The organism is Blastococcus sp. TML/M2B, assembly GCF_016612865.1.
In the GTDB taxonomy this organism is placed as follows: domain Bacteria; phylum Actinomycetota; class Actinomycetes; order Mycobacteriales; family Geodermatophilaceae; genus Blastococcus.
Genome location: NZ_JAENZZ010000001.1, coordinates 56,606 through 112,896, shown reverse-complemented (window position 1 = coordinate 112,896; position 56,291 = coordinate 56,606). Strand labels below are relative to the sequence as shown.

Below are 56,291 nucleotides of genomic sequence, written 5' to 3'. Positions count from 1 at the left end.
CGGTCCGGCGTCTTGTCGACAAACACCCCCGTGACCAGCGTGAAAAGCCTGGTGGAGGGCGTCGGTCACCCCGGACGACGTCCCGCGCGTGGCGTGTCGGAGATCTCGCCGGCGACCGGGCGCGTGGATGCGTCATGCGTACGACGGGAACGGCGCATCAGCGCGCCAGGTCGACGCCAGGTCGACGACGGGCGAGCGGAGGGCGTGGGATTCGAACCCACGATGGGTGTTACCCCATAGCGGTTTTCAAGACCGCCGCCATCGGCCACTAGGCGAGCCCTCCTGGCCCCCGCACTCTAGGCGGGGGCGCCGGACCGGCTCAGGACGCCCAGGCCTTGACCTTCTCCAGGGTGCCGACGACGTCGTCCCCGGCGACGCTCACGTTGAGCACGGTCACGCCGGCGTCCCGGTAGGCCTCGATCCGCTCCCGCACGAAGCTCTCCGGCCCGATCAGCGAGGTGGCGTCGAGGAATGCCTGCGGCACCGCGGCGGCGGCCTCCTCCTTGCGGCCGGAGAGGTAGAGCTCCTGGATGAGCTCGGCCTCGGCCTCGAAGCCGTAGCGGCGGAAGAGCTGGTTGTAGAAGTTGCGGCTCCTGGCGCCCATGCCGCCGACGTAGAGCGCGATGCCGGGCCGGGCGTTGTCGCGCAGGTGCTCGAGCCCCTCGCCGATGGCCACGGCGCCGCCGGCGACGACCTCCAGCGGGTCCAGCTCGGCCGGCCGGGCGGCCCGGCCCGCCGCGAGCGACTCGCCCCACACCTCGGCCGCCCGCTCCGGCCAGAACAGCGTCGGCATCCAGCCGTCGGCGAGCTCGGCGGTCAGCTCGACGTTCTTGGGGCCGAGGGAGGCCAGGTAGATCGGGATGCGGTCGCGCACCGGGTGGGTGATCAGCTTGAGCGGCTTGCCCAGGCCCGTGCCCTGCCCCTCGGCCAGCGGCAGCGTGTAGTAGCGGCCCTCGTGCTCGACCGGCTCGCGCCGCCAGACCGTGCGGCAGATCTCGATGACCTCGCGGGTGCGGCCGAGCGGCGCGTCGTAGGGGACCCCGTGGAAGCCCTCGATCACCTGCGGCCCGGAGGCGCCCAGCCCGAGGATGGCGCGGCCGCCGCTGAGCAGGTCCACCCCGGCGGCGGTCATGGCCAGCAGGCTCGGGGTGCGGGTGTAGATGGGGAGGATCGAGGAGCCGATCTGCACGCGCTCGGTGATGGCGGCCAGGTAGCCCATCAGCGAGACGGCGTCGACCCCGTAGGCCTCGGCGACCCAGACGATGTCGATGCCCGCCGACTCGAGCGTGGCGACCCGCTCGGCCGCCTCCTTCATCCCGTTGGCGTAACCGACGCCGGTGGCGATGCGCATGGACCCGTCCCCTTACATCTCTTTGACCGACAACGGCGCGCCGCTGGGACCCCGGACCAGCACGCTCTGCGCGCTGAAGCCGAGCGGTCCGGCGGCGTCGTACAGGTGGGCGCCGCTGGTGCCGGCGCCGGTGGAACCGGTGTGGGCGGTCGTCCGGAGCCCCACCCAGCCGCCCGACAAGGGGCGGAAGGCGTTGATCGTGGTGTCGGCGTTGATGGCGTGCACGGCCCGCCCGGGTCGCCGGTCGTCGCCCCGCGCACCGCGCAGCAGGTGCGGCACGGCGTAGGTCCAGTCGGCGACGGCGGCGACCGCGACGGTGCCCGTGTTCTCCTCGCCCTCGACGAGCGGCACGGCCAGGCGGAACCACACGACCTCGGCGTCGACGTCCACGTGCACGTCGATGGCGTGGTGGAAGGCCGGCTCCTCGGATCCCGGCCGGGCGGCGAAGGGCGACACCCCCGCGGGGCCGTCCGCGGGCGGCGGCGGCGGGGGCGGCGCGTCGTCGGGCTCGTCGACGACGAGGTCGGCCACCCGCATCCGCAGCGCGCTGCCCCGGACGCACAGCTCGTCGTCGGCGTACATGGCGACGTCGACGAAGTCGATGCTCTTCCCGGACCGGACCGTCGTCGTCTCGACCCGCAGCGGCGCCATCGGCGCGGCCCGCATCATGTCGACGGTCAGCCGGACGACCTGCCGCTCCACCTCGCTCGGGTGGCGCTCCGCGGCGCGGGCGATCGGGGCCAGCATGGCGCTGCCGTGGAGGGTGCCGTGGTACCAGGGCCCGCGCGTGAGCGGCCCGGGGACGAGCAGGTCGCCGTCCTGCCGGAACAGCGCGCCCTCGCGCTGCGGCGTCCAGCTACCCGTCACGTCGCGGCTCCTCAGCAGGTCACGGACGACCGCCGGGGCCGCTCCCTGCCGTGGAGTGTGCCAAAGCACATCCCGGCGCCGGCCCGGAGGCCACCGACCAGCTCAGGACGACGGGACCAGCGCCTCCCGCCACGCGTCGCGAGCAGCGGCGGCGGGCAGCGGGCGGGACAGCAGGTACCCCTGGGCGAAGTCGCACCGCTGGTCGCGCAGCCAGGCCAGCTGGGCCTCCTCCTCGACGCCCTCCGCGACGACGCTCAGCCTGAAGGTGTGCGCGGCGCGGATCATCAGCTCGACCAGCTCGGCGTGGCCGGAGTCGGCCGACGCGACGAAGCTGCGGTCGATCTTCAGCGTGTCGACGGGCATCCCGGCCAGCTGGCCGATCGAGGTGTAGCCGGTGCCGAAGTCGTCGATCGCGACGGAGACGCCCAGGTCACGCAGGGCGACCAGGTGGCCGAAGGCGGCCGGGTCGTTGACCAGCACGGTCTCGGTGACCTCGACGACGAGCAGCTCCGGCGGCAGCCCCGAGGCCGCCAGCGCGTCGACGACGTCCTGGACGACCCGGGAGTCGGAGAGGTGCCGGCCGGAGACGTTGACCGCGACGGTGAGCAGCTCGGCGGCCGGGTGCTCGGCGCGCCAGGCGGCCACCTGCCGGGTCGCCTCGTGCAGCACCCAGCGGTCCAGGTCGCAGATGAGCTTGCTGGTCTCGGCCACCGGGATGAAGTCGTTGGGCGGCACCATGCCGACACCGGGCCGGTTCCAGCGCAGCAGCGCCTCGTAGCCCTCGAGCCGGCCCGACGCCAGGCCGACCACCGGCTGGTAGTGGACCTCGAGCTCCCCGGCGGCCAGCCCGGCGGTGAGCGCCGTCTCCAACTCGGACTGCGCGGCCAGCTGCGCCCGCAGCGACTCGTCGAACAGCTCGGCCCGCCCGCGGCCACGCGCCTTCGCGCGGTAGGCGGCGGCGTCGGCCTCGGCGAAGAGCACGTCGGCGTCGACGGAGGCGTCCTGGGCGACGGCGATGCCCACGCTGGCGCCGATCCGCAGCTCCTGGCCGCCCTCGACGGCCGGGTGGCTGACGGTGTCGATGAGCCGGCGGGCGAGCTCCAGGAGCTCGCGCTCGCCGGTCACCTGCTCGACGAGGACGACGAACTCGTCGCCCCCCAGCCGGCAGACGACGTCCCCGGGCCGCAGCGCGACGCGCAGCCGGTCGGCGACGATGCGCAGCAGGGCGTCGCCGGTGGCGTGGCCGAAGCGGTCGTTGACCCCCTTGAAGCCGTCGAGGTCGACGAAGAGCAGCCCGGTCATCGTGCCGGCGCGCCGGCCGCGGTGCAGCGCGGCGGCGGTGAGCGTGCGGGCCTGGATGCGGTTGGGCAGATCGGTGAGGGGGTCGTGCGCGGCCTGGTGGGCCAGCGCGGTCTGCAGCGACTCGCGCTCGCGGACCGAGGCCACCAGCTTCTCGACCGAGGCGTGCAGCAGCTCGCCGAGCGGGCCGGGCAGCGCGTCGGCCAGCACCGGGTCGGCGAGGTCGCCGCGGGTGACGGCGGCGGCCTGCGCCTGGATGCGGCTGAGCCCGGCGACCGTGGTCGCGAGCGCCGCCGACACCGTGCGCGCCTCCCGCGGGCCGCGGTCGGAGATCTCGACCAGCTGGCCGTGGCTGATCTTCTCCGCCTGGTGGGCCAGTGCGCCGAGGGCGCGGGAGACGATCCGCCCGACGACGACGGCGCCGGCCAGCGAGGCGACGACGAGCACCAGCCCGACGCTCAGCAGCAGGTCGCGCCGGTCGTTGGCCGCGCGGTGGTCGGCGACCGCGAGCGACTGGGCCTCCGCGGCCGCGTCGGCGAGGAGGTCGCTGAGCCGCGCGTCGCGGGCCGTCGCCTGGTCCACGAGGGAGATCAGCTGGGGCACCGACAGGATCGCGGCCTCGCCGGCGGCGTGCGCGGCGAGCAGTTGGTCGATGACGGCCACCTCCGGGGAGGAGGCCAGCGCCCGCCAGCTCCGCTCCAGCCGGTCCTGCGAGAGCTTGGCCATGTTGTCGCGGGCGGCGGTGTAGAGCGCCCAGTCCGCCCGCCAGGCCTCCCGGTCGTCCATCGCCACCCCGACCAGCTGCGTCCCGATGAACTCGGGCACCAGCCGGCCGGCGATGGTGGCGGCGTCGGCGACGAGCTGGACGTCGCGCACGGCGTCCGTCGTCGCCACCGGCGCCAGCTCGGCGCGGGCCGCGCGGGCGGCCCTCGCCTGCGCGCCGGCCAGGTCGTCGGCGAGCTCGAGGAAGTCGTCGTAGATCGACTCCGGGTCGGCCCCGGGCGCGTCCGCCGCGGCGCGCACCCAGCCGATCCGCCGGATGGCGGCGGCGGTCTCGGCCGCGGCGAGCGAGCTCTCCGGGATGGCGGCGAGCGCCTCGTTGGTGGCGGCCCGGGTGTCCTGCAGCAGCTGCCTGGCCGGCTCGCGCAGGTCGACGACGATGTCGCTGTCCTCGCCCAGCAGCGCCGAGGCGCTGTTGGGGGTGCCGACGATGACCTGGGTGAGCGTCGGGATGATCTCGCGGATGATGGCGCTGCGCGCGCTGTGCAGCCCGCCCAGCGCGGCGATCGCGGACTCCGATCGCGCCGCGCTGGCGGCCTCGGTGACGGCGACGCGCACGATGGCGCCGGTCAGGGCGAGCACGCCCACCAGCGGGACGAGCACCAGCGCGGTCAGGTACACCCACAGGGGCGTCCCGCGACGGCGTCGTGCCGCCCGTTCCTGGATCCGCATGCCCCTGCTGTCGGCGTGCCCGGCGCTCCTCTTGAGCGGACCCCCTCGCGGGGGTCGGGTTCCGGCCGTCCGGAGCCGCCCGCCGCGGGCGGGCGGGGCGCGCCGACAATGGCCGGGTCGCGCGCCGCGCGGCGAGGACGGAGGGCACGTGTCGCAACAGGCCCCGGCGGACGCCGGCCGGGTGGGGACGGCGCGCTGGTGGTGGTTCGCCGCACCGGCCGTCGCGTTGGTGCTGGTCGCGCTGTGCCTGCGGGCGCCGTTCGCCGCCGTCGGACCGCTGCTCGGGGAGCTGGGCGACGAGCTCGGGCTCTCCACCGGCGCCCTCGCCGTCGTCACCGCCCTGCCGCTGGTGTGCTTCGGGCTGGTGTCCTCCTTCGCCCCGTCGCTGGCCGCCCGGCTGGGGGTCCACGGCGCCGTCCTGACCGGGGTCGCGCTGATCGCGGCCGGCGTGCTGCTGCGGATCGCCGGCGCGCCGGGGTTGTTCGCCGGCACCGTCCTGCTCAGCGGCGGCATCGCGGTGGGCAACGTGCTGCTGCCGGCGGTGGCCCGGGCGGAGTACGGGGCCCGCGCCGCCGTCGTCCTCGGGGTGATCACCGCGGCGATGTCCGGCTCGGCGAGCATCGGGGCGGGCCTGGCCCGGCCGATGTCCTCGGCCGCCGGCAGCGCCTCGGCCGGGCTGCTGCTGTGGGGCGCGCTGGTGCTGGTCGCGCTGCTGGCGATGGCCGCGCTGACCCGCGCCCGCCGCGGCGCACCCCGGCCCGAGGCGGCGCCCCGTGGCGCCCGCACCGCGATCCTGCGCGACCCGGTGGCGCTGGCCGTCACGCTGTTCTTCGGCTTCCAGTCGCTGTCGTTCTACTCGATGCTCACCTGGCTGGCCGACGTCCTGGAGTCCGGGTCCGGGGTCTCGCCCGTGGCCGCCGGCGGGCTGCTCGCCGTCGCCACCGGGCTGGCCGTGCCGCTGGCGCTGGTCGTGCCGGGGCTGGCCGGCCGGCGCCCCGGGCAGCAGCCCTGGGTCCTGGTGGGCACGGTGCCCGTGCTGGCCGCCATAGCCGGCCTGCTCCTCGCCCCTGAGGCCGCGCCCCTGCTGTGGGCGGTGCTCTACGGGTTCGGCAGCGGCGTCTCGTTCCCGCTGTCGATGATGCTGATCGTCGCCCGCAGCCGCGACGTCGCCCAGACCGGCCGGCTCTCGGCGACCGCGCAGAGCGTCGGCTACCTGCTCGCCGCGACCGGCCCGCTCGGCGTCGGCCTGCTGCACGACGCCACCGGTGCCTGGGCCCCCGGCCTGGCGCTGATGTTCGGCGCCGTCGTCCTGCAGCTGCTCTCCGGCCTCGCCGCCGCCCGCCCCCGCTTCCTCTCCCCCGCCGTCTGAGCGCTCCCCGCTGGGATCAGGTCACCTGATCGTCGAGCGTCCTCCCTCGTGGTGCGCGGTGAGGGAGGACGCTGCGCGGTGAGGGAGGACGGCGGTCAGGGGGTGGCGGTGATGCCCTCGGGGGCGTCGGTCGCCGGGGTGCCGACGATGCCGTGCAGGTGGCACGCCGCCTGCTGCCCGGGGGCGCCGACCGGCTGCAGCGCGGGGTCGACGTCGTCGCACGGCTCGAAGACGTGCGGGCAGCGCGTGCGGAACCGGCACCCGCTGGGGACGGCGGCCGGCGAGGGGACGTCGCCGCTGAGCACGATCCGCTTCCGCTCCCGCTCGAGCGCCGGGTGCGGCAGCGGCACCGCCGAGAGCAGAGCCTGTGTGTATGGCATCTGCGGATCGGTGCCGACCGCCTCCGCCGGGCCGATCTCCACGATCCGCCCCAGGTACATGACCGCGATCCGGTCGGAGATGTGCCGGACCGCGGAGAGGTCGTGCGAGATGAACAGCAGCGTGAGCCCCAGCTGGCGCTGCAGCCGGCGCAGCAGGTTGAGCACCTGCGCCTGCACGCTGACGTCGAGGGAGGCGATCGCCTCGTCGCACACCAGGAAGTCCGGCTCCCCGGCCAGCGCCCGCGCGATGCCGACCCGCTGCCGCTGGCCGCCGGAGAACTCGTGCGGGTAGCGGCCGGCCACGCCCGGGTCGAGGCCGACCAGCTCGAGCAGCTCGGCCACCCGGGCCGCCTTGTCGCGGCCCTTCCGCAGCCCGTGCACCTCCAGCGGCTCGCCGACCGTCTGGGCGACGGTGCGCCGCGGGTCCAGCGACGCGAACGGGTCCTGGAAGACCATGCCGGCGCGGCGGCGCAGCTCCTTGAGCCGGCGGCCCTCCAGCCCGGTGAGGTCGGCGCCGTCGAAGGTCAGCGTGCCGCCGGTCGTCGGCACCAGCCGCAGCAGCGCGTTGCCCAGCGTCGACTTCCCGCAGCCGGACTCCCCCACCAGGCCCAGCGTCTCGCCGCGGCGGATGTCCAGGTCGACGCCGTCGACGGCGCGCAGCACGCCGGCCGCCTTCTTGCGGTAGCTGCCGCCGATCGGGAAGTGCACCTCCAGCCCGCGGGCGGAGACCAGCACGTCGTCGCTCATCGGGCCCCTCCCCCCGCACGTCCGGGACTTTCGGTACCGAAAGTCCCAGCACCGGACGGACTTTCGGTACCGAAAGTCCCAGCACCGGACGGACTTTCGGTACCGAAAGTCCCGGCACCGGGCGCCTCGGCGCACCAGGTGGCGGCGCGGTGCGGCAGATCCAGGCGGGCACGGCCATCGTCGGCCCGGGTGATCTGGACCAGCGGCGGCTGCTCGGTCTCGCAGCGCGCGTCGCCGCGCACCGGGCAGCGCGGCCAGAACACGCAGCCGGCCGGCAGGTCGGTCGGGGCGGGCGGCGTGCCGGGCACCGTGGCCAGGTCGGGGACGACGCCGTCGACGGCGGGCTGCGCGAGGTCGGGCAGCGCACCGAGCAGCCCGCGGGTGTACGGGTGCCGCGGGTTCTCCAGCACGTCGTCGACCGTGCCGTCCTCGACGCACCGGCCGCCGTACATGACCAGCACGCGGTCGGCGATGCCCGCGACGACGCCCAGGTCGTGGGTGATCCAGACGACGCCGGTGCCGCGCTCGGCCTGCAGCTTCTCGACCAGGTCGATGATCTGCGCCTGCACGGTGACGTCGAGCGCCGTCGTCGCCTCGTCCGCGATCAGCAGCGCCGGGGAGTTGCACAGCGCGATCGCGATGACCACCCGCTGCCGCATGCCGCCGGAGAGCTCGTGCGGGTAGCGGTCCAGCGTGCCCACGGGATCGGGCAGCCCGACCTCCGCCAGCAGCTCACCGGCCCGCCGGCGGGCGGCGGCCTTGTCCACGTCCTGGTGCGCGCGGATCCCCTCGACCAGCTGCCGGCCGATCGTGAGCACCGGGTTGAGCGAGGTCATCGGGTCCTGGAACACCATGCCGGCGCCGGGGCCGCGGACCTGCCGCAGCCGCTCGGGCTTCATGGTGAGCAGGTCCTCGCCCTGCAGCACCGCCCGCCCGGTGACCGTCGCGATGCCGCGGGGCAGCAGGCCGAGCAGCGCGAGCACCGAGACGCTCTTGCCGCTGCCGGACTCGCCCACCACGGCGACGGTCTCGCCCGGGGCGACGGTGTAGGACAACCCGTTGACGACGTCGGCCCGCCCGCGCGGGGTGCGCAGCCGCACCCGCAGGTCCTCGACCTCCAGCACCGGCTCGGTCATCGCCCACCACCGGCCATGAGCGTCCGCTGCCGCGGGTCCAGCACGTCGCGCAGCCCGTCGCCGAGCAGGTTGAAGCAGAGCACGGTCAGGAAGATCGCCATCCCCGGGAAGAACGCCAGCCACCAGGCGTCCTGGATGAAGCCGCGGCCCTCGGCGAGCATCCGGCCCCACGACGGCGCCGGCGGCTGGGTGCCCAGGCCGAGGAAGGACAGCGCCGCCTCGGCCAGCACCGCGAACGCCAGGCTGATCGAGGTCTGCACGATGATCGGCGGCGCGGCGTTGGGCAGCACGTGCCGGGTGAGCAGCCGGAGGTCCGAGGCCCCCACGGAGCGGGACGCCCGCACGTAGACCTCCTCGCGTACGCCGAGCACGCTGGCCCGGGTGACCCGCGCGAACACCGGGATGTAGACGACGCCGATGGCCAGCGCCGTATTGCCGGAGCCGGGCCCCCGCACCGCCAGGACGGCGATGGCGAGCAGCACCGCCGGGAAGGCGAACAGCATGTCCATGAACCGCATGAGGACGTCGTCGACCCAGCGGCCGTAGAACCCGGCGAGCAGCCCCACCACGGTGCCGATCACCAGCGCGATGCCGACGGCGAGGAACCCGACGCGCAGCGACACCCCGGTGCCGAGGACCACCCGGCTGAAGATGTCGCGGCCGAGGTCGTCGGTGCCGAACAGGTGCTCCCAGCTCGGCGGCTGCAGCCGGTCGGGGATCGAGGTCTCGTTGGGGCCCTGCGGGGCGATGGTCTCGTCGAACACGGCCACCAGCACGAGGCCCACCAGCAGGGACGGCGGAGACCGCCGCCGTCGGGTTGCGGGCCAGCAGACCCAGCGTCTCCCGCCAGCGCGGGCGGGCGGGGCGCAGGGACGGCGCGCCGGTCGACGGGCCGGCGGACGGCGCGGCCGGGTCCGGGAGCGCGGTCATCGCCGGATCCGCGGGTCGATCGCCGTGTACAGCAGGTCGACGACGAGGTTGATGACCAGGAAGACGATCGCGAACAGCAGGACGGCCCCCTGGAGCACCGGGTAGTCGCGCGCCTGGACCGACTGCAGGGCCAGCTGCCCGAGCCCGGGCCAGGAGAAGACGATCTCGACGACGACGACGCCGGAGAGCAGGTAGGCCAGCTGCACGCCGGTGACGGTGACCAGCGGCAGCAGGGCGTTCCGGAGCACGTGCCAGGTGAACACCTGCCGGGCCGGGAGGCCCTTCGCCTGCGCCGTCCGCACGTGGTCCGAGCCCAGCGCCTCGAGCATGCTGGAGCGCACGAAGCGGGTGATGACCGAGCCGCGACACGACGCCGGTGACCACCGCCGGCAGGATGAGCCGCTGCAGCCAGCCGGCCGGGTCCTCGGTGAGCGGCACGTAGCCCCCGGTGGGCAGCCAGCCCAGCGTGCCGGCGAACACCAGGATCAGCACGATCGCCATCCAGAACTCCGGCACCGAGATGCCGATCTGGCTGAACACGGTGGCGATGCGGTCGACGACCGACCGCGGCCGCAGCGCCGACACGGTGCCCAGCGGGATCGCGATCGCCAGCGCCACCAGGATCGAGGCGAAGGCCAGGGTGAGCGTGGCGGGCAGCCGCTCGCCGATCAGCGAGGCGACGGTGTCCCCGCTGCGGAAGCTGACCCCCAGGTCACCGGTGAGCGCCCCGCCCAGCCAGGAGACGTACTGCTGGAGCAGCGGCAGGTCCAGCCCGGAGCGCTCCCGCAGCGCGTCGTAGGTCTCCTGGTTGAACCGGGTGCCCAGCGCCAGCCGCACCGGATCGCCCGGGACGAGGTGCACGAGCGCGAACACGATGACGCTGACCCCCGCCAGCACCACCACCGACTGACCGGTGCGGCGGAGGAGGTAGCCGCTCAGGGCAGCTCCACGTTCTCGAAGTTGATCGCCTTGTCCGCGCGGATCTGGTAGCCGGACAGCCCCGGCGCCCAGGCCTGCACGACGTCGGGGTTGTACAGGTACAGGTAGGAGACGTCGTCGACGATGATCGTCGCGGCCTGGTCGTAGATCGCCTTGCGCGCGGCGTCGTCGGTCTCCGTGGCGCCCTGCTGCAGCAGCTGGTCGACCTGCGGGTTGCTGTAGCCCTGGTAGTTGTTCGGGCCGTCGGTCTGGTGCTGCTCCTGGTAGAACGCCGCGGGGTCGAGGTTGCCCAGCCAGCCCAGGTAGAAGGCGTCGTAGTCACCGGCGCCCTGGCGGTCCAGCCAGGTGGCGAAGTCCAGCGTCTCGATCTCGACCTCGATGCCGACCTCCGAGAGCTGGTCGGCGATGACCTGGGCGGCCGTGACCGTCTCGGGGTACTCGTCGGTGACCATCAGGCCCATCGTCAGCGGCGTGCTCACCCCGGCCTGGGCCAGCAGCTGCCGCGCCTGCTCGGGGTCGCGGTCGAACGGCTCGTAGTCGTAGTAGAAGAAGCTGTCCTCGGGGATCGCCGTCTGGTTCTCCTCGGCCGCGCCGAACCAGGCCGCCTCGGCCACCGCCTCGCGGTCGATCGCGAAGGAGATCGCGCGCCGCACGTCCCGGTTGTCGAACGGCGGGCGGGCGTAGTTCATGGACATGTACCAGTAGTCGACGCTGGAGGTCGTCTCGAGCTCCACCGAGTCGTCGTCGTCCAGGGACTCGATCTGCTGCGGCGGCACGTTGTCGGTCCACTGCACCTCGCCGTTCTGCAGCGCGGTCAGCGCGGCGGCCGGCTCGGTGATGTAGCGGAACTCGACGCCGTCGATGCTCGGCGCGCCGCCCCAGTAGTCCTCGTAGGCGGCGAGGACGGTGCTGCTGGCGTCGGATCGCTCTCCAACTCGAACGGGCCGGTGCCGTTGGCCTCGGTGGTGAGGTCCAGGTCCTCGGCGGCGTTCTCCGGGAGGATCGCCATGCCCTTGAACGAGCCGATCCGCTCCAGCAGGTTCGGCGTCGGCTGGGTGAGCCGGATGACGACGGTGTCCGGCCCGTCGGCCTCGACGGACTCGACGTTCTGGAAGCGGAAGGAGTTGCTGAGCTCCTCGTCGATGATCCGGTTGTAGGAGTAGACGACGTCGGCGGAGTCGAACTCGCTGCCGTCGTGGAAGGTGACACCGTCGCGGAGGGTGAACCGCCACTCCAGGTCGTCCTCGCTGGTCGACCACTCCGTGGCCAGGCTCGGCTGCATCGTGAGGTCCTCGGGGTCGGGGACCACGAGGGTGTCGTAGACGTTCTCCAGCACCTGGAAGCTCGCGTACGCCGTCGTGACGTGCGGGTCGAGCTGGTCGGGCTGGGCGCTGACGGCGGCGACCAGCACGTTGTCCCCACCCCCGCCTCCGCCGCCGGTGTCCACGGATTCCCCGCCCCCGCAGGCGGTCAGCGCGAGCGTGCCGGTTGCGGTGAGGGCGAGCAGTCGAGGAGCGCGCACGGAGGCCTCCGGAGGCGTCGAGGGTCGTCGTCCGCCCCCGACACTTCACCCGACCGCGCAGGTCGGCCACCCGAGACCGCGATCGTCACCGGGCCGCAACACTGCGGCCCGGCCACGGGCTCAGTCGACCGTGACGTCGTTGAACGGCAGCCGGGGCTCCACCCACGGGAAGACGACGAACAGCAGCAGCGCGGCCACCGCGGCGACGAGGAGCAGCGCGAGCACGGCCTTGCTCGCGACGGGGCCGGGCAGGTGGCGCCAGATCCAGCTGTACATGCGGTTCTCCTGGTCAGCTCTCGTAGAGGGCGTCGGGGCCGTCCGGGAACTCCGCCTTGCTGATCGCGCCGCCGTCGAGACGGGCGTGGATGATCATCCGCTGCCGGGCCGAGTAGCGCGGGTGGCAGGTGGTCAGCGTCAGGTAGGCACCGGTCGGTGCGGCCGACGCCGCGGCGTTCGGCGTCGGGGAGACGACCTGGACGTCGGTGGGGGCCACGATCTGCCGGCCCGGGATCCCGCTGGGGTCGGCGTCGACGTCGCCCGTCGCCGGGTCGCCCAGCATCCGGTAGACGAACCAGCTGTCGGCGGTCTCGACGACGATCGGGTCGCCGGGCCGCATGGTGTCCAGCTCCAGGAACGGCGAGCCCTTGCCCACCCGGTGCCCGGCCAGCGCGAGGTTGCCCTGCTCGCCGGGGAGCGCGGAGTCGACGTAGTGGCCGGGGCCCTGGGCGAGCTGCTTCTCCTCGGTGCCCTCGAGGATGACCCGCGTGTAGTCCTCGCCGAGCCGCGGGATGCGCAGCACCCCGAAGGCGTCGCCGAGCTCGACCTGGGTCAGGGAGCGCGCGTCGGCCGGCTCGTCCGCCCACTGCTCGCGCAGCTCGGTGGCCAGCTCGTCCTGCTTCTGCGCGGTGAGGAAGTCGGTCACGTAGACCTCGTAGACGACGAACAGCAGCAGCACCATGCCGGCGGTGACCAGCAGCTCGCCGACGCCCAGGGCCGCGGAGCGCCAGAAACCGCGGCCGCGCGGGGCGTCGTCGTCCCAGTCCTCGTGGCCGTCGTCGTCGGACCAGGCCTCGCCCCAGCTCTGCCAGCTGCGGTCCCGCTCGGTGACGACGTCGCCGGTGGCGTCGTCCGCGGCGGGCTGCTCGGCGGCGGACGGCGCGGAGGCGCCGGGCACGGGTGGCCGGCTGCGCGGCGGGGGGCCGCCCAGCTCGGGCACGCGGTCCCAGGGCTGCGTCCGGTCGTCCACGATGCCGCTCCCTGGTTCTGTCCGTGCTGCCGCGCAGGTGCGCGTGGTCGCGACCGGTACCGGCCCGAATGCTAGGTGACGCGGCCGCCGGTGCCCGGCTCCCGCGCCCAACCGAGCGGGCCCTGCTCCACGAGGGAGCAGGGCCCGGCCGGGGTTGCTACCGCCCGGAGGCGGCGGGGGTCACGCGGACTGGCGACGGCGGGCCGAGACGAGCAGCCCACCACCCACGCCGACGGCCACGAGGCCACCGATGAGGGGCAGCGCGACGGAGGCGCCGGTGAAGGGCAGCTTCGCCGACTGCGCGCCCGCGGCACCGACGGTGAAGTCGGAGCGCATGACGTAGGGGTTGCCGTTCAGGTCGACACCGCTGGCCACGAGGCTGTGGTTGCCCAGCTCGAGACCGGCCGGGATCGTGACGTCGACGGTGAAGCGGCCGTCCTTGTCAGCGGTCACGTTGCCCAGGAACGTGGGCTCCGAATAGACGTACAGCGCCACCGTGGAGAAGGGCAGGTAGCCCTCGCCGCGGAGGGTCAGCGTCTGGCCGGCGGCCACGTTGGTGATGGCGGAGCCGTCGGCCTTCTTCAGCGAGGTGTTGCCGGCCGGGGGCGTGGCGGCCTTGACCGGGGCGGCGACGACGGGGCTGGTGACCCAGTCGCCGGCCTCGCCGGCGACCTTGTCCTCGTCGAACGCCAGGACGCCGACGGTGTAGGCGCGGCCGGCCTCGACGCCGAGGCGGCAGCTGCGGGCAGCGGCCTCGACGAGGCAGGCCACCATCTCGCTGGTGCTCTGCGCACCGACCGGGTTGGCGAACGCCTGGTAGCCGAAGACGGCCGAGTCGTCGGCCGGGGCGTTCCAGGTGACCAGGAGCGACGAGACGCCGGCGCTGACCTTGATGTCACGGACGGCGGGCAGCGTGACCACGGGGGCCTGCGGCGTCGTCGTCTCGGGGGCCGACGTGGTGGTCGGAGCCGAGGTCGTGGTCGGAGCCGGCGTGGTGGTCGGAGCCGAGGTGGTGGTCGGGGCCGGGGTCGTGACGGGCGCCTCGGTCTCCTCCTCGTCCTCCGGAGCCGCGGTGGTGGTCGGAGCCGGCGTGGAGGTGGGGGTCTGCGTCTCCTCCTCCTCGGCGTCCGAGGTCGGGGCCGGGGTGCTGGTCGGAGCCGAGCCGGTCGACTCCTCCGGGGTGGAGGTGGGGGTGCCGGTCTCCTCCTCGGCGTCCGAGGTCGGGGCCGGGGTGGTCGTCGGGGCCGAGCCGGTCGACTCCTCCGGGGTGGAGGTGGGGGTGTCGGTCTCGTCCGAGCAGGGGTCGGACGCCTCCGGGAAGGACTCGAGCGCCTCGGCGATCGCGAAGCCACCCGCGTACTGGACGCCCGGGGGCAGCTGGCTCTCGCCGCCCTCGTCGGCCGGGCTGCTCGACTGGGTCGGCTCGGCCTCCGTGGTCGGCGCCGGAGTGGTGGTCTCGCCGCCCTCGTCAGCCGGGCTGCTCGACTGGGTCGGCTCGGCCTCCGTGGTCGGCGCCGGAGTGGTGGTCTCACCGCCCTCGTCAGCCGGGCTGCTCGACTGGGTCGGCTCGGCCTCCGTGGTCGGCGCCGGAGTGGTGGTCTCGCCGCCCTCGTCAGCCGGGCTGCTCGACTGGGTCGGCTCGGCCTCGGTCGTCGGCGCCGGCGTGGTGGTCTCACCGCCCTGGTCGGCATCGCTGGTCGGGGCGGCGGTGCTCGTCGGCTCCGCGGTCGGCTCCGGCGTCGGCGTCTGCGTCTCGCAGGTGGACGCCGAGACGTCGCCCTCGGCCTGCGCCACGCCGCCGACGCCGAGGACGGCGGTCGACAGCACGACGGCGCTACCCGCCAGCAGCGCGCCCCAGCGGCGCGAAGGGCTCGTGATGCTCACATCAACTCCTGTGGTGACCCGGGACCCCGGGGACCGGTGCCCGGACCTCCCGAGCACCGCGTGACCAGCGCGTCGACGCCCACGTGCGGTGCACAGGTGCCGACGACGTGGAGCGGACGCTACGGAGCCGGAACCGCGTTTCGATACTGCGCGGTCCAGCAGATGCTGCCAACAACTCGACGTGCAGTTGGGAGATCCGTGACTCCTGGAACGGGTGGGGCAGGTGAGCGTTCGTGGGGCGTCGACAAGTCCCTCACCTGGGCGTTCGGGAACGCGCAGGAGCCCGGGTCGCCGTCGCGGCGACCCGGGCTCCCGGGGGTGCGTGCTGCCGGTGGCAGCGGTGGGTCAGGCGGTGGCGCGGCGGCGGGCGCCGACGATGAGGCCACCGCCGGCGAGCAGCGCCAGGGCGCCGGCACCGAGGTAGGGCAGCGCGGCGAAGCCGGTGCTGGCGAGGCTGGCCGCCGCCGCACCGGACACGGTGATCGGCATCGTCAGGTAGCGCGCGTTCCCGTCGCCGTCGTACCCCGCGGCCACGAGGGTGTGCGAGCCCGCCGCGAGCCCCGCCGGCAGGGCGCCGGTGAAGGTGAAGGCGCCGGTCGCGTCCGCCTGCACGGTGCCCAGGACGGTCGGGGTCGAGTAGACGAGGACGGTCACGGTCGAGAAGGCCGCGTAGCCGCTGCCGGAGACCGTGATGGTCGAGCCGGGCGTCACCGCGCCGGCGGAGAAGCCGGAGGTGGCGAGCGGACCGTTGGAGGCCGGCACCGCGGCGGGGAAGGGCAGGGCGCCGGTCATCAGGAACGGCGACGCCTTGCCCGCGTTGCCCGCGCTGTCGATCGCGTAGACCACGACGCTGTAGTCCGTGCCGGCGTACAGGTCGGTGATCGTGCAGGTGAGCACGTCGGCCGCGGTCTCGCAGGCCTCGCCACCCATCTCACCGGCACCGAGGCCGACGCCGTACCCGGCGACCGGGAAGGTGCCCGCGACGGTCGGGGCGGTCCAGGTGACCGTGATCGAGCCGTAGGTGCTGGTGACCTTCACGTTGCCGGGGGCGCCGATCGGGGCGTAGGGGATGCCGGTGACGACGCTGCTCGCGGCGCCCTCGAGACCCTCCTCGCTGATGCCCCGGACCTGCACGCCGTAGCTCGTGCCGTTGGTGAGGCCGGTGAGCGGGAAGGACAGCCGCGCCGAGTACTCGTCCTCGCGGACGGGCGTGACCGCGGTCCAGTCGCCGGCACCCAGCTTGTACTCCCAGGTGTCGGGCTGGCTGCTGTTCGGCTCGTCGTTCCAGGTCGGCACGAAGCTCACCTGGAGGGAGCCGTTGCCGCCGGTGACGTCGACGTCCTTCGGCGCGAGGGGCGCCGCGATGCAGGGCTGGACGTCGGCCGAGACGTAGCTGGAGTAGCCCACCTCGAGCGTGGTGTTCTGGGCGACGGCGGCACCCGGCCAGGTGACGACGTTCGCGGTGCCGCCACCGCCGGCACCGCCGACGTCGGCGCCGCCGCCCACGCCACCGTGCGCGAGGAGCGAGACCGAGGGGCCGGTGACCGTGGTGGCCCCGCCACCACCGCCGCCCCCGCCGACGAGGGTGTCGTCCCCGTCGAGGACGTCGTCACCCGCGGCGCCCGCGGGCGCGCCGGCGCCGCCGGCCCCACCACCGTCCGGGTCCCCGTCGACGCCGTACTCGCCCGTCACCCAGGAGAAGGTCTGGGTGGCGGAGACGCCGGTCGTCACCACGAGGCGGCCGGCGCCGGTGGCCGGGTCGACGATCTCGTCGTCCACCAGCCAGCCGCGGCCGCCGTCAGCGCCCTGGAGCTCCCAGTCGACGGAGCAGTAGCCCTCGGGGACGACGAAGCCGGCGTCGCCCTCGTACGAGGAGAAGTAGAGCGTCTCGAGCTCCTCGGCGGCCGAGGCCGTACCGGTGACGCCGAGAACTGCGGTGGACATGCCGATCGTGCTGACGGCCAGCAGGCCCAGTGCACGTCGGGGTGAGGACGTGAGCTGCACGTTTCGCTCCCTCGAGGATCCCGGGGCGCCGGGTCGCTGGCCCGGTCATCCGGACGGCGCACGACACCACGCGGAACGCGCCGTCGCCGGAAGGGCGCGCACGTCCGAACCAGTGGGGCGTTGCGTGACCGGATCGTGACCCGGGAGGCGAAGACGCAGGTCAAACGGGTGGCGACTGCAGTCGGAATGCGACGAGAATGGGTGATGGTTGTTGTGCACAACCGTTGCGGAACCGACCGGCACCGGAGCTCGGGACCCCCCGGAACGGGCACACGCCGCGCGGCCACCGTCCCGGGTGCGGACGGCGGCCACGCGGCGTGGTCGGCCGAGGAGCGGGGTCAGCGGATGTGCACGCCCGAGATGGTGCGGGCGATGACCAGCCGCTGGATCTCCGAGGTGCCCTCGAAGATCGTGTAGATCTTGGCGTCGCGGGCCATCCGCTCGACCGGGTAGTCGCGCGTGTAGCCGTTGCCGCCGAGGATCTGCATCGCCTGCTCGGTGACCCGGACGGCGGTCTCGCCCGCGACCAGCTTGGACATCGAGCCCTCGGCCGCGGTGAACTGCTGGCCGTTCTGCGCCATCCACGCCGCGCGCCACACCAGCAGGCGGGCGGCGTCGATGGAGGTCTTCATGTCGGCGAGCATGAACGCGATCGCCTGGTTCTCGATGATCGCGCGGCCGAACTGCTCGCGCTGCTTGGCGTACTCCAGCGCGTACTCGTAGGCGGCGCGGGCGACGCCGACGGCCTGCGCGCCCACCGCGGGCCGGGTGCGCTCGAAGGTGGCCATCGACGGCTGGGTGCGGCCGCCCTTCACGCCCTCGCGGGCGCGGGCCAGCCGCTGGTCGAGCTTCTCCTTGCCGCCGAGCAGGCAGCTGCCCGGGATGCGGCAGTCCTCGAGGACGACCTCGGCGGTGTGCGAGGCCCGGATGCCGTGCTTGAGGAACTTCTGCCCCTGGGACAGACCCTTGGTCCCCGGCGGCACGATGAAGCTGGCGTGCCCGCGGGCCTTGAGCTCGGGGTCGACGACGGCGGTGACGACGTGGATGTCGGCGATGCCGCCGTTGGTCGCCCACGTCTTGGTGCCGTTGAGCACCCACTCGTCGGTCTTCTCGTCGTACACCGCGCGGGTGCGCATCGCGCCGACGTCGGAACCGGCGTCGGGCTCGGACGAGCAGAACGCCGCGACCTTCGGCTCGGCCTCGGTGCCGAACATCTGCGGCACCCACTCGCCGACCTGCTCGGGCGTGCCGTTCGAGCTCACCCCTGCCGCGGCCAGCGCCGTGCCGACGATGGCCAGCCCGATGCCGGCGTCACCCCAGAACAGCTCCTCCAGGGCAATCGGCAAGCCGAGTCCGGACTCCTCGAACGACTGGGCGGCGAAGAAGTCGATCGAGTAGAGGCCGACCTTGGCCGCCTCCTGGAGGATCTCCCAGGGGGTCTCCTCCCGCTCGTCCCACTCGTGGGCCGCGGGACGGATGACGTCCTCCGCGAACTGGTGCACCCACTTCTGCAGCTCGATCTGGTCCTCGGTGAGCCCGAACGACACGGCCATCAGTGCTTCTCCTCCAGGGTGCGGATCGTTCCGACCACGTGCTCGGTGCCGCTGCCGGCGTTGCGGACGGCGACGTCCCAGCCGCCGTCCACCTGCCCGGTGGCCAGGTGCACCGTCGACGGGAGGAACAGCGGCTTCGTGAACTGGACGTCGTACGCGAACGCCTCGGGCAGCCGGTTGGCCACCGCACCCAGCACGCGGGCCTTCACCCACATGCCGTGCGCGATCGCCCGCTTGAAGCCCAGGGCCTTCGCGGTGAGCCCCGACAGGTGGATCGGGTTGACGTCGCCGGAGACCTTCGCATAGCGGCGGCCGGCGTCGTCGGGCACCCGCCAGGTCGCGGCGGGGCGCTCGAGCGCGCCGACGACCACCTCGACGTCGGCCTCCGGAGCACCGGCGGGCGCCTGCGCCCCGCGGGCGAGGTAGGTCGAGCGCGAGCGCCAGACCTCCTCCCCCGCCACGGCGGCGGTCGCGCACAGGTCGACGGTCGCCCCGCTGCGATGGGCCGCGAACCGCTCGGCCCACACCTCGACGTCCAGCGGCTCGTCCGCGCGGATCCCGCGCAGCAGCTCGATCCGGTTGCGCACGTGCACCAGCCCGACCGTCGCCAGCGGGAAGGCGCGGTCGGTCATCAGCGCCATCTGCAGCGGGAAGGTGAGCATGTGCGGGTAGGTCGCCGGCAGCACGTCGGTGAACGGCAGCCGGCAGACCCGCGCGTAGGCGGCGAGGTGGTCGCGGTCGACGGTCACGCCGCGCCGGGCCAGGTGCGTGTCGGGGAGGTCGCCGCCCCGGCCGCGCCCGGTGAGCGCGGCCCGGGCGTACAGCGCCGCCAGGTTCGGCGGGCCGTCCAGCACCGTGGTGGCCATCTCAGGCTCCCAGCAGCGACTGACCGCAGACGCGCACGGTCTGGCCGTTGACGCCGGCGCTGGTCGGCTGCGCCAGCCAGGCGATCGTCTCGGCGACGTCGACCGGCAGCCCGCCCTGCTGCAGCGAGTTCAGCCGGGCGCCCACCTCGCGGGTGCCGAACGGCATCTTCGCCGTCATCTCGGTGACGATGAAGCCCGGCGCGACCGCGTTGATCGTCGCGCCGCGCTCGGCGAACGCCGGCGCCCACGCGCGCACCATGCCGATGACCCCGGCCTTCGACGCCGCGTAGTTGGTCTGCCCGCGGTTGCCGGCGATGCCCGACTGCGAGGAGACGCAGACGACCCGCGCGCCCGGGTTCAGCACGTCGCCGTCCAGCAGCGCCTGGGTGATGTCCAGCTGCGCCTGCAGGTTCACGGCCATGACCGAGTTCCAGCGGGCGGCGTCCATGTTGACCAGCAGCTTGTCCCGCGTGATGCCGGCGTTGTGCACGATCACGTCCACGCCGCCGTGCCGCTCGCGCAGGTGCTCGACCAGCCGCTGCGGGGCGTCCGCGGCGGTGATGTCGAGCTGCAGCGCCGTCCCGCCGATGCGGTTGGCCACCGCGGCCAGGCTGTCGCCGGCCGCGGGGATGTCGACGGCGACGACGTGCGCGCCGTCGCGGGCCATGACGTCGGCGATCGAGGCGCCAATGCCGCGCGCGGCCCCGGTGACGACCACGACCTTGCCGGCCAGCGGCTTCGCGGCGTCCTGCGCGGCGGGGACGTCGGCGGCCGAGAGCGTGACGCCCTGCCCGTCGACGTAGGCGGAGCGGCCGGACAGGAAGAAGGTCAGCGGCCCGGCGACGGCCGACTCCGCACCCTCGGGCACGTAGAGGGCGTTGGCCGTCGAGCCGTCGCGCAGCTCCTTGCCGATCGAGCGGGTGAGCCCGTCGACGGCCTGGCGGGCGGCGGCCTGCGCCGGGGAGTCCGCGGCCGACGGCGGGTCGGTGAGGATGACGACCCGGCCGTTGGCGCGCAGCCGCTTCACGGCGGGCGCCAGGAAGGCGTGCGCCGCGGCGAGGTCGGCCGGGCCGGTCACGCCGGTCGCGTCGAGCACCACCGCGCCGAACTTCTCGCCCGCGGCGTCGCCGTCGGCAGCGACCGGCGAGACGACGGCCACCCCGGCGTCCTTCAGCACGGCGGTGACGGTGTCGCGCAGCCGGCCCTGCCCGGCCGAGCCGACCACGGCCGGCCCCTCCAGGAGCGGGCCGCCGGGCTCGTAGCGGCGCAGCACGCCGGGCCGGGGCAGGCCGAGCTGCTTGGTGACGGTGGTGCCGAAGCCGGAGTTGGCGAAGTTGGTGTACCAGTCAGCCACTGGAGGGGTTCCTTCCGAGAGGGACTTTCGGTACCGAAAGTCCGGGAGCGGCCTGCGGCCGGGGGACTTCCGGTACCGAAAGTCCCCCGGCGGTGGGTCAGGACTCGAGGATGGCGACGACGCCCTGGCCGCCGGCCGCGCAGATGGAGATCAGGCCGCGCTTGCCCGGGCCCGCCTCGTGCAGCATCTTCGCCAGCGAGGCCACGATCCGGCCGCCGGTCGCGGCGAACGGGTGCCCGGCCGCCAGCGACGAGCCGTTGACGTTGAGCTTCGAGCGGTCGATGGAGCCCAGCGGGGCGTCGAGGCCCAGCTTGTCCTTGCAGAACGCCGGGTCCTCCCAGGCCTTCAGCGTCGAGAGCACCGTGGACGCGAACGCCTCGTGGATCTCGTAGAAGTCGAAGTCCTGCAGGGTCAGGCCGTTGCGGGCGAGCATCACCGGCATGGCGTAGGCCGGCGCCATGAGCAGGCCCTCGCCGCCGTGCACGTAGTCGACGGCGGCGGTCTGCGCGTCGACCAGGTGGGCGAGGACGGGCAGGCCCTTGGCTGCGGCCCACTCGTCGGAGGCCAGCAGCACCGCGGAGGCGCCGTCGGTCAGCGGGGTGGAGTTGCCCGCCGTCATCGTGGCGCCCTCGCCCCTGCCGAAGACCGGCTTGAGCTTCGCCAGCTTCTCGGCGGTGGAGTCGGGGCGCAGGTTGTTGTCCCGGGCCAGGCCGAGGAACGGCGTCACCAGGTCGTCGAAGAAGCCGCGGTCGTAGGCGGCGGCCATGTTGTGGTGCGAGCGGGCGGCGAGCTCGTCCTGCTCCTCGCGGCCGATCCCCCACTCCTCGGCGGTGATCGCCTGGTGGTCGCCCATCGCCAGGCCGGTGCGCGGCTCGGAGTTGCGGGGCATGTCCGGCACGAGCTGGCCGGGGCGGATCTTCGCCAGCGCCTTGAGCCGGTCGCCCATCGTCCTGGCGTTGTTCAGCGAGATGAGCACCCGGCGCAGGTCGTCACCGACGGCGAGCGGGGCGTCGGAGGTGGTGTCGACGCCGCCGGCGATCCCGGACTCGATCTGCCCGAGGGCGATCTTGTTGGCGACGAGCACCGCGGCCTCGAGGCCGGTGCCGCACGCCTGCTGGACGTCGTAGGCCGGCGTCGTCGCCGCCAGCGTCGAGCCGAGGACCGACTCGCGGGTCAGGTTGAAGTCGCGGGAGTGCTTGAGGACGGCGCCGGCCACGACCTCGCCGACCTGCTCGCCCTGCAGCCCGAACCGGGCGACCAGCCCGTCGAGGGTGGCGGTGAGCATGTCCTGGTTGGACGCCTGCGCGTAGGCGCTGTTGGACCGCGCGAACGGGATCCGGTTGCCGCCGACGATCGCGGCCGTGCGGCGAGGCTTGGCGGTGTCAGCCATGGGGACCTCCGAGGTCGGGTGAGTGGCCGGTACCCAGGGTACGCGGTACCGTCGTTCACATGAAGGCAGAGGTGGTGAGACGCTCCTCGCAGCCCGGACGCGAGCCGCGGGCGGCCGCCCGACGCGCCCCGGGCACTGTTCCGCAGGGCCGGGACCGCCGCGACTCGAGATGGGACGAGCACCGCCGTGCGCGGCGCGAACAACTCGTCCAGGCGACCCTGACCGCGGTCGGCAGGCACGGCGCCGGCGTCGGCATGGAGGAGATCGCCGCCGCGGCCGGCACGAGCAAGACCGTCGTCTACCGGTACTTCGCCGACCGCTCGGAGCTCTGCGTCGCGGTCTGCACCGAGGTCGCCGGCCGGCTGCTCGCCCAGCTGCGGGCGGCGATGGCCACCAGCGACCACCCCCGCGCGATGACCGCCGCGGCGATCGGCAGCTACTTCGCCTTCCTCGAGGCCGAGCCCGAGATCTACCGCTTCGTGGTCTCCCAGCACCCGGCCGACGGCGCCGACCCCCTCGCCACCCTCGCCGACCTCGTCGGCGACCAGGCCGCCGCGCTCATGGCGGTCGCCCTGGAGCAGGCCGGACGCGATCCAGCCGCCGCCGGCGCCTGGGGGCACGGGCTGGTGGGGCTGGTCCGCTCCGCCGCCGACTGGTGGCTGCGCGCCGAGCGCCCGATGCTGCGCACGGAACTCGCCGCACACCTGACCGATCTCGCCTGGGCCGGGCTCTCCGGCGTCGTGGCACCCGCACCGAACAGCATGGAGGAGTCGTGACGAAGTCCCTGCCCGCCCCGGTGGACCTGAAGGCGATCCGCGAGGTCCTGGACGGCCGCTGGGCGCACGTCCGCCGCGACGCCCGCGAGAGCCTCACCGACCCCGACTTCCTGCCCGTCTACGGCGAGACGATGCAGCAGGCCCGCGAGCGCGTCACCCGCGCGGCCAAGGTGCTGGCCGACTCCGGCCGGGTGGGCTTCGGCTTCCCGAAGGAGTTCGGCGGCGAGGCCGACTCCGGCGCCTCGGTCACCTCGATCGAGATGCTCGCCTTCGCCGACCTCTCCCTCATGGTCAAGGCCGGCGTGCAGTGGGGCCTGTTCGGCGGCGCGCTCGAGCTGCTCGGCACCCGCCGGCACCACGAGACCTACCTGCGCGACGTCATGAGCTTCGACCTGCCCGGCTGCTTCGCCATGACCGAGACCGGGCACGGCTCCGACGTCCAGCAGCTGCGCACGACCTGCACCTACGACCCCGCGACGCAGACCTTCGACCTGCACACCCCGCACCAGGCCGCGCGGAAGGACTACATCGGCAACGCGGCGAAGGACGGCCGCATGGCGGTCGTCTTCGCCCAGCTGGTGAGCCAGGGGACCAACCACGGCGTGCACGCCTGGCTGGTGCCGATCCGGGACGCCGACGGCAACCCGCTGCCGGGCGTCACCATCGAGGACGACGGCCCCAAGGCCGGCCTGCTCGGCGTCGACAACGGCCGGCTCACCTTCGACCACGTGTCCGTGCCGCGGGACATGCTGCTCGACCGCTACGGCCAGGTCGCCGAGGACGGCACCTACACCTCGAGCATCGAGAACGAGACCCGCCGCTTCTTCACCATGCTCGGCACGCTCGTGCGCGGCCGGGTGAGCGTCGGCGGCTCGGCCGGCTCGGCGACCAAGCTGGCCCTCGACATCGCCGTCCGGTACGGCGAGGTGCGCCGCCAGTTCGCCGCGCCCGGCGAGGAGCGCGAGATCGTCATCAACGACTACCTCGTCCACCAGCGCAAGCTGCTGCCGGCGCTGGCCAAGACCTACGCGCTGCACTTCGCGCAGGGCGAGCTGGTCTCGACGATGCACGACGTGCAGACGGCGGTGCACGTGCACGGCCAGGAGGTGGACGAGCAGGCCCAGCGCGAGCTCGAGTCGCGGGCGGCCGGGCTCAAGGTGGCCCAGACCGCGCACGCGACGCAGACCATCCAGATGTGCCGCGAGGCGTGCGGCGGGGCGGGCTACCTGCAGGAGAACCGGCTGCCGCACCTCAAGGCCGACACCGACGTCTTCACCACCTTCGAGGGCGACAACACCGTCCTGCTGCAGCTGGTCGCCAAGGGCCTGCTCACCGGGTACCGCGACAACTTCGGCTCGCTCGACGGCTGGGGGCGGGTGAGCTTCGTCGCCGACATGGTCCGCGAGACCGTGCTGGAGCGGACGGCGGCCCGCGCGCTGATCGCGCGCCTGGTGGACGCCGTCCCCGGGGTGGACGACGTGCCGATGCTCGACCGCGGCTGGCAGCTGAAGATGTTCGAGTTCCGCGAGAAGCACTCGCTCGAGGGCGCGACCCGGCGGCTGCGCAAGAACTCCACCATGGAGGGCATGGCGCCGTTCGACATGTTCAACGACGTCCAGGACCACGTGCTCAAGTCCGCGCAGACGCACATCGAGCGGATCGTGCTCGAGGCGTTCGTCGCCGGCGTGGACCGCGTCGACGACCCGGCCACCAAGCAGCTGCTCGACACGCTCTGCGACCTCTACGCGCTCTCGACCATCGAGGCCGACAAGGCGTGGTTCCTCGAGCACGGGCAGCTGACGCCGGCCCGCGCCAAGACGCTCACCGCCACGGTGAACCAGCTGCTCAAGGAGCTCCGCCCGCACCTGATCACGCTGGTCGACGGCTTCGCGATCCCGGAGGACTGGAAGGCCGCCGCGATCCTCGAGGAGGAGCCGGGCCGGCAGGAGGCCATGGCCGCCCGCGACGCCGAGCTGCGCGCGCAGACCGGCGAGGAGCCGCCGATGGGCACCGCCACCGCCGTCGACGTCCCCCCGGGCCAGTAGCACCCACCCCCGAGTTGATCATCGTCGATCGGCCGCCCCCACCGGCGTGGCGGGCAGCCGTTCGACGATGATCAACCGGGCTGGGGCGCAGGGCCGCGTGGGTCAGGTGAGGCGGACGGCGAGGACGGCGACGTCGTCCTCGGCGTCCGGGAGGAACAGCCGGCGCAGCACCTCGTCGCACAGCTGCTCCAGCGGCAGCCCGCCGCACTCGCGCAGCACCTCCAGCAGCTCCTCGGTGCCGGCGTCGATGTCGCGGTCACGCCGCTCCACCAGCCCGTCCGTGTAGAGCAGCACGGTCGCTCCGCGCTCGACGGGCACGGTGCGGTCCTCGCGGGTGAAGCCGGGGTCCACACCGAGCAGCAGGTCGGCCTCGGCGACGTCGAGCAGCCGCACCGCGCCGTCGGCCCCCACCAGCACCGGCGGCGGGTGCCCGGCGTTCGACCAGCGCAGCAGCGCGCCCCCGCCGTCCTGCGGCTCGAGGTGGGCGATGACCGCGGTGGCCATCGTGCGCAGCGCCAGCCCGGCCAGCGCGCGGTCCAGCTCGGTCAGCACCCGCGCCGGGGAGCCGCCGCTGGAGTAGCTGATCCCCCGCAGCAGCCCGCGCACCTGCCCCATCGCGGCGGCCGCCCGGGTGTCGTGCCCGACGACGTCGCCGATGGCCAGCACCGTCGTCCCCGTGGCCTGCTCGAAGGCGTCGTACCAGTCACCGCCGATCTCGGCGCCCTCGGCGGCCGGGACGTACCGGACGACGACCTCGCAGTCCTCGATCGCCGGCGGCTCGCGTGAGCATGCTGCGCTGCAGGGCGTCGGCCAGGGCGCGCTGCTGCCCGTAGAGGCGGGCGTGGTGCAGCGCCATCCCGGCCCGGCGGCCGATCTCCACCGCGGTCTCGACGTCGGCGGCGGGGTGCGGCCCGCGGTCCGCGCCGTTGAGCAGGCACAGCACGCCGACGGTCTGCCCCCGGATGGTCAGCGGCACCGCCGCCACCGACGACGGCGCCAGCTCCACCAGCATCGCCTTGGCCTGCGGGTCGGAGACGACCGAGGCGATCCGCTCGGGAGTGAGGTCGCGGACGACCAGCGGCTGACCGGTGCGGAACACCCGGCGCGGGGCGCCCTCCGGCGTCACCGTGCGCACCATGCGGCTGACGTATTCGGCGACGAACTCCTCGCGAGCGGGGTCGCGGTGCGCGCTGGCGGTCTCGCGCAGCCGGCCGTGCTCGTCGGTGCTGACGATCCAGCACCAGTCCCCGAGCCGGGGGACGACGAGGGAGGCCAGCCGCTGGCAGCTGCTCGCCGATGTCCATCGTGCCGGACAGCACCCGCCCCGCCTCGGCCAGCAGCTCGAGCCGCTGGTTGGCCTCGGTCACCGCGGCCACGGCGCGGTCCCGGTCGGCATCGGCCTGCAGCCGCGAGACGCTCAGCGTGATCTGCGCGGTGAGGCCCTCCAGCAGCCGCAGCTCCTCGGCGTCGAACGCGTGGTCGGTGGTCCAGTAGGCGACGAAACTGCCCAGCAGCCGGCCCTCGACCACCAGCGGCAGCGAGGCGAGGGCGCGCAGCCCCAGCACCTCGGTCCACGGCGCCATCGCGGGGAAGCGGGCGATGCCCTCCTCGACGCTGCTCAGCACGACCCGCTCCCCCGTGCGCGCCGTGTACTGGGTGGGCAGCGCGTCGTCGAGGTCGACCAGCACGCCGCCGGAGGGCACCTCGCCCACCTCGGCGCGGACGACGTCGAGGATCCGGCGGCCCAGGTGGACCCGCACGCGCTCGTCGTCCCCGGGTTCGCGGACGGCCACGCCGCCGGACACCGCCCCGAGCACCTCGGCGCCGCGCAGCGTGATGTCGGCGAGCTCGCCGATCCCGGTCGCGTTGGCCACCTCGGCGGCCACCGCGGCGATCGCGGCCGCCCGCTGCACGGCGGCCAGCCGGGAGCGCGCCTGGTTGCGCGCGTCGGTCACGTCGAGGACGGTGCCGAGGATCCGCTGGGCCGCGCCGTCGGGCCCGGTCAGCACGCGCCCCCGGCAGACGATCCAGCGGACCTTCCCGTCGCGGCGCAGGATCCGCAGCTCGACGGTGTACTGCGCCCGCGCCTCGACGGCCTCGGTCATGGTCCGCTGCGAGGAGTCCCGGTCGTCCGGGTGGACGAACTCGGCGAACAGCCGGTCCATCGGCACGCGGGTGGCCTGGTCGACGCCGAAGATCGCCGCGCTGCGCTCGTCCCAGTCGATAAAGCCGGCGCGGAGATCGACCTCCCAGATGCCGACGGAGCTCGCCTCCAGCGCCACGCCCAGCCGGCGGGCGGACCAGGCGGCGTCCGCGTTGGCCGCGGCGAGCTCGAGCTCGGCGACGACGGAGCTGGCCAGCTGGCGCAGCAGCTCGGCCTCGTCCCCGCTCCAGGGCCGCGGCTCGGCGTCGTACAGCGCCAGCACGCCGACGACGTGCCCCGAGGCCGTCACCAGCGGCGACCCGAGGTAGGCGCCCACCTGCCCCGACGTGACCGCCGGCAGGTCCGCGACGTCCGGGTCGGCCCGCGCGTCGGGCACGGCGAGCGGCAACCCGCTCGTCACGACCATCGCCGAGAAGGCGCCGGTCAGGAGCGCCGGGCCGCCCACCACGCCGGGCGGCAGCCCGTGCCCGCCGACGACGAGGTCCTGGTCGGTGAAGAGCGTGATCTTGGCGTGCCCGGCACCGACCAGGCGCGCGGCCAGGCCGGAGAGCCGATCGTAGGCGGCGGGGCCGGAGACCTCGGCGAGCATCCGGCGGGCCACGGCGATGCGCGCCGGGTCCAGGAGGGGCCCGAGCACAGGCGGCTGCGAGCCGGACACGCACGCCTCCCAACCGCGGCCTCGGCGCCCCGGGCAGGGCCGCCGGGATCATGCTTGCACGGGTGGCGCCGCGACACGGTCGACCGCTCCTGCGAAACCCGCCGACCGCGGCCGCTCCCCCGCCCGGGTGACGGGGCCCACTCGGGGTCAAGCACCGACCCGGGACGACCGATCACCGGCTCATGCTCGGCACACGCACGGCCGGCCTGCCGGACTGCCGTCCGCTGCTCGCCGACCCCGACGACCTGACGCTGGCCTTCCAGCCGATCGTCGCCCTCGAGACCGGCACGGTGGCCGGGTACGAGGCGCTGGCCCGCTTCCCCGGCGCGGCCGGACCCGACGTCTGGTTCGCCGCCGCCGCCGAGGCCGGGGTCGCCGCCGAGCTCGAGGCGCTGGCCATCCACAAGGCCCTGGCCGTCGTGCCCCTGCTGCCCGACGACACCTTCCTCACCGTCAACGTGAGCCCGCACCTGCTCGGTGCCCGGTCGGTCCAGGAGGCGCTCGCCACCCGCCCCGACCTGCACCGCGTCGTCGTCGAGCTGACCGAGCACACCCCCGTCGACGACCTCGGCGCCCTGCGCCGGCAGACCGACGTGCTGCGCGCCCGCGGCGCCCTCATCGCGCTGGACGACGCCGGCAGCGGCTACTCCGGCCTGCAGCAGATGGCCGCGCTGCGCCCCCAGATGGTCAAGCTCGACCGCGCCCTCGTGGCCGACGCCGACGCCGACCCGGTGCGCATGGCCCTGGCCGAGATGGTCGGCGAGTTCGCCGGCCGGATCGACGCCTGGCTGCTCGCCGAGGGCGTCGAGACGGCGGCCGAGCTGGCCGCCTTCGCCCAGCTCGGCGTCCCGCTCGCGCAGGGCTGGCTGCTGGGCCGCCCCGGCCCGACGTTCGCCCCGCTGGCGCCCGAGGTGGTGCAGCTGGTGCGCGCCCAGGTGGCGCGGGCCCGGCTCACCGAGAGCGTGGCCAGCCTGCTGCGCCCCGTCCGCCACTGCGCGCTGGGCGCCCAGGTGCTCGGCATCCCCCCGGCGGTGCTGGTGGGGTCGCACGGCGAGCCGGCCGGGCTGCTGCTCAGCGACCCCCGGACGGCCGAGGTCTACACGGCCCCGGTGTCCTTGCGCGTGCACCCCTCGACCGACATCGAGGAGACCCTCGCGCGCGCCCTGACCCGCCCGATCGCCCGCCGGTGGGAGCCGGTCGTGTGCACCGATCCGACCGGCCACGTCCTCGGGATCCTCCGGGTCGAGGACCTGATCACCGCGGGGCGCAGCGCCCGCTGACCCCACCCAGACCCCGGCGCCAGCTCAGGAGCCGGTCGCCCCACCGACGAGGAGTCCACCCATGAAGCGTTTCGCCTGCGGCGACGTCATCCCCGACTGCAACGCCACGTTCACCGCCGCCGACGAGGACGGCATCTTCGCCCAGGCGGTGCCGCACGCGGCCGCCGAGCACGGCATCAACGAGGTGACCCCCGAGCTCCAGGCGACGGTCCGCAGCCTCATCGCCACCGTCTGACCGACCTCCCCTCCCACCCGGGAGGGCCCCGGGGCCGGCGCCCGTCATCGCGGCGCCGGTCCCCTAGACGGCGCTGGCCTCGTCCAGGGCCGCGCGCTGCGCGTCGTCCAGCACCAGGTCGCGCATCGGGAGCAGGTCGGCCAGCTGCTCGACCGTGCGCCCCGAGGCGATCGGCGCCACCACCGTGGGCTGGTCGGCGAGCCAGCGCAGCGCCACCGCCGGCACCGGCACGCCCTGCTCGCGCGCGATCGCGCCCAGCACGGCGAGCACGCGGTCGCCGCGCTCCCCCACGTACGCCGACGCGCCCTTGGCCCGCGGCGAGTCGATCTGCTCCCCCGCCCGGTACTTGCCGGTGAGGAAGCCCTTGGCCAGCGCGAAGTAGGGCAGGGTGCCGATCCCCTGCGCCTGCACGGTGTCGCGCAGGCCGTCCTCGAAGCCGGCCCGCTATCCACCAGGTTGTAGTGCGTCTGCAGCGCCGCGTACCCGCCGACGCCGAGGCGCTGCGCGGTCTCCCGCGCCTCGGTCAGCCGCTCCGCCGAGTAGTTCGAGGCCGCGACGTGGCGCACCTTGCCGGCCTGCACCAGCTCGTCGAACGCCGTCAGCGCCTCCTCCAGCGGCGTCGTCGCGTCGTCGTAGTGGGCGTAGTAGAGGTCGATCCGGTCGGTGCGGAGGTTGCGCAGCGACCGCTCGGCAGCGGCGCGGATCTCCCCCGCGGCCAGCGGGTGCTCCTTCGTCCCGGGCGAGGCCTTGGTGGCCACCACGACCCGGTCGCGGACGCCGCGGGTGGCCATCCACTCACCCAGGATCTGCTCCGAGACGCCGTTGCCGTACATCTCGGCGGTGTCGACGAACGCCGGCTGCGGAGCCGAGGCGTCGAGGAAGCGGTCGAGGACGGCGAAGGACGTCGGCGCGTCCGCCGTCCACCCGAAGACGTTGCCGCCCAGGCAGAGGTCGCTGACGGTCAGGTCGGTCCCGGGGAGCTGCGGCATGCCCCCACGCTAGGTGTGGTCCACGACACGCGCAGGTCACCCCCGGGGTGGTGCGGGTGTGACCTGCGAGCCATCCAGGGCCCGGAAACGGGGGTGCAGTGGCGGATTGTCGGGGGTTCGTGGCAGCGTGCCCCCGGTCCGGCTCTCGTTCGACCCGGCCTCCCGACGAAAGGTTGCTCCATGAACAAGGCTGAACTGGTCTCCGCCATCGCCAAGCGCGCCGACGTCCCGGCCTCGACGGTGGACGCCGTCATCGCCGGCCTCCAGGACGAGCTCGTCGACGCCATCACCCGCGGCGACAAGGTCGCCGTCTCCGGCCTGCTGACCGTCGAGCGCACGCAGCGCTCCGCTCGCACGGGCCGCAACCCGCAGACGGGCGAGGCGATCGAGATCGCGGCCGCGAACACCGTCAAGGTGACCGCCGGCTCGAACCTCAAGAAGGCCGCGAGCGCCGTTCCGGTCTCCTGACCTGACCCCTGCGCTGCCCACCGTCGGGCGTCGCGCCGCACCCGTGTGGTCCAGGCCACAGGCCCATGGGCCAGGATGCGGGTGCAGGCGCCGCCCGACGGTGGACGGCGCCCAGGGCAGCGGAGGTCCCCCGTGGGCAGTGATCTGACCGTCAGCACCGATCCGGGCGAGGTCGGTTTCGACGCCGGCCGGCTCGAACGGCTCGACCGGCGGCTGGCCCGCTGGGTCGACGACGGGCAGCTGCCCGGCTTCCTGGTCACCGTCGCCCGGCACGGCAAGCTCGTGCACGTCGGCCGGGCCGGCCACCGCAACGTGGAGGCCGGCCTCCCCGTCGAGGACGACACCCGCTGGCGGATCTTCTCGATGACCAAGCCGATCACCTCGGTCGCGGCGATGATGCTGTACGAGGAGGGCGCCTTCGAGCTCACCGACCCGATCACCAGGTGGCTCCCCGAGTTCGCCGAGACCCGCGTCTACGTCGGCGGCTCCGCGCAGAAGCCCGTGACGGTCCCCCAGATCGAGCCGATCCGGGTGTGGCACCTGCTCACCCACACCTCCGGGCTCACCTACGGCTTCCACCACGCGCACCCGGTCGACGCCATCTACCGCGCCCTGGGCCACGAGTGGGGCAGCCCGCGCGGCGCCGACTCCGCCGACGTCTGCCGCCAGTGGGCCTCGGCCCCGCTGGTCTTCCAGCCCGGCAGCGAGTGGAACTACGGCGTCTCCACCGACGTCCTCGGCCGGCTGGTCGAGGTGATCTCCGGCCAGACGCTGGACGACTTCTTCGCTTCGCGCATCTTCGCCCCGCTGGGCATGCGCGACACCTCCTTCGGCCTGCGCCCCGAGGACGACCCCGAGTCGCTGGCCCGCCTGTACCTGGCCACGCCGGGCAAGCCGGGCGGCCCGTCGTCCGGCATGACGTTCAGCGAGGCGATGGACCGCGGCGCGCACCGGAAGCCCGATTTCCTCTCCGGTGGCGGCGGCCTGGTCTTCCACCGCCGGTGACTACCTGCGCTTCCTGGAGATGCTGCGCCGCGGCGGCTCCTACGACGGCGGCCGCATCCTCAGCCCGCGCACCATCCGGCAGATGACGACCAACCACCTGCCCGGCAACCAGGACCTGCAGTCCTTCGGCCGCCCGCTGCACGCCGAGTCGCCGATGCGCGGCGTCGGCTTCGGGCTGGGCTTCTCCATGGTCATGGACCCGGCCGCCTACGGCGTGCTGGCCAGCCCCGGCGACTACAGCTGGGGCGGCGCGGCCTCGACCGGCTTCTACGTCGACCCGGTCGAGGACGTCACGGTCGGCTTCTACACGCAGCTGCTGCCCTCGAGCACGCTGCCGATCCGCAACTACCTGCGCCAGCTGGTCAACCAGGCGCTCGTCGACTGAGCCCCGCGCTGGGATCAGGTGACCTGATCGTGCTGCGTCCTCCCTCACCGCCCACGGTGAGGGAGGACGCTCGATGATCAGGTCACCTGATCGTCGCGGGTGGGCGCTCAGACGTAGCGGCGGTAGACGACGGTGGCGACCATCGCCGGCTTGCTGCCGCCCTCGATCTCCATCGTCACAGCGAGATTCATCGCGACGCCGCCGGCGAACGGGGTCGCCGACTCCATCGTCGCGCCGGCCCGCACCCGCGCGCCCACGGGAACCGGCGAGGGGAAGCGCACCTTCTCGGTGCCGTAGTTCACGCCCATGCTGAAGCCGGTGATCGTGACGATCTGCGGGATCAGCGAGGGCAGCAGCGACAGCGTCAGGTAGCCGTGCGCGATCGGGCCGCCGAAGGGGCTCTCCTTCTTCGCGCGCTCCGGGTCGACGTGGATCCACTGCTGGTCGCCGGTGGCGTCGGCGAACTGCTGCACCTGCTCCTGGGTGATCGTGACCCAGTCGCTGTAGCCCAGGTGCTGGCCGACCAGCCCCTGCACGCCCTCGACGCCGTCGACGGTGGTCTGCGCCATCTGCTCGCCCCTCTCCTCGGTCTGGTTGGCTGACTCCACCACACCGGCGTCACGAGGGAGGGAACGGGTTGCTCCGCATCGGTGCGCTGGACGTGCCAGACGGTGACTTCGTCCTGATGGCGATCGTGAACCGGACACCCGACTCGTTCTACGACCGCGGCGCGACATTCGGAATGGGTGCCGCCCTCGAGCGGGTGGACCGGGTCGTCGCCGAGGGCGCGGACATGGTGGACGTCGGCGGGGTGAAGGCCGCCCCGGGCGAGGAGGTCAGCCCGGCCGAGGAGATCCGCCGCACCGTCGATCTGGTCGCCGCCATCCGCGCCGCGCACCCGGGCCTGCCGATCTCGATCGACACCTGGCGGGCCGAGGTGGCCCGCGAGGCGCTGGCCGCCGGCGCCGACGTCGTCAACGATGCCTGGGGCGGGGTGGACCCCGAGCTCGCCGGCGTCGCCGCCGAGGCCGGCGCGGGCATCGTCTGCACGCACGCCGGCGGGCTGCCGCCGCGCACCCGGCCGCACCGCGTGCAGTACGACGACGTCGTCGCCGACATCGTCACGCGGACGACGGCGCTGGCCGAGGCCGCCGTCGCGGCAGGGGTGGACCGCGAGCGGGTGGTGATCGACCCGGGCCACGACTTCGGCAAGAACACCCGGCACTCGCTGGAGGCCACCCGGCGGCTGGACGAACTGGTCGCGACCGGCTGGCCGGTGCTCGTGGCGCTGTCGAACAAGGACTTCGTCGGCGAGACCCTCGGCGTCCCGCTCGAGGAGCGGCTCACCGGCACCCTGGCGACGACGGCGGTGAGCGCCTGGCTGGGTGCGCGGGTGTTCCGCGCGCACGACGTCGCCCCCACCCGCCAGACGCTGGACATGGTGGCCTCGATCCGGGGCACCCGGCCGCCGCTGCGCACGGTCCGCGGGCTGGCCTGAAGTTCAGCCCAGGACCAACGGGGCGGCGATACCAAGTCCGACCAGGGCCAGCAGGCCGACCGCGACAGCGATGCCGCCGGGCGAGCCGAGGTTGATCGTCCAGCCGATGCCGACCCGCTTGGGCACCCAGACCGAGGGGTCCTGCCGGTTGACGTAGACCAGCCCGCCCGGCCAGAACCGGTCGTCGTCCGGGGCCTCCGCCCGGCGGTCCGCCGTGGGCAGGTCGGCGCCGGCCAGCTCCCGGCGGTAGCGCCGGACCGCCTCGACCGTGCAGCCGATCACCGCCACCACGAAGAGCACCAGCGCGGGAACGCTCCAGCGCAGCCCCTCCGGGGAGAACCACGTGTCCAGGCCCAGGGCGCAGACCAGGGCCGTCGTCGCGAGGGCCGTCGTGGCCAGCACCCACTGCGCGACGTCCTGCTGGGCCCGCGCCCGCCGCGGGGCGAGCTCCACGGGATCGCCGGGGTGCACGCGGACCGGGAAGCGGGTGGCGGCGAAGGCGAGAGCGGCCACGAGGGCGAGCGCCGCCCAGCCGATCCAGACCGCGGCCAGCGCCGTCCACCAGGTCGTGTCCGCGTAGGAGTCGGGGCTGCCGGCCAGGTCCCAGTGGACGGGCACGCGGCCGGGGAGGTCGTCGTAGCGGAGGGCGCCCACGAGCGTCGTCCCGGCGAGCAGGACCACGGAGGCGAGGTACCAGCCCACCGGGACGCGGACGTCCTCGTGCGTGGCGGTGACCGCCGCCGACATGCGCACCGCCTTGCCGGCGAACCAGGCCTCGGAGGCCTTGGCGGCCATGAGCGGCCGGCGGGCCTGCACGAATGCTGCGATCCCGCCCGCCGTCGCGATGAGCACCGGCACCGCCACGGCCGCCGGTGGGGCGACGGCCGCGAGCGCGCCGGTCAGCGCGAGCGCGACCGCGGTGACGACGAGGACGGCGGAGCGGTAGGTGCGCAGCGCCCGTCCGACGGCGGGGTCCTCGACCCGGTCGGCCGGGACGCTCACGCCCAGGGGCAGGGTGGGCCGGGCGAGCGCCGGAGTGAGGAGGAACGAGCCGCCCACGAGGAGCGTCGTCCCCGCGCCGAGTGCCAGTGCCGACCAGGTCATGGGGTTTCCTCCGAGGTGCTGCCGGCTGCCGCCGGGGTGGTGAACGACGCGGCCAGCCGGCCGCAGATCTCGGCCGCCTCGGACGACGGCAGCCCGCGGGCGACGGCCTCGGCGAGCAGGGTGCGGGCGCGCGCCGACCAGTCGGCGACGAACGCGGGGTCGGGTGGGCCGCTCGTGGGATCGCGGACCACGACCGAGCCGGACTTGCTCGTCGTGGCGATCAGCCCGTCCTGCCGCAGCCCGTCGTAGGCCTTGGCGACCGTGGCCACGTTGATCCCGAAGGCCTTGGCGAGCGCGCGGACCGAGTGCAGAGACTGACCGCGGACGAGCCGCCCCGAGGCGATCGCCTCGATCACCCGCTCGCGGATCTGCTGGTAGATCGGCACGGGCGAGAGCGGGTCGACGTCGATGAGCACGCTCGGTTCTGACACACCTGTATTAGTACTAGTGATACAGATGCTCCGTCAAGCCGGCCGCCGTCCCGGTACCGCGCCGTCCGCCCTGCTACCGCGCCGCACCGCGGTACCCGCGCCCGCGAGGCGGTACCGGCGGCGGTGCGGAAGGCCCTGGCGACCGTCCGGCGACCGTTCTAGCGTCCGCGCCCTCAGAACCCTCGTGGAGCACCGGAGGTGGCGGGATGGCTGGTCGGGTCGTGCACTTCGAGGTCCCGTTCGACGACGGCGACCGCGCGCGCAGCTTCTACGCCCGGGCATTCGACTGGCAGATCGTGGAGATGCCGGAGATGGGCTACACGATGGTGACGACCGGCCCGAGCGGGGACACCGGGCCGACCGAGTCCGCGTTCATCAACGGTGGCATGCTCTCCCGCACCGACGCCGCCACCCGGGGCCCGGTCCTGGCCGTCGACGTCGACAGCATCGACGCCACGCTGTCCCGCATCGGCGAGCTCGGCGGCGCCACCGTCGTCGGCCGGACGCCGGTGGGCGACATGGGCTTCGCCGCCTACTTCACTGATCCCGAGGGCAACGTGATGGGCCTCTGGGAGACGGCGGCCTGACCTCCCCCGGCGCCTCTCGATGATCAGGTGACCTGATCATCGAGCGTCCTCCCTCACCGTGGAACGTGAGGGAGGACGCTGCACGATCAGGTCACCTGATCGTGGCGCGACCCGCGGGTCGCTACGTTGCCGGGCATGGCTGCCACGGGTTTCCACACCGCCGACGAGCTCAACGCGATGCTGCCGGGCACCTTCCCCGGGCTGCTGGGCATCGTCGTCGACACCCACGAGCCGGGGCGGCTCACCAGCCACCTCGACGTCCGACCCGAGCTGCTGGCCCCCAACGGCTACCTGCACGCCGGCACGGTGGTCACGCTCGCCGACACGTCCTGCGGCCTGCCCACCCGCGCACTGCTGCCCGAGGGCTCCAGCGGCTTCACGACCATCGAGCTGAAGAGCAACCACCTGGGGACGGCGCGGGAGGGGCGGATCAGCTGCGAGGCGACGAACGTGCACGCCGGTCGCACGACGCAGGTGTGGGACGCCGTGGTGCGCAACGAGGCCAGCGGCAAGCCGATCGCGCTGTTCCGCTGCACGCAGTCGGTGCTCTGGCCGCGCTAGACCCGGATCCCCGCGAACCCGGGTGTGCCGCGGGACACGGGTCGATGTGAGACTGGCGCCACACCAGCGATCCAGGAGGAACCCCGTGGCACTGGCCAGCCCGTACCCCGACGTCGAGATCCCGGACCTGTCGGTCCCCGAGGCGGTCCTGGCCGCGGGCAAGGAGCGGCCCGACGCCCCGGCGCTGATCGACGGCCTGAAGGGTGACGTGATCACCCACGGCCAGCTCGCCGCCTACGTCGACCGGGTGGCGGCCAACCTGCACGCCCGCGGGCTGCGCAAGGGCGACGTCGTCGCCGTCTTCTGCCCCAACACGCAGTGGTTCCCGGTGGTCTTCCACGGCATCGCCGCGGCGGGCTGCGTGATGAGCCCGATCAACTCGCTCTACACCCCCGACGAGATCGCCTTCCAGCTGAAGGACTCGGGCGCGAAGATCCTCATCACCATCTCGATGTTCCTGGACCGCGCGCAGGCCGCGGCCGAGAAGGCGCCGGTCGACGAGATCGTCGTGCTCGACGGCGCCGAGGGCCACGCCAACCTGTTCGACCTGCTGGGCGCCGACGCCCCCAGCGTCCAGGTGGAGTTCGACCCGGCGAACGACCTGGTCACGCTGCCCTACTCCAGCGGCACCACGGGCCTGCCCAAGGGCGTCATGCTCACCCACCGCAACCTGGTGGCGAACGTGACGCAGTGCCTGCCGCTGCTCAAGACCGGCGCCGACGAGCGGATCATCGCCGTCCTGCCGTTCTTCCACATCTACGGCCTGACCGTGCTGATGAACCAGGGCCTGGCGCTGGGCGGCACCGTGGTCACCCTCCCCCGGTTCGAGCTCGAGGACTTCCTGCGCACCATCCAGGAGCACAAGATCACCCGCGCGTTCGTCGCGCCGCCGATCCTGCTGGCGCTGGCCAAGCACCCGCTGGTCGACCAGTACGACCTGAGCTCGCTGGAGTCGATCCTCTCCGGCGCCGCCCCGCTGGACGAGCAGCTCGCGCTGGCCGTGCAGGACCGGCTCCGGGCGAAGGGCGCCTCCGTCACGGTGGCCCAGGGCTACGGGATGACCGAGCTCTCCCCGGTCTCGCACACCACCCCCGACCCCGACTCCATGCCGCCGGGGTTCACCCTCGAGGTGCCCAAGGGCTCGGTCGGCTTCGCGATCCCGAACACCGAGTGCCGGCTGATCGACCCGAACACCGGCGAGGACGCCGCCCCGGGCGAGCGCGGCGAGCTGTGGATCCGCGGCCCGCAGGTGATGAAGGGCTACCTCAACAACGAGGAGGCCACCCGCGCCACCCTCGACGCGGACGGCTGGCTGCACACCGGGGACGTCGCCGTCGTCGACGAGCACGGCATCTACACCGTGGTCGACCGGGTCAAGGAGCTGATCAAGTACAAGGGCTACCAGGTGGCCCCGGCCGAGCTCGAGGCCGTGCTGATCAACCACCCGGAGATCGCCGACGCCGCGGTCATCGGCGTGCCGGACAAGGAGAGCGGCGAGGAGCTGCCGAAGGCGTTCGTCGTCCGCGCGCAGGGCTCACAGCTCACCGAGGAGGCCGTCATGGCCTACATGGCGGAGAAGGTCGCCCCGCACAAGAAGATCCGGTTCGTCGAGTTCATCGACGAGGTGCCCAAGTCCTCGGCCGGCAAGATCCTGCGCAAGGACCTCAAGGCCCGCGCCTGAGCGCCGGCGGCGCGCCCCGGGTCACCCGCTCCGCGGGTCCCGGGGCGTGCTGCCGATCGTCGGGCCCCGCTGCGCGTCGGCCGCCGAGCTGCGGTCGACCGGCGCCGGCGGCGCCCAGCCCGGGGGCGGACCACCCGGGGGCGGCGTCCAGGCGTACCGGGGGACGGCGGGACGGCGCAGCGCGAGCACCAGCAGCAGCACGGCCAGCCCGACCAGGACCAGGCCGCCGCCCAGCAGGCCCCAGGCCAGCCCGGTGAGCGCGGGGAGCGTGGCCCCGATCCGGGCGTCCACGGCCACCCCGGCCGAGCCGTCGGCGTTCATCACGACCAGCGTCCAGGAGCCGTCGTCCGGCTCCCAGCTCAGCTGCTGGGTGCCCGGCCCGGTGGCCTGCACGGTCCAGAAGTCCTGGTCCGCGGGCGGTCCGCTCGGGGCGCCGCCCGCCAGGAGCTCCTGGTCGGCGGCGGAGGTGTCCAGACCGAGGTCGTCGACGACGGTCCGCTGCACCCCGGCCAGGTAGGCCGCGGCGTCGGCGGCCGGCGCGATGCCCACGAACACGTCCGTGCCTGGCTCGGCGGTCGTGACCTCGACGCGGGCGGTCCCCAGCGCCGCCGAGGCGCCCACCCAGTCCGCGCCGGTGTCCAGGTCGATGGTCTCGGTGACCAGCGCGTGGCCGGGCGTCGCGAAGGTGTCCGAGGCCGTGTAGAGGTAGCCGTCGTCCGCGCGCTCCCGCTGGTCGACCCACAGCAGCACCCCGCCGCCGGCGAGCAGCCCGAGGGCGGGCAGGAACAGCAGCGCGCCGACGACCGCGGCGATGACGCGGCCCGCGCTCGTCCGGCGGGGTGGCGGCGGCATCCACGCACCCGGCGGGGGTCCGGCCTGCGGGGGTCCGGCGTACGGCGGCGCACCGGCCGGCGGGGGCTGGTGCGAGGGCGGTGGGCCGACGGGGCGCGGATCGCCGATCGGCGGGTCGGTAGCCATGGGGCAGCTCCTCGGCGCCGCCGGAGCCGCTGCACCGCGGCGGGGGCCGGCGGTGCCCCCACCCTGGCACCGGGGAGCCGGCCCGCAAGGCCGCTGCGGCGCCGGCGTCCGGGGGCCGGGCGCCCGACCGGCGCGTCCGCGCGCACCGTCGACCGGCCGCGACGACGTGCACGCCCGCGACCTGCTCTCCCGGCGGCGCCCGCCCGTCGCCCTGCGGTTCGGCCCGTCCGTCGACGTCTCCGCCGGTGACGTGCGGGTCGCCACCGACGCGCTCATGGGGGCCATCCAGCAGCTCAGCGGGCAGGAGTACCTGCCCGGCTACGCGCCCCGCAGGGCCGCCTGAGGCCGCTGCTCCTAGGGTCGGGGCATGCGCGCGGTCACGATCAGCGAACCCGGGAGCCCCGACGTCCTCGGCTGGTCGGAGGTGCCCGACCCGGTCGCCGGCCCCGGCGAGGTGGTCGTCGACGTCGCCGCCACCGCGGTGAACCGGGCCGACCTCATGCAGCGGCAGGGCTTCTACCCGCCGCCGAAGGGCGCCAGCGAGATCCTCGGCCTGGAGTGCAGCGGCGTCATCAGCGAGGTCGGCGAGGGCGTGACCGGCTGGTCGGTGGGCGACGAGGTGTGCGCGCTGCTCTCCGGCGGCGGCTACGCCGAGCGGGTCGCCGTCCCCGCCGGGCAGCTGCTGCCCCGCCCCGCCGGCGTCGAGCTGGCGACGGCGGCCGCGCTGCCCGAGGTGGTCTGCACCGTCTGGTCCAACGTGTTCATGCTCGCCGGGCTCTCCCGCGGCGGCACCTTCCTGGTGCACGGCGGCTCCAGCGGCATCGGCACCATGGCCATCCAGCTGGCCGCCCGGGCCGGGGCGCGGGTGATCACCACCGCCGGCACGCAGGCCAAGCTCGACGTCTGCCGCGAGCTCGGCGCCGACGTCGCGATCAACTACCGCGACGAGGACTTCGTCGAGCGGGTCCGCGAGGCGACCGGCGGTCGCGGCGTCGACGTCGTCCTCGACAACATGGGCGCCAAGTACCTGGCCCGCAACGTCGACGCCCTCGCCGTCGGCGGGCGGCTGGTGGTCATCGGCATGCAGGGCGGCACGAAGGCCGAGCTCGACCTCGGCACGCTGCTGGCCAAGCGGGCCTCGGTGCACGCCACCGGGCTGCGCGGCCGCCCGGCCACCGGCCCCGGCGGCAAGGCCGAGATCATCGCCGCGGTGCTCCGCGACGTGTGGCCCGACGTGGAGCGCGGCACGGTCCGCCCGATCGTCGACCGGCGGCTGCCGATGTCCCGGGCGGCCGAGGCGCACCGCGCCGTGGAGGCCAGCGAGCACGTCGGCAAGGTGCTGCTGCTCCCCGCCGACTGAGGCTCGGAGGGCACCCGCACCAGCTCGCGGCGCGTCAGCGGCGGTGCGACGGAGCGGGCGGCGGCACCGGGCGGGCGGGGACGCGGGCCCGCAGCGCGGCGACGGCGTCGATGACCAGCCCGACCTCGTCGGGGGTGTTGTAGTGCATGAGGCCCAGCCGGACGGCGCCGCCGCTCTCGGTCACCCCGAGGGCGTCGAACAGCTCGCGGGCGTAGGCGTCGCCGTCCCAGACGCAGATGCCCTGCCGGTTGAGCTCGGCGGCCACCTGGCGGGGGCGCATCCCCTCGACCCGGAACGCCAGCGTCGGCGTCGTCCGCTCCGGGCGGCCCAGCACGTGCACGTGCCGCATGGCCCGCAGGGCGTCGTCCAGCCAGCCGAACAGCTCGCCCTCGTAGCGGGCGACCGCGGCAAGCGAGGCGCGCAGCCGGTCGCGGCGCGAACCGGTCGCCGTCCCGTCGAGGGCGGCCAGGTGGTCGACGGCCGCGGGCACCCCGGCGTACAGCTCGTAGGGCGCGGCGCCGGCCTCGAAGCGGTCGGGCACCTTGTCCGACGTCGGCAGCAGCTTGTCCGGGTGCAGGTGGGCCAGCAGCTGGGGATCGGCGACGACGGCGCCCACGTGCGGGCCGCCCCACTTGGACGCCGAGAGCGCGAGGAAGTCCGCGCCCAGCGCGGTGCGGTCCAGGTACATGTGCGGGGCGGCGTGCGAGGCGTCGACGTAGACCATCGCGCCGACGGCGTGCGCCCGGTGCGCGATCTCGGCGACCTCGGGGCAGGTGCCGATCGCGCTGCTCGCCGCGGTGAAGGCGACCAGCCGGGTGCGCGGGGTGACCAGGTCGTCGTACTGCCAGGCGGGCAGCTCACCGGACTCGATGTCCACCTCGGCCCAGCGGACGACGACGCCGCGCTCCTCGGCCAGCTGCACCCAGGGGCGGATGTTGGCGTCGTGGTCCAGGCGGCTGACGACGATCTCGTCGCCGGCCCGCCAGGTGCGCGCGATCGCCCGGGCCAGCGTGTAGGTCACGGCGGTCATGCTGGGGCCGAGGACGACGCCGCCCGGGGTCCCGCCGACGAGGTCGGCCAGCGCGGCGCGGGCGGCGGAGACCAGCCCCTCGGCGCGCGCGGAGGCGGCGAACACCCCGCCGCGCTCGGCGACCGGCATCCGCAGCGCGTGCCCGACCGCCCGGGCGACGTCCTCGGGCAGCAGCGCGCCGCCCGGCCCGTCGACGTGCACGTGACCGTCGGCCAGCGCGGGGAGGAGGCCGCGGACCCGGGCGACGTCGAGCCGGGACTCCATGGTGCGCACCCTAGTGGCCGCCCCGCCGCTCCCGTCGGGGCTGGGGGCGGCTGCGCGCGGGCGCCGACCTGCCGTTCGGCGGCACCGGGCGCGGGGCAGGATGGAGCCATGACTGCACCCGGCACCGGCAGCGAACGTCCCCAGCAGGTCGTCGTCGTGGGGCCCGACGGCCAGCCCGTGGGCGCCCTCCCGGTGGGCTCGGCCCCCGGTGGAGGCGAGGACGACGCGATGCAGATCAACGAGATGGTGGAGCAGCCGGCGAAGGTCATGCGGATCGGCACGATGATCAAGCAGCTGCTGGAGGAGGTGCGGGCCGCGCCCCTCGACGAGGCCAGCCGCAACCGGCTGCGCGACATCCACGCCTCGTCCATCCGCGAGCTCGAGCAGGGCCTGGCCCCCGAGCTGCGCGAGGAGCTCGAGCGGATCACGCTCCCGTTCGACGAGGACCAGACGCCCACCGACGCCGAGCTGCGCATCGCCCAGGCGCAGCTGGTCGGCTGGCTCGAGGGCGTGTTCCACGGCATCCAGACCGCGCTGTTCGCCCAGCAGATGGCCGCCCGCGCCCAGCTCGAGGAGATGCGCCGCAAGGCCCTGCCCGGCGGCCAGAGCAGCGCCCAGCCCGACCTGCGTCCCGGCGGCGGCCAGTACCTCTGACGAGCTCAGCCGCTGGGATCAGGTGACCTGATCGTCGAGCGTCCTCCCTCGGCGCACACCACGAGGGAGGACGCTCGGAGCTGTGGGTGGACGAGGTTGTCCACAGATGCGCCCGCGCCGTTCCGCTCCGGGCACGGCGCCTCGATCGTGGGCACATGCACCCGCACCTGCAGGCCGTGGCCCGGCGACGCGGCGGTGTCTTCACCGTCGCCGACGCCCGCCGCGTCGGCTACCGCCCTGACGAGATCCGCGCCGCCGTGGTCAGCAGGCGCTGGCGCCGCCTCCGCCGCGGCATCTACGTGGCCGCCGAGACCTGGGCGGCGACCGCCGGCGACGAACGGGAGCGCCACCTGCTGCACGCCCTCGCGGCCTTCGCCGCGCTCGGACCGGGCCCGGCGCTCAGCCACTCCTCGGCAGCCCGGCACCACGGCCTCGTGCTGCCCCGGGCTGTTGACGCCGACGTCCGCCTGACGCACCCGGACCAGTGGCGGACCGGCCCCGGCTACCGGATCGCAGCGGCCGAGCTGCCGCCGGAGGACCTGGTGGACGCCGGCCCCTTCGTCGTGACGACGGCGGCGCGCACGCTCGTCGACTGCGCCCGCGAGTGGGACCTGCTCGACGCCGTCGTCGCTCTGGACGACGCCCTCCACAGAACGCAGGTGCGCCGCGTCGATCTCGTGGCCACCGTGCTGCGGCAGACGCACTGGCTGGGGATCGGCTCCGCCGCGCGCGCCGTCGACCTGGCCGACGGGCTGGCGGAATCACCCCTGGAGACGCGCAACCGGTTGCGGCTGCTCGAGGCGGGCTTCCACGCGTTCGAGTCGCAGGTGGAGTTGCACGGGCCCGGCGGCTTCGTGGCGCGGGTGGACGGCTGGCTCGACGACATCGCCGTCGCGATCGAGGTCGACGGGTACGTCAAGTACGCCGATCCGCTCGACGGGCGGACGCCGGCCGAGGTGGCCTGGCAGGAGAAGCGGCGGGAGGACCGCATCCGCGACCTCGACGTGCCGGTGGTCCGGATCACGCAGGCCGACTTCCCCCGGCTGGAGCGGCCCATCCGGCGGCTGCACGAGCTCGGCAACCGCCCGTCGAGCGGCCCCCGACGGTTCCGCGTCGTCCGTCGTCCGGAACCCGGGGCGGAGCCCGACGACGCCGTCGCCTGACCCTCTCTGAGGCCCGACGGTGGCGTCCTCCCTCACCGCAGAGCGTCCTCCCTCGTGGTGCACGGTGAGGGAGGACGCTCGACGATCAGGTCACCTGATCCCAGCGGGGAGGGGTCAGACGCGGAAGCGGGCGACCGCCTCCTGCAGCTCGCCGCTCATGCGGGCGAGGTCGGCGGAGGCGTCCTGGGCGTCGGTGACGCGCTGGTTGGTCTCCTGCGTGCCGGCGGCGAGGCCGGAGATGGCGGCCGCGATGCCCTGGGTGCCGCTGGCGGCCTCGGCGACGTTGCGGTTCATCTCGTTGGTGGTGGCGGTCTGCTCCTCGACGGCCGCGGCGATGGTCGCCTGGAAGTCGTTGATCTCGCCGATGACCGAGGAGATCTGGCTGATCGCCTCGACCGCGCCGGCGGTGTCGGCCTGGATGGCCTCGACCCGCTGGGAGATGTCCTCGGTGGCGCGGGCGGTCTCCTGCGCGAGCTCCTTGACCTCGCTGGCGACGACGGCGAAGCCCTTCCCGGCCTCACCGGCGCGCGCGGCCTCGATGGTGGCGTTGAGCGCCAGCAGGTTGGTCTGCTCGGCGATGCCGTTGATCAGCTTGATGACGGTGGCGATCTCCTGCGAGGAGTCGCCCAGCTTGCCGACCGTGCGGGTGGTGTTCTCGGCGACGGCGACGGCCTGGCCGGCCACGCGGGCGGCCTCGGTGGCGTTGTGCGCGATCTCGCGGATCGCGGACTCCATCTGCGAGGAGCCGGTGGCCACGGTGTCGACGCTCGCGGCGACGGCACCGGCGGAGGCGACGACGTCGTCGGCCTGGCCGGCGGCGGTGCGGGCGTTGGCCGAGATGCCCTCGGCAGCGGCGTTGAGCTGCGTCGAGGCGGCCGCGAGGCGGGCCGAGGAGTCATTCACGAGGAGCAGGACGTGGGAGATCGCGTCGAGCGTCTCGTCCAGCGACTCGGCCATCTCGCCGAGCTCGCCACCGCCGGTGCGGCCGGCGCGGACGGTGAGGTCGCCGTCGGCGACCTGACCGAGGATCTCGCGGATCCGCTGCACCGGGCGGGTGACCCCGCGGGAGACGATCGTGGCCAGGACGACGCTGATCGCCAGGCCGGTCAGCATGATGACGATGGTCAGGTTGCGCGCCGAGGCGTAGGCGTCCGCGGCCTCCGCGGCGGTGGCGGCCGAGGACTCGGCGGCGGCCGTGGTGGCGGCGGTGATCGACTCCTTGATCACCAGTTCCTGCTCACCCATGACCCCGAGGAGCTGGATGGCGCGCGCCGGGTTGGCCGCGATGAAGCCGGGCTGGGAGAGCTCGGCGAGCGCCGGCAGGTAGGTGTCGACGGCGGTGGCGAACTCGGTGAACGCCGCGCGCGCCTCAGCCGGCAGCGGCATGGCGTCGACCTCGGCGGTGTGCTCGGCGAGGATCTCCATGTAGTCGGCCGCGGCCTGCTTGGACTTGGCGATGGTCTCCGCGGGCAGCACGGTGACGTTGGACCGGGCGACGTTGGCCGACAGCTGCCACCAGTCGGCCTCGAGGCTGCGCAGGCCGTCCAGCGGGACGGCGCCGTCCTCGTACACCTCCTGGGCGTTGCCGCTGAGCTCGGACATGCGGTTGATGCCGAAGGCGCCCACGCCGACGGTGGTCAGCGCGACGACGAGGATGGAGCCGAGCATCCGGGTCCGCAGCCCCAGCCCGGAGCCGCTCGCGCGCGTCTCCGCCGGCTCCTCGGGCGCGAGCGCGCCCGCCCCGACCGCGTGGTCGTCCGCCTGAGTCATCCCTGCCCGCTTTCCTGTACGACTGGATGTCGAAATCCCGACGCAGTGCCTATCGGCCGGGGACGGCGGAACTTGAGCAGAGGCCTCAGAGGGTCGCGAGGAAGGCCGCGACGCCGTCCTCGTCGTTGCCGAGCGTGACGTCGGTGGCCACGGCGAGCAGATCGGGGTGGGCGTGCGCCATCGCGACCGCCCGCCCACCGCCGTCGCGGACCCACTCGAACGCGGCGATGTCGTTGGGCATGTCCCCGAAGACGACGACGTCGGCCGGGCCCAGGCCGTGCCGCGCGGCGACCGCGGCCAGCCCGGAGGCCTTGGTGACGCCGGGGGCGCTGATCTCGGCGAGCGCGTCGCTGGAGGAGTGCGTGACCGTGGCCCGGTCGCCGACGATCTCCTCGATCAGCTCGACGAAGGCGTCCGGCGCCATCGATTCGTGGCGAGCCAGCAGCTTGGCGGCCGGCGCGGCGGTCATCTCCTCCAGCGTGGCGACGCCGACGCCGGGCGCGTCGACGTCCCAGCGCGGGCGGTAGACCGGCTCGTGGCGGAACTCCCAGCCGTGCTCGACGGCGAACCACGTCGTGGGCTGCCGGACCCGCAGCTCGGCGGTGATCGCCTGCAGCGCGTCGGGCGTCAGCGGCGCCTCGTCGACGATCTTCATCGGCCCGAGGTCGAGCAGCACGGCGCCGTTGCAGCAGACCGCCGTCCCGAACTCGATGACCTCGCGGACGCGGTGCATCCAGCGCGGCGGCCGGCCGGTCGCGAGGACGAACGGCACCCCCTCGGCGCGCCACCGGGCCAGCTCGGCGACCGTGGCGTCACCGACGGTGTCGTCGGAGCGCAGCAGCGTGCCGTCCATGTCGCTGGCGATCAGCCGCGGTCTCCAGTCAGACATCGCGCACCCGGTCACACATCGGCCAGCACCGCCTCCAGGTAGCGCGCCACGCCGTCGGCCCGGTGCCCGCCGGCGACGCCGTCGGCCAGCGTCTTCACCGCCGGGTGCGCGTTGGCCACGGCCACCGCGCGGCCGCCGGCGGCCTGGACGGCGCCGAGCATCGGCAGGTCGTTGGGCATGTCCCCGAAGACGAGGACGTCGCCGAACCCGACGCCGTGCCGGTCGAGCGCCAGCTGCAGCCCGCTGGCCTTGGTGATGCCCGGGGGCAGCACCTCGATGAAGCCGAGGCCGGCGTGCGTCAGCTCGGCGTCGGCGGGGTCGACGACGCTGCGGGCGAGCGCGAGCAGCTCGTCCTGGTCGAGGCTCGCCGAGCGCGCGAACACCTTGAGGACGGCGCCCGCGGGTAGCACCTCGTCCCGGGCGAGCAGCTGCGACGGCTCCGGGTAGGGCCAGTCGAAGCCGTGCTGGACGCGCAGCCGGGTGCGCACCTCGCCCTGCTCGGCGGCGTCCTCGACGGCGAGGACGACGTCGCCGGCGACGGCCTCGATCGCCTCCACCACGCGCACCGCCTGGGCGCGCGGCAGCGCCACGGTGCGCAGCACCTCGTCCCGCTCGAGGTCGACGACGAAGCCGCCCTGCGAGAGGACGGCGATGCCGCGGTGGTCCAGCGCCGCCTTCACCGTGTCGAGCAGCCGGGGCCCGCGGCCGGTGACGCCGACGACGGGGATGCCGGCGTCCCAGCACGCCTCCAGCGCGTCGCGGGTGCGCGGGCTGACCAGCCCGTTCTCGTCCAGCAGCGTGCCGTCGAGGTCGCTGGCGACGAGCTTGGGCCGCCACGCGCCCAGGTCTCCGTGGTCCACGACCCGGTCGGCGCCGTCCAGGATCCCGTGGGCCCGGATGGCGCGCGGCGGGCTCCCGGTCATGCGGGCGGCACCGGGGCGGCCAGCGCCATGCCCGGGGTGAGGGCCTCGACCCCGCCCAGCCAGGGGCGCAGCGCGACCGGGACGTGCACCGAGCCGTCGGCGCGCTGGTGCACCTCGAGCAGGCAGGCGATGGTGCGGGCGATGGCGCAGAGGGTGCCGTTCAGCGTCGCCGCCGTCTGGTTCTTCCCGTCCGCGTCGCGGTATCGGATGGTGAGCCTCCGGGCCTGGAAGGTGGTGCAGTCCGAGGTGCTGGTGAGCTCCCGGTAGGTGCCCTGGGTCGGGAACCACGCCTCGATGTCGTACTTGCGCGCGGCGCTCGTGCCCAGGTCACCCGCGGCGATGTCGACCACCCGGTAGGGCAGCTCCAGCGCCTGGAGGAACTCCTCCTCCCACTGCAGCAGACGCAGGTGCTCGGCGGCGGCGTCCTCGGGTGCACAGAAGCTGAACATTTCGACCTTGTCGAACCAGTGCACGCGGATCAGGCCGCGGGTGTCCTTGCCGTAGGAGCCGGCCTCGCGGCGGAAGCAGGACGACCAGCCGGCGTAGCGCTTCGGACCCTGCGACAGGTCGAGCACCTCGTCGGAGTGCATGCCGGCGATGGCGACCTCGGAGGTGCCGACGAGGTACAGGTCGTCGCGCTCGACCCGGTAGACCTCCTCGTCGTGCTCGCCGAGGAAGCCGGTGCCCTCCATGGCGGAGGGCTTGACCAGCGCGGGGGCGATGACCGGCGTGAACCCGGCGGCGACGGCGCGGGTGATGGCCAGCTGGGCCAGCGCGAACTCCAGCAGCGCACCGGGGCCGGTGAGGAAGTAGAACCGCGAGCCCGACACCTTGGCGCCGCGCTCCATGTCGATCGCGCCCAGCGCCTCGCCGATCTCGAGGTGGTCGCGCACCGGGAAGTCGTAGGTGGGCACCTCGCCGACGGTGCGCAGCGTGACGGCGTCGTCCTCACCGCCGGGCGGGACGTCATCGTGGACGACGTTGGCGATCGCCAGGTGGGCGGCGCGCAGCGCGGCGTCGGCCTCGCGCTGGGCCTCCTCGGCCGCCTTCACCTCGGCGGCCAGGGCCTTGGCCCGCTCGAGGACGGCCGGCCGCTCCTCCGGGGTCGCCTTCTTGACCGCCTGCGAGGCGGCCTTCTGCTCGCTGCGCAGGTCGTCGACCCGCTTGACCCCTTCCCGGCGGGCGGCGTCGGCGGCCAGGAGGGCGTCGACCAGGGACTCGTCGTCCCCCCGCGCCCGCTGGCTGGCACGGACGAGGTCGGGGTTCTCACGCACGAGCCGCAGGTCGATCACTGTGTGATTTTGTCACCCTCCGGGTGACACCGCGGCCAGCACCCGTCCCCCCCGCTGCGACGAGCGTGTCCGGGCCACGCGCCGAGGACCCTCCGGGCCCGTCTGCGCGCAGCCCCTCGCAAGCGACCTCACGTAAGCGACAATCCTTGTCATGCGCTTCCTGCAGCGACCCGAGCACGACCTCACCTACGCCGACGTCTTCATGGTGCCCAACCACTCGACGGTGGGCTCCCGGCTCGAGGTCGACCTGACCACGCCGGACCGGGTGGGCACGACCATCCCCGTCGTCGTCGCCAACATGACGGCGATCTCCGGCCGCCGGATGGCCGAGACCGCGGCCCGGCGCGGTGGCCTGGCCGTGCTGCCGCAGGACATCCCGGTCGACGTGGTCGGCGAGGTCGTCTCCTGGCTCAAGCAGCGGCACCCGGTGTACGACACCCCCATCACCCTGGCCCCCACCTCGACCGTCGGCGAGGCGCTGTCGCTGCTCACCAAGCGCGCGCACGGGATCGTCGTGGTCGTCGAGGGCGGCTCCCCGGTCGGCATCGTCACCGACGGGCAGTGCCAGGGCGTGGACCGGTTCACCCAGCTGTCCGAGGTGATGACCGGCGACCCGCTCACCATCCCGGCCGGCACCGACCTGCCCAAGATCTTCGACGTGCTCTCCGACGAGCGGGTCAGCGCGGCGCCCGTCGTGGAGGGCGACCGGCTGGTCGGCGTCATCACGAAGAAGGGCGCGCTGCGCTCGGCGATCTACACGCCCGCGGTGGACGGCGACGGCCGGCTGCTCGCCTCGGCCGCCGTCGGCATCAACGGCGACGTCGCCGGCAAGGCGCAGGCCCTGCTCGCCGCGGGCGTCGACGTGCTCGTCGTCGACACCGCCCACGGGCACCAGGAGAAGGCGATCGAGGGCGCTGCGCGCGGTCCGCTCGGTGGCCGGCTCCGTGCCGGTCGTCGCCGGCAACGTGGTGACGGCGCAGGGCACCCGCGACCTGATCGAGGCCGGCGCCGACGTCGTCAAGGTGGGCGTGGGCCCCGGCGCCATGTGCACCACCCGGATGATGACCGGCGTCGGCCGGCCGCAGTTCTCCGCCGTCGAGGAGTGCGCCGCGGAGGCGCGCGCGCTGGGCAAGCACGTGTGGGCCGACGGCGGCGTCCGGCACCCGCGCGACATCGCCCTGGCCCTGGCCGCGGGCGCGGCGAACGTGATGGTCGGCTCCTGGTTCGCCGGCACCTACGAGTCGGCCGGCGACATCCACGACGACGGCTCGGGCCGGCTCTACAAGGAGTCCTTCGGCATGGCGTCGGCGCGCGCGGTCAAGGCGCGGACGGCGACGCAGAGCGGCTTCGAGCGCGCGCGGGCCGGCCTGTTCGAGGAGGGCATCTCGTCCTCCCGCATGTACCTGGACCCCGGCCCGCCCCGGCGTCGAGGACCTGATCGACCAGATCGTCGCGGGTGTGCGCTCGTCGTGCACCTACGCGGGCGCCCGCACCGTGGACGAGCTGCACGAGCGCGCGGTGCTGGGGGTGCAGAGCGCGGCCGGCTACGAGGAGGGCCGCCCGCTGCCGACGTCCTGGTGAACGCGTGAAGGCGCTGCCCCTGCCGGTGTTCGAGGCGCTGGTCGCCGACGCCCTCGACGAGGTGCCGCCGGACCTGCTGGCGCTGATGGACAACGTCGTCGTCCTGGTCGAGGACCGGAACCCCGACGAGCCGGACCTGCTCGGCATCTACGAGGGGTTCGCGCTGACCGAGCGCGGCTGGGAGTACGGCGGGGCGCTGCCCGACCGGATCATGATCTACCGCGAGGCGATCTGCGACATCTGCGAGACGGCCGAGGAGATCGTCGAGGAGGTCACGATCACCGTCGTCCACGAGATCGCGCACCACTTCGGCATCGAGGAGGAGCGGCTGCACGAGCTCGGCTGGGGCTGACGCCTCCCTGGCTTTTCCGCGAAAAGGCGGGGATCGAGCGCCGGGTAGCGTTCCGGGACGTGCCCGACGACTTCGCCGCTGCCGGCAAGCTGCCGATCAAGATGCTGCACGACCGCATCCTGGTCGCGCTCCGCAAGGAGGACGGCGACCGGCGGTCCAGCGGCGGCATCCTCATCCCCGCGACGGCGCAGGTGGCCAAGCGGCTGGTGTGGGGCGAGGCCAGGGGCGTCGGCCCGTCGGTGCGCCAGGTGAAGGTCGGCGACCAGGTGCTCTTCTCCCCCGAGGACCAGCACGAGGTCGAGGTGCACGGCGAGGACCTGATCATCCTGCGCGAGCGCGACGTGCACGCCGTCGCCGCCGAGCGCATCGAGGAGTCGACCGGGCTCTACCTGTAGGCGCGATCCTGAGCGCGAGTGTGCGTTCATCGGGGTCATCCAGCGGCCGTGGGCCCGGAACGTGCACAGTCAGGACGGCGGCGGCTCGCCCTCGGCTCGGGCGTGCCGGGTGATGACGGCGGTCATGTCCTCCAGCCACCGGCGGACGACGGCGAGCTCCTCGGGCGCGTACCCCTCCATCGCGGCCGCCATGTCCTGAGCCAGCCCGCCGAAGTGCTCGGACCCGGCGGCCATCGCGGTCTCGGACATCTGCAGCACCACCCGCCGGCGGTCCGCGTCGTCCTTGGCGCGGCGCACGTGCCCGACCCGCTCCAGCCGGTCGACCAGCGCGGTCACCGACGCCGAGCGCAGCTCCACGGCCTCGCCGAGCCGGCCCGCGGTGAGCGCCTCGCCCCGTCGGGCGGCATCCATGATCGCCACCAGGGCGCGGACGTCGGTCCGGTTCAGCCCCTGCTCGTGGGCGAATCGCTGCCCGACTGCATCCAGTTCAACGTTCAACCGCCGAAGGAGCAGTGCCAGCTCCTGGTGCCTGCGTGCGGCGTCCTCGGCCATGCCACCTCCGTTCGCGCGCCGTGCCCCTCCGACGTAATCTCTCGATGATCGAGATTATCGACCAGCAAAGGACATCATGCCCAGCCGCACCCGCACCCTCCGCTGGTTGATCCCGGCGCTCATCGCCATCGCCTGGCTGGTCCTGGCCGGCCCGCTCGGCTCGTTCAGCGGCAAGCTGGCCGAGGTCTCGGAGAACGACTCCGCGGCCTTCCTGCCCGACAGCGCCGACTCCACGCGCGTCACCGAGCTCAGCCGCGCGTTCCAGAGCGAGCGCACGCTGCCGGTGATCCTGCTCTGGGAGAGCGAGGACGGCGCGCTGGACCCGGCCGTGCAGGCCCAGGCGCAGGAACGGCTCGACGAGGCCGTCGGCATCGCCGAGGAGGCCGGCGCGCTGGAGGGCGAGCCCTCCCCGGTCATCCCGTCGGAGGACGGCGCGGCCGTGCAGGCGGTGCTGCCGTTCGACCCGGACCTCGGGGACACGCTCAACGAGGTCGTCGCCGACCTCCGCGACCTGGCGCCCATCGACGGCACCACCGCCTACGTCACCGGCCCGGGTGCGATCTTCGCCGACTTCGCCGAGGGTTTCTCGGGCATCGACGGGCTGCTGCTGGTCGCCGCGTTCGGCGTCGTCCTGCTCATCCTGCTCGTCGTCTACCGCAGCCCGCTGCTGCCGCTGCTGGTCATCGGCACCGCCGGGATGGCGTTGGTGGTCTCGCTCGCGGTCGCCTACTTCCTGGCGAAGCAGGGCTGGATCGACGTCAACGGCCAGAGCCAGGGCATCGCCTCGATCCTCGTCGTCGGCGCCGCGACCGACTACGGCCTGCTGCTCGTCGCCCGGTACCGCGAGGAGCTGCGCCGCGAGGAGTCCAAGTACACCGCGATGCGGGTCGCCCTGAAGCAGTCGTGGGAGCCGATCCTCGCCTCCGGCGGCACGGTGATCCTCGGCGTCCTGTGCCTGGTGTTCTCCGACCTCGGCTCCAACCGGGGGCTCGGCCCCATCTCCGCGGTCTGCATCGCCTTCGCCATGCTCGCCGCCCTCACCTTCCTGCCCGCCGTCCTGGTGCTCCTCGGCCGCGCCGCGTTCTGGCCGTTCCGGCCGAAGTACGGCCAGGAGCAGCCGCACGGCAAGGGCTGGGAGCGGATCGCCACGTCCGTCGGCCGCCGCCCCCGCCCCTACCTGCTGGCCAGCGGCGGCGCGCTGGTCGTCCTGGCGCTGTTCCTGCCGCTGTTCGACTCCGACGGCATCCCGCTGTCCGAGGGCGTGCGCGGCGGCTCGGAGTCCGGCGCCGGCCAGGAGGCGATCGCGCGGCACTTCGACGCGGGTGCCGCCAGCCCGGCGATCATCATCACCCCCGCCGAGGGCTGGCAGGACGTCGCCGCAGCGGCCGCCGACACCGCCGGCGTCACCGAGGTGGCGCCCTACACCGGCCAGCAGGCCGGCCCGCCCGGAGCCGGCGGCGGTGAGCCGCTGGAGGTCGACGGCCTGGTCCGCCTCGAGGCCACTCTCGACGCCGCACCGGACAGCGAGGCCGCGCAGGACACCGTCTCGGAACTGCGGACGGCGGTCCGCGACGTCGACCCCGATGCCCTCGTCGGCGGCACCTCGGCGCAGGACCTGGACACCCAGGAGACGGCGGCCCGCGACCTGCTGGTCATCGTGCCGCTGGTGCTGCTGGTGATCACCGTCGTCCTGGCGCTGCTGCTGCGGGCGATCGTGGCACCGATCCTGCTGGTCGCCACGACCGCGCTGAGCACGGCCGCGACCGTCGGCGTCGCCGCGCTGGCCTTCGACCACCTCTTCGACTTCCCGGGCAGCGACCCCCAGGTGCTGCTCATCGGGTTCGTCTTCCTGGTGGCGCTGGGGATCGACTACAACATCTTCCTCATGACCCGCGCCCGGGAGGAGTCGCTCCGGCACGGGGCCAGGGACGGCGTGCTGCGCGCGCTGTCCGTGACCGGCGGGGTGATCACGAGCGCCGGCCTGGTGCTCGCGGCCACCTTCGGCGCGCTCACCGTGCTGCCGCTGGTCATCCTCATCCAGCTCGGGTTCCTGGTCGGCTTCGGCGTGCTGCTCGACACCTTCGTCGTCCGCACGCTGCTGGTGCCGGCCGCCGTCCACCTCATCGGCGACAAGGTCTGGTGGCCGAGCAGGCTGGCGCACGGCCCGACGGCACCCGGGCCCGACGAGGACCGCGCGCTGGAACCCGCCCGCGCCTGACCCCACCCCGAAGTTGATCATCGTCGGATGGCTGCCCCCAGCGGCGTGGCGGGCAGCCATCTGCCGATGATCAACCCGGTGGGGGCGCGGAGCGGTCAGCCGGCGACGACGATCCAGGCGATCAGCGCCACGCCGACGACGACCCACGCGAGCGGGACGCGGTTCACCCAGCGGGCGGTCGCGTACCGGCGCGTGCCGAACAGCACCCAGGCGGCGATCGTCGTCCCGAGCGCGACGAACGGGTAGCCGAACCAGGCGAAGATGATCGCCACAGAGGCCATCGACTCCCAGTTCGCCAGGCTCATGGTCCCGCCGATGGCCACGACGAACCAGGGCAGCAGGTACACGAGGTACAGGCCCTGGAGGACGCCGAGCTCGAGGGCGGCTTCCCGGCGAGGGGCGTCGACGGGGCGCCGGTCCAGCGGCGGGGCGGTGGTCACGGCGGCGGAGCGTAGCGGCGCGAACCCTGTTGATCATCGTCGAACGGTCGTCCGCCACGCCGGAGGCGGCAGCCCGATGACGATGATCAACACTGTTCCCGGCGGGGTCAGGAGCCGGGGAGCACCCGCTGAGAGGTCGAGAGGGTCACACGCCGCCGGCGCGCACCCGGTCCAGCCAGTCCCCCGCCTCGGCGAACGCGTCGTCGCCGGACTCCGCCGGCACGGGACGGTTCTGCCGCCCGTCGGCGCGCGGGTAGGAGCCGAGGAAGCGGACGTCGTCGCAGACCCGGTGCAGAGCGGCCAGCGCCTCGCCCACGCGCCGGTCGGCGATGTGCCCCTCGCAGTCCAGCGAGAACGAGTAGACGCCGAGCCGCTGGCGGGTGGGCCGGGACTCGATGCGGGTCAGCGAGATCCCGCGCGCGGCGAACTCGCGCAGCAGGTCCAGCAGCGCCCCGGTGCGGTCCCCGACGACAGCGACCAGCGAGGTCTTGTCGTTGCCGGTCGGCGCGGGCAGCGGGCCGGGGCGGGTCACCAGCACGAACCGGGTGACCGCGCCCGCGTGGTCGGCGATGTCGTCGGCCAGCGCGTCCAGCCCGTAGCGCTGGGCGGCGATCGCGGCGCAGACGGCCGCGTCGAACTCCCCCGCGGCGACGGCGGCGGCCGCCCCGGCGGTGGAGCTGGCCGGCAGCGGGGTGATGCCCGGCAGGTGGGCCTCGAGCCACCGGCCGGTCTGCGCCAGCGCGTGCGGGTGGCTGGCCACCGAGCGCACCGCGTCCAGCGTCGTCCCGGGCCGCACTGCGAGGGTGAACGCGACCGGGAGGAACACCTCGCGGGTGATGATCAGCGGCTCGCCGTCGGCCAGCCCGTCCATGGTGGCCGGGACCGAGCCCTCCACCGAGTTCTCCAGCGGCACCAGACCGGCGTCCGCCTCCCCGGACCGGACGGCGGCCAGCGTCGCCGGGACACTCGGCCGGGGGGTCCGCGTTCCCCCACCTGTGTCAACGGCACTGCTCAGGGCGGCCTCGGCGAAGGTACCCTCGGGCCCGAGATAGGCGAACCGCGTGGGAGACGTGCTGGGTGGCATCCCGGGCATCCGACGAGGGTAGTGCGGGCGGGGCGTGACGGATGCGCGACCCGGGGGAAGCTGCCTCGCTGATCGGTGGCTCCGGATCCCTCGACCCGGACGACGACCCGCGACTGGAGGTGGCGTGCCCCCCGCCTCGGCAGCCGCTGCCTCCCCGAGCCCGTCGCCGGCCGAGCTGGACCGGCTGCGCGCGGCCCTGTGGCGCCTGCTCGCCGCCGGCGCCCGGAACGACGGCGCCTTCCTCGCCGTCGCCGACGACGTGGACGACGTCCTCGCGTCGAGCACCGAGTCCCGTACTGGACGGCGTGGCGCGCCGCGCTGGCCGCCCGCCGCGGCCTGGCCGACGGCGACTGCGAGGCTGCCAACGAGGCGGTCACCGCCGCCCGGGAGGCGCTGCACGGCTGCCTGCCCTCGGCGTGGACCGCGCTCGCCCTCGCCTACCTGGCCCACCTCGAGGTGACCGCCGACCACGTCGACGCCGCGATGCTCATGGCGGTCGACGCCAGCCTGCAGACCGACGAGCCCTCCGCCCAGGAGCCGTCGCGGCCGCTGCTGCTGGCGCACCGGTGGCTGTCGCTCGCACTGGCCGGGCTGGACCTCGAGGAGCTCGCCGTCGCGCACGCCGGCCGGGCGCAGCGGGTCGCCGCGCAGCTGCCCGACCTCGACGACCGGTGGCGGACGCTGCTGCTCAGCGCGCAGCAGCACGTCGAGCTGGCCCAGACCCTGCACCGGCGCGGCGACCAGCAGCGCGCGCACGAGCTCGCGGAGGAGGCGATCGCCTCCGCCGAGGGCCGCGCGCGCCCTGGACCGTGAGCCCCGGCCGGCCGAGGCCGACCTGCTCGACGTCGTCCAGGCCTGGGCGATGACCTGCACCGGCGACCTGGACGGCGCGATCGGCCCGCTGCGCCGGGTGCAGCGCCACGTGCAGGCCGACGGCGGCGTGTGGCTGCGCGGCTACACCGACCTGGTGCTCGCCCGCCTGCTGGCGCGGCTGGCGGCGCGCGACGGCGACCGGATCCGCGGCGAGGAGGCCGTCGAGCTGCTCGTCGACGCCTCGGGCGCCTTCGCGGCGTCGGGCGACCGCCGCCGCTACCGGCAGTGCCTGCTGGAGCTGGGCCGCAACACCGCCGACCTGGGCCGCCCCGCCGAGGCGCTGCACTGGCTGGAGGCCTACCGCGCCGACACCGGCC

51 protein-coding genes, 1 tRNA gene and 5 pseudogenes (1 of these 57 cut by a window edge) are annotated in these 56,291 nt (G+C 74.2%); 22 read left to right on the top strand and 35 right to left on the bottom strand.

Going from position 1 to position 56,291, the window contains the following annotated elements:
- Nucleotides 1–196 precede the first annotated feature (196 nt).
- The 4 genes from JKP75_RS00505 to JKP75_RS00490 all read right to left on the bottom strand — a co-directional run bounded on the left by JKP75_RS00505 (nt 197) and on the right by JKP75_RS00490 (nt 4,969).
- Nucleotides 197–283, bottom strand: a tRNA-Ser gene (locus tag JKP75_RS00505).
- Between the two features lie 36 nt (nt 284–319).
- Nucleotides 320–1,351, bottom strand: a complete 1,032-nt coding sequence (locus JKP75_RS00500; protein WP_200489624.1) for an LLM class F420-dependent oxidoreductase — start codon at nt 1,349–1,351, stop codon at nt 320–322.
- Between the two features lie 12 nt (nt 1,352–1,363).
- A complete protein-coding gene (locus JKP75_RS00495) occupies nt 1,364–2,218 on the bottom strand; it encodes a thioesterase family protein (protein WP_200492668.1) in 855 nt (284 codons plus the stop codon).
- Nucleotides 2,219–2,320: 102 nt separating this feature from the next.
- Nucleotides 2,321–4,969: a bifunctional diguanylate cyclase/phosphodiesterase gene (locus tag JKP75_RS00490; RefSeq protein ID WP_200489626.1), complete on the bottom strand. Its 2,649-nt coding sequence runs from the start codon at nt 4,967–4,969 to the stop codon at nt 2,321–2,323.
- A gap of 148 nt (nt 4,970–5,117) precedes the next feature.
- Here JKP75_RS00490 and JKP75_RS00485 point away from each other — a divergent pair, with 148 nt between their 5' ends.
- Nucleotides 5,118–6,338 carry an MFS transporter gene (locus JKP75_RS00485; protein WP_309229386.1) on the top strand — a complete coding sequence of 407 codons (1,221 nt, stop codon included), beginning with the start codon at nt 5,118–5,120 and terminating at the stop codon, nt 6,336–6,338.
- Between the two features lie 95 nt (nt 6,339–6,433).
- Here the strand turns inward: JKP75_RS00485 and JKP75_RS00480 are convergent, their stop codons facing one another.
- The 14 genes and pseudogenes from JKP75_RS00480 to JKP75_RS00420 all read right to left on the bottom strand — a co-directional run bounded on the left by JKP75_RS00480 (nt 6,434) and on the right by JKP75_RS00420 (nt 22,289).
- On the bottom strand, nt 6,434–7,465 hold the full coding sequence (locus tag JKP75_RS00480) for an ABC transporter ATP-binding protein (RefSeq protein WP_200489627.1): 1,032 nt from the start codon (nt 7,463–7,465) through the stop codon (nt 6,434–6,436).
- A complete protein-coding gene (locus JKP75_RS00475) occupies nt 7,462–8,601 on the bottom strand; it encodes an ABC transporter ATP-binding protein (RefSeq protein ID WP_200489628.1) in 1,140 nt (379 codons plus the stop codon). Before JKP75_RS00475 ends, JKP75_RS00480 begins: the two co-directional genes overlap by 4 nt.
- Nucleotides 8,598–9,377, bottom strand: a complete 780-nt coding sequence (locus JKP75_RS00470) for an ABC transporter permease (RefSeq protein WP_309229385.1) — start codon at nt 9,375–9,377, stop codon at nt 8,598–8,600. The genes JKP75_RS00475 and JKP75_RS00470 overlap by 4 nt, the downstream gene beginning before the upstream one ends.
- Nucleotides 9,378–9,527: 150 nt before the next feature.
- Nucleotides 9,528–9,872, bottom strand: coding sequence for an ABC transporter permease (locus tag JKP75_RS22295; RefSeq protein WP_309229384.1), 345 nt, complete (start codon nt 9,870–9,872; stop codon nt 9,528–9,530).
- An 82-nt stretch (nt 9,873–9,954) separates the two neighbouring features.
- Nucleotides 9,955–10,404 (bottom strand): annotated as a pseudogene (locus tag JKP75_RS22290) (ABC transporter permease); the annotation flags it as partial.
- A 62-nt stretch (nt 10,405–10,466) separates the two neighbouring features.
- Nucleotides 10,467–11,752: pseudogene (locus JKP75_RS00460) on the bottom strand (ABC transporter substrate-binding protein).
- Nucleotides 11,753–12,112: 360 nt separating this feature from the next.
- Complete coding sequence (locus tag JKP75_RS00455; RefSeq protein ID WP_200489630.1) at nt 12,113–12,268, bottom strand: hypothetical protein; 156 nt, start codon at nt 12,266–12,268, stop codon at nt 12,113–12,115.
- Between the two features lie 13 nt (nt 12,269–12,281).
- The gene (locus JKP75_RS00450) at nt 12,282–13,238 is read right to left on the bottom strand and encodes a class E sortase (RefSeq protein WP_309229382.1); all 957 of its coding nucleotides are present in this window, start codon (nt 13,236–13,238) and stop codon (nt 12,282–12,284) included.
- Between the two features lie 180 nt (nt 13,239–13,418).
- Nucleotides 13,419–15,122 (bottom strand): hypothetical protein, encoded by a 1,704-nt coding sequence (locus JKP75_RS00445; RefSeq protein ID WP_200489631.1) that lies wholly within the window; start codon nt 15,120–15,122, stop codon nt 13,419–13,421.
- Nucleotides 15,123–15,467: 345 nt separating this feature from the next.
- A complete protein-coding gene (locus JKP75_RS23260) occupies nt 15,468–17,126 on the bottom strand; it encodes a fibronectin type III domain-containing protein (protein WP_200489632.1) in 1,659 nt (552 codons plus the stop codon).
- Between the two features lie 338 nt (nt 17,127–17,464).
- Nucleotides 17,465–18,679 (bottom strand): acyl-CoA dehydrogenase family protein, encoded by a 1,215-nt coding sequence (locus JKP75_RS00435; RefSeq protein WP_200489633.1) that lies wholly within the window; start codon nt 18,677–18,679, stop codon nt 17,465–17,467.
- Entirely contained in the window at nt 18,679–19,545 is an 867-nt protein-coding gene (locus tag JKP75_RS24250; RefSeq protein ID WP_200492666.1) for a MaoC/PaaZ C-terminal domain-containing protein, read from the bottom strand. Before JKP75_RS24250 ends, JKP75_RS00435 begins: the two co-directional genes overlap by 1 nt.
- A 1-nt stretch (nt 19,546) precedes the next feature.
- Entirely contained in the window at nt 19,547–20,899 is a 1,353-nt protein-coding gene (locus JKP75_RS00425; protein WP_200492665.1) for a 3-oxoacyl-ACP reductase, read from the bottom strand.
- 97 nt (nt 20,900–20,996) lie between these two features.
- On the bottom strand, nt 20,997–22,289 hold the full coding sequence (locus JKP75_RS00420) for an acetyl-CoA C-acetyltransferase (protein ID WP_200489634.1): 1,293 nt from the start codon (nt 22,287–22,289) through the stop codon (nt 20,997–20,999).
- 59 nt (nt 22,290–22,348) lie between these two features.
- Between JKP75_RS00420 and JKP75_RS00415 the strand changes: the two genes are divergently transcribed.
- Nucleotides 22,349–23,065, top strand: coding sequence for a TetR family transcriptional regulator (locus JKP75_RS00415; protein ID WP_200489635.1), 717 nt, complete (start codon nt 22,349–22,351; stop codon nt 23,063–23,065).
- On the top strand, nt 23,062–25,110 hold the full coding sequence (locus JKP75_RS00410; RefSeq protein ID WP_309229381.1) for an acyl-CoA dehydrogenase: 2,049 nt from the start codon (nt 23,062–23,064) through the stop codon (nt 25,108–25,110). Before JKP75_RS00415 ends, JKP75_RS00410 begins: the two co-directional genes overlap by 4 nt.
- 102 nt (nt 25,111–25,212) lie before the next feature.
- Here the strand turns inward: JKP75_RS00410 and JKP75_RS19915 are convergent, their stop codons facing one another.
- From JKP75_RS19915 to JKP75_RS19905, 3 genes and pseudogenes are all read right to left on the bottom strand, one after another.
- A complete protein-coding gene (locus JKP75_RS19915) occupies nt 25,213–25,725 on the bottom strand; it encodes a PP2C family protein-serine/threonine phosphatase (RefSeq protein ID WP_242472852.1) in 513 nt (170 codons plus the stop codon).
- Nucleotides 25,726–25,813: 88 nt separating this feature from the next.
- Nucleotides 25,814–26,344 carry a GAF domain-containing protein gene (locus tag JKP75_RS19910; RefSeq protein ID WP_309229669.1) on the bottom strand — a complete coding sequence of 177 codons (531 nt, stop codon included), beginning with the start codon at nt 26,342–26,344 and terminating at the stop codon, nt 25,814–25,816.
- Between the two features lie 244 nt (nt 26,345–26,588).
- Nucleotides 26,589–27,863 (bottom strand): annotated as a pseudogene (locus tag JKP75_RS19905) (GAF domain-containing protein); the annotation flags it as partial.
- Between the two features lie 251 nt (nt 27,864–28,114).
- On the opposite strand from JKP75_RS19905, the gene JKP75_RS00400 reads away from it, so the two are divergent.
- Complete coding sequence (locus tag JKP75_RS00400) at nt 28,115–29,212, top strand: EAL domain-containing protein (protein WP_200489636.1); 1,098 nt, start codon at nt 28,115–28,117, stop codon at nt 29,210–29,212.
- Nucleotides 29,213–29,273: 61 nt separating this feature from the next.
- Nucleotides 29,274–29,447, top strand: coding sequence for a DUF1059 domain-containing protein (locus tag JKP75_RS00395; protein WP_200489637.1), 174 nt, complete (start codon nt 29,274–29,276; stop codon nt 29,445–29,447).
- Between the two features lie 63 nt (nt 29,448–29,510).
- Here JKP75_RS00395 and JKP75_RS22280 read toward each other — a convergent pair whose 3' ends face one another.
- The gene (locus JKP75_RS22280; RefSeq protein ID WP_309229380.1) at nt 29,511–29,858 is read right to left on the bottom strand and encodes an aldo/keto reductase; all 348 of its coding nucleotides are present in this window, start codon (nt 29,856–29,858) and stop codon (nt 29,511–29,513) included.
- A gap of 95 nt (nt 29,859–29,953) precedes the next feature.
- Nucleotides 29,954–30,436: pseudogene (locus JKP75_RS22275) on the bottom strand (aldo/keto reductase); the annotation flags it as partial.
- Between the two features lie 180 nt (nt 30,437–30,616).
- Here JKP75_RS22275 and JKP75_RS00385 point away from each other — a divergent pair.
- From JKP75_RS00385 to JKP75_RS22270, 3 genes are all read left to right on the top strand, one after another.
- Nucleotides 30,617–30,904, top strand: coding sequence for an HU family DNA-binding protein (locus JKP75_RS00385; RefSeq protein ID WP_200489639.1), 288 nt, complete (start codon nt 30,617–30,619; stop codon nt 30,902–30,904).
- A 132-nt stretch (nt 30,905–31,036) separates the two neighbouring features.
- The gene (locus tag JKP75_RS00380) at nt 31,037–31,909 is read left to right on the top strand and encodes a serine hydrolase domain-containing protein (RefSeq protein ID WP_309229379.1); all 873 of its coding nucleotides are present in this window, start codon (nt 31,037–31,039) and stop codon (nt 31,907–31,909) included.
- Nucleotides 31,878–32,294 carry a serine hydrolase gene (locus tag JKP75_RS22270; protein ID WP_309229378.1) on the top strand — a complete coding sequence of 139 codons (417 nt, stop codon included), beginning with the start codon at nt 31,878–31,880 and terminating at the stop codon, nt 32,292–32,294. Before JKP75_RS00380 ends, JKP75_RS22270 begins: the two co-directional genes overlap by 32 nt.
- A 107-nt stretch (nt 32,295–32,401) precedes the next feature.
- Here the strand turns inward: JKP75_RS22270 and JKP75_RS00375 are convergent, their stop codons facing one another.
- On the bottom strand, nt 32,402–32,863 hold the full coding sequence (locus JKP75_RS00375) for a MaoC family dehydratase (protein ID WP_200492664.1): 462 nt from the start codon (nt 32,861–32,863) through the stop codon (nt 32,402–32,404).
- Nucleotides 32,864–32,931: 68 nt separating this feature from the next.
- Here JKP75_RS00375 and folP point away from each other — a divergent pair, with 68 nt between their 5' ends.
- On the top strand, nt 32,932–33,792 hold the full coding sequence (gene folP / locus JKP75_RS00370; RefSeq protein ID WP_200489641.1) for a dihydropteroate synthase: 861 nt from the start codon (nt 32,932–32,934) through the stop codon (nt 33,790–33,792).
- Nucleotides 33,793–33,795: 3 nt separating this feature from the next.
- Here the strand turns inward: folP and JKP75_RS00365 are convergent, their stop codons facing one another.
- Both JKP75_RS00365 and JKP75_RS00360 read right to left on the bottom strand, forming a co-directional pair.
- The gene (locus JKP75_RS00365) at nt 33,796–34,896 is read right to left on the bottom strand and encodes a DUF5808 domain-containing protein (RefSeq protein ID WP_200492663.1); all 1,101 of its coding nucleotides are present in this window, start codon (nt 34,894–34,896) and stop codon (nt 33,796–33,798) included.
- Nucleotides 34,893–35,327 (bottom strand): GntR family transcriptional regulator, encoded by a 435-nt coding sequence (locus tag JKP75_RS00360; RefSeq protein WP_200489642.1) that lies wholly within the window; start codon nt 35,325–35,327, stop codon nt 34,893–34,895. Before JKP75_RS00360 ends, JKP75_RS00365 begins: the two co-directional genes overlap by 4 nt.
- A gap of 206 nt (nt 35,328–35,533) precedes the next feature.
- Here JKP75_RS00360 and JKP75_RS00355 point away from each other — a divergent pair, with 206 nt between their 5' ends.
- From JKP75_RS00355 to JKP75_RS00345, 3 genes are all read left to right on the top strand, one after another.
- Entirely contained in the window at nt 35,534–35,914 is a 381-nt protein-coding gene (locus tag JKP75_RS00355; protein ID WP_207146562.1) for a VOC family protein, read from the top strand.
- 135 nt (nt 35,915–36,049) lie between these two features.
- On the top strand, nt 36,050–36,475 hold the full coding sequence (locus JKP75_RS00350) for a PaaI family thioesterase (protein ID WP_200489643.1): 426 nt from the start codon (nt 36,050–36,052) through the stop codon (nt 36,473–36,475).
- 85 nt (nt 36,476–36,560) lie between these two features.
- Nucleotides 36,561–38,156 carry a 4-coumarate--CoA ligase family protein gene (locus JKP75_RS00345; protein WP_200489644.1) on the top strand — a complete coding sequence of 532 codons (1,596 nt, stop codon included), beginning with the start codon at nt 36,561–36,563 and terminating at the stop codon, nt 38,154–38,156.
- A gap of 21 nt (nt 38,157–38,177) precedes the next feature.
- On the opposite strand, the gene JKP75_RS00340 is transcribed toward JKP75_RS00345, so the two are convergent.
- Nucleotides 38,178–39,134, bottom strand: a complete 957-nt coding sequence (locus tag JKP75_RS00340) for a hypothetical protein (RefSeq protein ID WP_200489645.1) — start codon at nt 39,132–39,134, stop codon at nt 38,178–38,180.
- Between the two features lie 166 nt (nt 39,135–39,300).
- Here JKP75_RS00340 and JKP75_RS00335 point away from each other — a divergent pair, with 166 nt between their 5' ends.
- Nucleotides 39,301–39,477, top strand: a complete 177-nt coding sequence (locus JKP75_RS00335; protein ID WP_200489646.1) for a hypothetical protein — start codon at nt 39,301–39,303, stop codon at nt 39,475–39,477.
- A 24-nt stretch (nt 39,478–39,501) separates the two neighbouring features.
- Complete coding sequence (locus tag JKP75_RS00330) at nt 39,502–40,494, top strand: NAD(P)H-quinone oxidoreductase (protein WP_200489647.1); 993 nt, start codon at nt 39,502–39,504, stop codon at nt 40,492–40,494.
- Between the two features lie 34 nt (nt 40,495–40,528).
- Here JKP75_RS00330 and JKP75_RS00325 read toward each other — a convergent pair whose 3' ends face one another.
- Nucleotides 40,529–41,788: a cysteine desulfurase-like protein gene (locus JKP75_RS00325; protein WP_200489648.1), complete on the bottom strand. Its 1,260-nt coding sequence runs from the start codon at nt 41,786–41,788 to the stop codon at nt 40,529–40,531.
- Nucleotides 41,789–41,896: 108 nt separating this feature from the next.
- Here JKP75_RS00325 and JKP75_RS00320 point away from each other — a divergent pair, with 108 nt between their 5' ends.
- Together JKP75_RS00320 and JKP75_RS00315 are read left to right on the top strand one after the other, a co-directional pair.
- On the top strand, nt 41,897–42,442 hold the full coding sequence (locus tag JKP75_RS00320) for a bacterial proteasome activator family protein (protein ID WP_200489649.1): 546 nt from the start codon (nt 41,897–41,899) through the stop codon (nt 42,440–42,442).
- Nucleotides 42,443–42,597: 155 nt separating this feature from the next.
- Nucleotides 42,598–43,605, top strand: a complete 1,008-nt coding sequence (locus tag JKP75_RS00315; protein ID WP_200489650.1) for a hypothetical protein — start codon at nt 42,598–42,600, stop codon at nt 43,603–43,605.
- Nucleotides 43,606–43,719: 114 nt separating this feature from the next.
- On the opposite strand, the gene JKP75_RS00310 is transcribed toward JKP75_RS00315, so the two are convergent.
- From JKP75_RS00310 to serS, 4 genes are all read right to left on the bottom strand, one after another.
- Nucleotides 43,720–45,375 carry a methyl-accepting chemotaxis protein gene (locus JKP75_RS00310; RefSeq protein WP_200489651.1) on the bottom strand — a complete coding sequence of 552 codons (1,656 nt, stop codon included), beginning with the start codon at nt 45,373–45,375 and terminating at the stop codon, nt 43,720–43,722.
- Nucleotides 45,376–45,460: 85 nt separating this feature from the next.
- The gene (locus JKP75_RS00305; protein ID WP_200492662.1) at nt 45,461–46,264 is read right to left on the bottom strand and encodes an HAD family hydrolase; all 804 of its coding nucleotides are present in this window, start codon (nt 46,262–46,264) and stop codon (nt 45,461–45,463) included.
- 11 nt (nt 46,265–46,275) lie between these two features.
- A complete protein-coding gene (locus tag JKP75_RS00300; RefSeq protein ID WP_200489652.1) occupies nt 46,276–47,187 on the bottom strand; it encodes an HAD family hydrolase in 912 nt (303 codons plus the stop codon).
- Nucleotides 47,184–48,479, bottom strand: coding sequence for a serine--tRNA ligase (gene serS, locus JKP75_RS00295; RefSeq protein ID WP_200489653.1), 1,296 nt, complete (start codon nt 48,477–48,479; stop codon nt 47,184–47,186). The genes JKP75_RS00300 and serS overlap by 4 nt, the downstream gene beginning before the upstream one ends.
- Nucleotides 48,480–48,630: 151 nt before the next feature.
- On the opposite strand from serS, the pseudogene JKP75_RS24245 reads away from it, so the two are divergent.
- The 3 genes and pseudogenes from JKP75_RS24245 (at nt 48,631) to JKP75_RS00280 (ending at nt 50,807) form a co-directional block, all read left to right on the top strand.
- Nucleotides 48,631–50,060 (top strand): annotated as a pseudogene (locus JKP75_RS24245) (GuaB1 family IMP dehydrogenase-related protein).
- A gap of 4 nt (nt 50,061–50,064) precedes the next feature.
- Entirely contained in the window at nt 50,065–50,412 is a 348-nt protein-coding gene (locus tag JKP75_RS00285) for a metallopeptidase family protein (RefSeq protein ID WP_200489655.1), read from the top strand.
- A 59-nt stretch (nt 50,413–50,471) separates the two neighbouring features.
- A complete protein-coding gene (locus JKP75_RS00280; protein ID WP_309229376.1) occupies nt 50,472–50,807 on the top strand; it encodes a co-chaperone GroES in 336 nt (111 codons plus the stop codon).
- A 69-nt stretch (nt 50,808–50,876) separates the two neighbouring features.
- Here JKP75_RS00280 and JKP75_RS00275 read toward each other — a convergent pair whose 3' ends face one another.
- Complete coding sequence (locus tag JKP75_RS00275) at nt 50,877–51,359, bottom strand: MarR family winged helix-turn-helix transcriptional regulator (RefSeq protein ID WP_200492661.1); 483 nt, start codon at nt 51,357–51,359, stop codon at nt 50,877–50,879.
- 76 nt (nt 51,360–51,435) lie between these two features.
- Here JKP75_RS00275 and JKP75_RS00270 point away from each other — a divergent pair, with 76 nt between their 5' ends.
- Complete coding sequence (locus tag JKP75_RS00270; protein WP_200489656.1) at nt 51,436–53,577, top strand: MMPL family transporter; 2,142 nt, start codon at nt 51,436–51,438, stop codon at nt 53,575–53,577.
- A gap of 95 nt (nt 53,578–53,672) precedes the next feature.
- Here the strand turns inward: JKP75_RS00270 and JKP75_RS00265 are convergent, their stop codons facing one another.
- Nucleotides 53,673–54,017 (bottom strand): hypothetical protein, encoded by a 345-nt coding sequence (locus JKP75_RS00265; RefSeq protein ID WP_200489657.1) that lies wholly within the window; start codon nt 54,015–54,017, stop codon nt 53,673–53,675.
- A 145-nt stretch (nt 54,018–54,162) separates the two neighbouring features.
- Nucleotides 54,163–55,101, bottom strand: coding sequence for a prephenate dehydratase (pheA, locus tag JKP75_RS00260; RefSeq protein ID WP_242472848.1), 939 nt, complete (start codon nt 55,099–55,101; stop codon nt 54,163–54,165).
- Between the two features lie 198 nt (nt 55,102–55,299).
- On the opposite strand from pheA, the gene JKP75_RS19885 reads away from it, so the two are divergent.
- The gene (locus tag JKP75_RS19885) at nt 55,300–55,914 is read left to right on the top strand and encodes a hypothetical protein (protein ID WP_242472721.1); all 615 of its coding nucleotides are present in this window, start codon (nt 55,300–55,302) and stop codon (nt 55,912–55,914) included.
- 49 nt (nt 55,915–55,963) lie between these two features.
- Nucleotides 55,964–56,291, top strand: partial view of a GGDEF domain-containing protein gene (locus JKP75_RS19880; RefSeq protein WP_242472719.1) — the beginning only. It continues 629 nt past the right edge of the window; only the first 328 of its 957 coding nucleotides appear in the window; its start codon is at nt 55,964–55,966; the stop codon falls past the right edge of the window.

Bases quoted from the DNA above. Each gene is read 5' to 3' on its own strand.
- JKP75_RS00500 (WP_200489624.1), bottom strand. From the start codon at position 1,351: ATGCGCATCGCCACCGGCGTCGGTTACGCCAACGGGATGAAGGAGGCG.
- JKP75_RS00490 (WP_200489626.1), bottom strand. From the start codon at position 4,969: ATGCGGATCCAGGAACGGGCGGCACGACGCCGTCGCGGGACGCCCCTG.
- JKP75_RS00275 (WP_200492661.1), bottom strand. From the start codon at position 51,359: ATGGCCGAGGACGCCGCACGCAGGCACCAGGAGCTGGCACTGCTCCTT.
- JKP75_RS00375 (WP_200492664.1), bottom strand. From the start codon at position 32,863: ATGGCGCAGACCACCGTCGACGGCGTCGAGGGCGTGCAGGGGCTGGTC.
- JKP75_RS00365 (WP_200492663.1), bottom strand. From the start codon at position 34,896: ATGACCTGGTCGGCACTGGCACTCGGCGCGGGGACGACGCTCCTCGTG.
- JKP75_RS00355 (WP_207146562.1), top strand. From the start codon at position 35,534: ATGGCTGGTCGGGTCGTGCACTTCGAGGTCCCGTTCGACGACGGCGAC.
- JKP75_RS00420 (WP_200489634.1), bottom strand. From the start codon at position 22,289: ATGGCTGACACCGCCAAGCCTCGCCGCACGGCCGCGATCGTCGGCGGC.
- JKP75_RS00325 (WP_200489648.1), bottom strand. From the start codon at position 41,788: ATGGAGTCCCGGCTCGACGTCGCCCGGGTCCGCGGCCTCCTCCCCGCG.
- JKP75_RS00480 (WP_200489627.1), bottom strand. From the start codon at position 7,465: ATGAGCGACGACGTGCTGGTCTCCGCCCGCGGGCTGGAGGTGCACTTC.
- JKP75_RS00300 (WP_200489652.1), bottom strand. From the start codon at position 47,187: ATGACCGGGAGCCCGCCGCGCGCCATCCGGGCCCACGGGATCCTGGAC.
- JKP75_RS00400 (WP_200489636.1), top strand. From the start codon at position 28,115: ATGCTCGGCACACGCACGGCCGGCCTGCCGGACTGCCGTCCGCTGCTC.
- JKP75_RS00435 (WP_200489633.1), bottom strand. From the start codon at position 18,679: ATGGCCGTGTCGTTCGGGCTCACCGAGGACCAGATCGAGCTGCAGAAG.
- JKP75_RS00305 (WP_200492662.1), bottom strand. From the start codon at position 46,264: ATGTCTGACTGGAGACCGCGGCTGATCGCCAGCGACATGGACGGCACG.
- JKP75_RS00320 (WP_200489649.1), top strand. From the start codon at position 41,897: ATGACTGCACCCGGCACCGGCAGCGAACGTCCCCAGCAGGTCGTCGTC.
- JKP75_RS00340 (WP_200489645.1), bottom strand. From the start codon at position 39,134: ATGGCTACCGACCCGCCGATCGGCGATCCGCGCCCCGTCGGCCCACCG.
- JKP75_RS00395 (WP_200489637.1), top strand. From the start codon at position 29,274: ATGAAGCGTTTCGCCTGCGGCGACGTCATCCCCGACTGCAACGCCACG.
- JKP75_RS00350 (WP_200489643.1), top strand. From the start codon at position 36,050: ATGGCTGCCACGGGTTTCCACACCGCCGACGAGCTCAACGCGATGCTG.
- JKP75_RS00270 (WP_200489656.1), top strand. From the start codon at position 51,436: ATGCCCAGCCGCACCCGCACCCTCCGCTGGTTGATCCCGGCGCTCATC.
- JKP75_RS00415 (WP_200489635.1), top strand. From the start codon at position 22,349: ATGAAGGCAGAGGTGGTGAGACGCTCCTCGCAGCCCGGACGCGAGCCG.
- JKP75_RS19915 (WP_242472852.1), bottom strand. From the start codon at position 25,725: ATGGGGCAGGTGCGCGGGCTGCTGCGGGGGATCAGCTACTCCAGCGGC.
- JKP75_RS00330 (WP_200489647.1), top strand. From the start codon at position 39,502: ATGCGCGCGGTCACGATCAGCGAACCCGGGAGCCCCGACGTCCTCGGC.
- pheA (WP_242472848.1), bottom strand. From the start codon at position 55,101: ATGCCACCCAGCACGTCTCCCACGCGGTTCGCCTATCTCGGGCCCGAG.
- JKP75_RS00315 (WP_200489650.1), top strand. From the start codon at position 42,598: ATGCACCCGCACCTGCAGGCCGTGGCCCGGCGACGCGGCGGTGTCTTC.
- JKP75_RS00385 (WP_200489639.1), top strand. From the start codon at position 30,617: ATGAACAAGGCTGAACTGGTCTCCGCCATCGCCAAGCGCGCCGACGTC.
- JKP75_RS24250 (WP_200492666.1), bottom strand. From the start codon at position 19,545: ATGGCCACCACGGTGCTGGACGGCCCGCCGAACCTGGCGGCGCTGTAC.
- JKP75_RS00475 (WP_200489628.1), bottom strand. From the start codon at position 8,601: ATGACCGAGCCGGTGCTGGAGGTCGAGGACCTGCGGGTGCGGCTGCGC.
- JKP75_RS00310 (WP_200489651.1), bottom strand. From the start codon at position 45,375: ATGACTCAGGCGGACGACCACGCGGTCGGGGCGGGCGCGCTCGCGCCC.
- JKP75_RS00455 (WP_200489630.1), bottom strand. From the start codon at position 12,268: ATGTACAGCTGGATCTGGCGCCACCTGCCCGGCCCCGTCGCGAGCAAG.